The organism is Streptomyces mutomycini (genome assembly GCF_001700505.1).
In the GTDB taxonomy this organism is placed as follows: domain Bacteria; phylum Actinomycetota; class Actinomycetes; order Streptomycetales; family Streptomycetaceae; genus Streptomyces; species Streptomyces mutomycini.
The window spans coordinates 1-57,224 of the sequence record NZ_MAPV01000114.1 but is presented as its reverse complement, the minus strand read 5'-3'; the positions used below and the strand labels follow the sequence as shown (position 1 = coordinate 57,224).

At 72.0% G+C, this 57,224-nt stretch carries 52 protein-coding genes (1 of these 52 running past the window's edge); 32 read left to right on the top strand and 20 right to left on the bottom strand.

The features are described 5' to 3' along the window. Positions 1–4 carry the beginning of an ATP-binding protein gene (locus BFF76_RS17485; protein WP_065848568.1) on the bottom strand. Its footprint begins 374 nt before the window's first position, so 4 of the gene's 378 nt are visible here — the first part of the coding sequence; the start codon lies at positions 2–4; the stop codon falls past the left edge of the window. Between the two features lie 308 nt (positions 5–312). Then, positions 313–1,218 carry a hypothetical protein gene (locus BFF76_RS17480; protein ID WP_031091145.1) on the bottom strand — a complete coding sequence of 302 codons (906 nt, stop codon included), beginning with the start codon at positions 1,216–1,218 and terminating at the stop codon, positions 313–315. A gap of 62 nt (positions 1,219–1,280) precedes the next feature. Here BFF76_RS17480 and dapE point away from each other — a divergent pair, with 62 nt between their 5' ends. Together dapE and BFF76_RS17470 are read left to right on the top strand one after the other, a co-directional pair. Next, positions 1,281–2,360: a succinyl-diaminopimelate desuccinylase gene (gene dapE, locus BFF76_RS17475; protein ID WP_031091147.1), complete on the top strand. Its 1,080-nt coding sequence runs from the start codon at positions 1,281–1,283 to the stop codon at positions 2,358–2,360. An 85-nt stretch (positions 2,361–2,445) separates the two neighbouring features. Beyond that, complete coding sequence (locus tag BFF76_RS17470) at positions 2,446–3,231, top strand: LOG family protein (protein WP_031091149.1); 786 nt, start codon at positions 2,446–2,448, stop codon at positions 3,229–3,231. Between the two features lie 119 nt (positions 3,232–3,350). Here BFF76_RS17470 and folP read toward each other — a convergent pair whose 3' ends face one another. Then, positions 3,351–4,223, bottom strand: a complete 873-nt coding sequence (gene folP, locus BFF76_RS17465) for a dihydropteroate synthase (protein ID WP_031091152.1) — start codon at positions 4,221–4,223, stop codon at positions 3,351–3,353. 164 nt (positions 4,224–4,387) lie between these two features. On the opposite strand from folP, the gene BFF76_RS17460 reads away from it, so the two are divergent. Beyond that, positions 4,388–4,780 (top strand): DivIVA domain-containing protein, encoded by a 393-nt coding sequence (locus BFF76_RS17460; protein WP_234351873.1) that lies wholly within the window; start codon positions 4,388–4,390, stop codon positions 4,778–4,780. Further along, positions 4,777–5,358: a DNA-3-methyladenine glycosylase I gene (locus tag BFF76_RS17455; protein ID WP_065848567.1), complete on the top strand. Its 582-nt coding sequence runs from the start codon at positions 4,777–4,779 to the stop codon at positions 5,356–5,358. The genes BFF76_RS17460 and BFF76_RS17455 overlap by 4 nt, the downstream gene beginning before the upstream one ends. Before the next feature lie 5 nt (positions 5,359–5,363). On the opposite strand, the gene chcB is transcribed toward BFF76_RS17455, so the two are convergent. Then, a complete protein-coding gene (chcB, locus tag BFF76_RS17450; RefSeq protein ID WP_031091156.1) occupies positions 5,364–6,176 on the bottom strand; it encodes a 2-cyclohexenylcarbonyl CoA isomerase in 813 nt (270 codons plus the stop codon). A 323-nt stretch (positions 6,177–6,499) separates the two neighbouring features. Between chcB and BFF76_RS17445 the strand changes: the two genes are divergently transcribed. Further along, positions 6,500–6,667 carry a DUF3117 domain-containing protein gene (locus BFF76_RS17445; RefSeq protein ID WP_003966491.1) on the top strand — a complete coding sequence of 56 codons (168 nt, stop codon included), beginning with the start codon at positions 6,500–6,502 and terminating at the stop codon, positions 6,665–6,667. A gap of 149 nt (positions 6,668–6,816) precedes the next feature. Here BFF76_RS17445 and BFF76_RS17440 read toward each other — a convergent pair whose 3' ends face one another. Next, positions 6,817–7,482, bottom strand: a complete 666-nt coding sequence (locus BFF76_RS17440; RefSeq protein WP_078850520.1) for an O-methyltransferase — start codon at positions 7,480–7,482, stop codon at positions 6,817–6,819. Positions 7,483–7,659: 177 nt separating this feature from the next. Between BFF76_RS17440 and sigE the strand changes: the two genes are divergently transcribed. From sigE to BFF76_RS17415, 5 genes are all read left to right on the top strand, one after another. Beyond that, complete coding sequence (sigE, locus tag BFF76_RS17435; RefSeq protein WP_199831577.1) at positions 7,660–8,421, top strand: RNA polymerase sigma factor SigE; 762 nt, start codon at positions 7,660–7,662, stop codon at positions 8,419–8,421. After that, on the top strand, positions 8,418–9,368 hold the full coding sequence (locus BFF76_RS17430; protein WP_053930422.1) for an anti-sigma factor family protein: 951 nt from the start codon (positions 8,418–8,420) through the stop codon (positions 9,366–9,368). The genes sigE and BFF76_RS17430 overlap by 4 nt, the downstream gene beginning before the upstream one ends. A gap of 90 nt (positions 9,369–9,458) precedes the next feature. Further along, complete coding sequence (locus BFF76_RS17425; RefSeq protein ID WP_065848566.1) at positions 9,459–11,372, top strand: S1C family serine protease; 1,914 nt, start codon at positions 9,459–9,461, stop codon at positions 11,370–11,372. 121 nt (positions 11,373–11,493) lie between these two features. After that, positions 11,494–11,970 (top strand): sec-independent translocase, encoded by a 477-nt coding sequence (locus tag BFF76_RS17420; protein WP_031091163.1) that lies wholly within the window; start codon positions 11,494–11,496, stop codon positions 11,968–11,970. A 125-nt stretch (positions 11,971–12,095) separates the two neighbouring features. Next, positions 12,096–12,758 carry a hypothetical protein gene (locus BFF76_RS17415; protein ID WP_031091165.1) on the top strand — a complete coding sequence of 221 codons (663 nt, stop codon included), beginning with the start codon at positions 12,096–12,098 and terminating at the stop codon, positions 12,756–12,758. A 78-nt stretch (positions 12,759–12,836) separates the two neighbouring features. On the opposite strand, the gene BFF76_RS17410 is transcribed toward BFF76_RS17415, so the two are convergent. Genes BFF76_RS17410 through BFF76_RS17400 form a run of 3 tightly spaced genes read right to left on the bottom strand, consistent with a single transcriptional unit; the run spans position 12,837 to position 15,838 of the window. Further along, positions 12,837–13,970 (bottom strand): Mrp/NBP35 family ATP-binding protein, encoded by a 1,134-nt coding sequence (locus BFF76_RS17410; RefSeq protein WP_031091168.1) that lies wholly within the window; start codon positions 13,968–13,970, stop codon positions 12,837–12,839. A 25-nt stretch (positions 13,971–13,995) separates the two neighbouring features. Continuing rightward, on the bottom strand, positions 13,996–14,574 hold the full coding sequence (locus tag BFF76_RS17405) for a DUF1003 domain-containing protein (RefSeq protein ID WP_053930425.1): 579 nt from the start codon (positions 14,572–14,574) through the stop codon (positions 13,996–13,998). After that, positions 14,564–15,838, bottom strand: coding sequence for a magnesium transporter MgtE N-terminal domain-containing protein (locus BFF76_RS17400; protein WP_053930426.1), 1,275 nt, complete (start codon positions 15,836–15,838; stop codon positions 14,564–14,566). The genes BFF76_RS17405 and BFF76_RS17400 overlap by 11 nt, the downstream gene beginning before the upstream one ends. Before the next feature lie 171 nt (positions 15,839–16,009). On the opposite strand from BFF76_RS17400, the gene BFF76_RS17395 reads away from it, so the two are divergent. Further along, positions 16,010–16,762 carry a hypothetical protein gene (locus tag BFF76_RS17395; RefSeq protein ID WP_053930427.1) on the top strand — a complete coding sequence of 251 codons (753 nt, stop codon included), beginning with the start codon at positions 16,010–16,012 and terminating at the stop codon, positions 16,760–16,762. A gap of 46 nt (positions 16,763–16,808) precedes the next feature. On the opposite strand, the gene BFF76_RS17390 is transcribed toward BFF76_RS17395, so the two are convergent. Beyond that, positions 16,809–17,327, bottom strand: coding sequence for a hypothetical protein (locus tag BFF76_RS17390; protein WP_065848565.1), 519 nt, complete (start codon positions 17,325–17,327; stop codon positions 16,809–16,811). Positions 17,328–17,357: 30 nt separating this feature from the next. Beyond that, positions 17,358–18,473: a magnesium and cobalt transport protein CorA gene (locus BFF76_RS17385; RefSeq protein WP_031091176.1), complete on the bottom strand. Its 1,116-nt coding sequence runs from the start codon at positions 18,471–18,473 to the stop codon at positions 17,358–17,360. 410 nt (positions 18,474–18,883) lie between these two features. Between BFF76_RS17385 and BFF76_RS17380 the strand changes: the two genes are divergently transcribed. The 4 genes from BFF76_RS17380 to BFF76_RS17365 all read left to right on the top strand — a co-directional run bounded on the left by BFF76_RS17380 (position 18,884) and on the right by BFF76_RS17365 (position 21,973). Continuing rightward, positions 18,884–19,468: a suppressor of fused domain protein gene (locus BFF76_RS17380; protein WP_031091179.1), complete on the top strand. Its 585-nt coding sequence runs from the start codon at positions 18,884–18,886 to the stop codon at positions 19,466–19,468. Positions 19,469–19,620: 152 nt separating this feature from the next. Continuing rightward, on the top strand, positions 19,621–20,265 hold the full coding sequence (locus tag BFF76_RS17375) for a DUF6758 family protein (protein ID WP_078850522.1): 645 nt from the start codon (positions 19,621–19,623) through the stop codon (positions 20,263–20,265). 115 nt (positions 20,266–20,380) lie between these two features. Further along, positions 20,381–21,247, top strand: a complete 867-nt coding sequence (locus BFF76_RS17370) for a PHP domain-containing protein (protein WP_031091184.1) — start codon at positions 20,381–20,383, stop codon at positions 21,245–21,247. 120 nt (positions 21,248–21,367) lie between these two features. Then, complete coding sequence (locus BFF76_RS17365; protein ID WP_031091186.1) at positions 21,368–21,973, top strand: MarC family protein; 606 nt, start codon at positions 21,368–21,370, stop codon at positions 21,971–21,973. Between the two features lie 113 nt (positions 21,974–22,086). On the opposite strand, the gene BFF76_RS33005 is transcribed toward BFF76_RS17365, so the two are convergent. After that, positions 22,087–22,239, bottom strand: coding sequence for a hypothetical protein (locus tag BFF76_RS33005; RefSeq protein WP_167359504.1), 153 nt, complete (start codon positions 22,237–22,239; stop codon positions 22,087–22,089). Between the two features lie 211 nt (positions 22,240–22,450). Between BFF76_RS33005 and BFF76_RS17360 the strand changes: the two genes are divergently transcribed. Further along, on the top strand, positions 22,451–23,362 hold the full coding sequence (locus tag BFF76_RS17360) for an NYN domain-containing protein (RefSeq protein WP_053930429.1): 912 nt from the start codon (positions 22,451–22,453) through the stop codon (positions 23,360–23,362). 51 nt (positions 23,363–23,413) lie between these two features. Here BFF76_RS17360 and BFF76_RS17355 read toward each other — a convergent pair whose 3' ends face one another. Next, positions 23,414–24,268, bottom strand: coding sequence for an alpha/beta fold hydrolase (locus BFF76_RS17355; RefSeq protein WP_031091187.1), 855 nt, complete (start codon positions 24,266–24,268; stop codon positions 23,414–23,416). A 100-nt stretch (positions 24,269–24,368) separates the two neighbouring features. Further along, entirely contained in the window at positions 24,369–26,357 is a 1,989-nt protein-coding gene (locus BFF76_RS17350) for a DEAD/DEAH box helicase (RefSeq protein ID WP_208604854.1), read from the bottom strand. A 449-nt stretch (positions 26,358–26,806) separates the two neighbouring features. On the opposite strand from BFF76_RS17350, the gene BFF76_RS17345 reads away from it, so the two are divergent. Beyond that, complete coding sequence (locus BFF76_RS17345) at positions 26,807–27,553, top strand: ferritin-like fold-containing protein (protein ID WP_053930430.1); 747 nt, start codon at positions 26,807–26,809, stop codon at positions 27,551–27,553. Positions 27,554–27,567: 14 nt separating this feature from the next. Here the strand turns inward: BFF76_RS17345 and BFF76_RS17340 are convergent, their stop codons facing one another. The 4 genes from BFF76_RS17340 to BFF76_RS17325 form a co-directional block, all read right to left on the bottom strand. After that, positions 27,568–27,840 carry a hypothetical protein gene (locus BFF76_RS17340; protein ID WP_031091195.1) on the bottom strand — a complete coding sequence of 91 codons (273 nt, stop codon included), beginning with the start codon at positions 27,838–27,840 and terminating at the stop codon, positions 27,568–27,570. Positions 27,841–28,034: 194 nt separating this feature from the next. Beyond that, the gene (locus BFF76_RS17335) at positions 28,035–28,262 is read right to left on the bottom strand and encodes a DUF3107 domain-containing protein (RefSeq protein WP_031091197.1); all 228 of its coding nucleotides are present in this window, start codon (positions 28,260–28,262) and stop codon (positions 28,035–28,037) included. A gap of 135 nt (positions 28,263–28,397) precedes the next feature. Then, on the bottom strand, positions 28,398–29,039 hold the full coding sequence (locus BFF76_RS17330) for a TetR/AcrR family transcriptional regulator (protein ID WP_053930431.1): 642 nt from the start codon (positions 29,037–29,039) through the stop codon (positions 28,398–28,400). 168 nt (positions 29,040–29,207) lie between these two features. Further along, a complete protein-coding gene (locus BFF76_RS17325; protein ID WP_031091201.1) occupies positions 29,208–29,423 on the bottom strand; it encodes a hypothetical protein in 216 nt (71 codons plus the stop codon). Between the two features lie 110 nt (positions 29,424–29,533). Between BFF76_RS17325 and BFF76_RS17320 the strand changes: the two genes are divergently transcribed. The 12 genes from BFF76_RS17320 to moeZ all read left to right on the top strand — a co-directional run bounded on the left by BFF76_RS17320 (position 29,534) and on the right by moeZ (position 44,000). Next, positions 29,534–30,499 carry an alpha/beta fold hydrolase gene (locus tag BFF76_RS17320; RefSeq protein WP_031091203.1) on the top strand — a complete coding sequence of 322 codons (966 nt, stop codon included), beginning with the start codon at positions 29,534–29,536 and terminating at the stop codon, positions 30,497–30,499. 8 nt (positions 30,500–30,507) lie between these two features. Then, a complete protein-coding gene (locus tag BFF76_RS17315) occupies positions 30,508–31,851 on the top strand; it encodes a DUF3152 domain-containing protein (protein WP_053930432.1) in 1,344 nt (447 codons plus the stop codon). A gap of 90 nt (positions 31,852–31,941) precedes the next feature. Then, positions 31,942–32,037 (top strand): Ms4533A family Cys-rich leader peptide, encoded by a 96-nt coding sequence (locus tag BFF76_RS34570; RefSeq protein ID WP_324605360.1) that lies wholly within the window; start codon positions 31,942–31,944, stop codon positions 32,035–32,037. A 198-nt stretch (positions 32,038–32,235) separates the two neighbouring features. Beyond that, a complete protein-coding gene (locus tag BFF76_RS17310; RefSeq protein WP_065848563.1) occupies positions 32,236–33,972 on the top strand; it encodes an ABC transporter substrate-binding protein in 1,737 nt (578 codons plus the stop codon). A gap of 2 nt (positions 33,973–33,974) precedes the next feature. Then, positions 33,975–34,982: an ABC transporter permease gene (locus BFF76_RS17305; protein WP_065848562.1), complete on the top strand. Its 1,008-nt coding sequence runs from the start codon at positions 33,975–33,977 to the stop codon at positions 34,980–34,982. Then, complete coding sequence (locus BFF76_RS17300) at positions 34,979–35,968, top strand: ABC transporter permease (protein ID WP_031091208.1); 990 nt, start codon at positions 34,979–34,981, stop codon at positions 35,966–35,968. The genes BFF76_RS17305 and BFF76_RS17300 overlap by 4 nt, the downstream gene beginning before the upstream one ends. Continuing rightward, positions 35,965–37,605, top strand: coding sequence for a dipeptide ABC transporter ATP-binding protein (locus BFF76_RS17295; RefSeq protein ID WP_065848561.1), 1,641 nt, complete (start codon positions 35,965–35,967; stop codon positions 37,603–37,605). Before BFF76_RS17300 ends, BFF76_RS17295 begins: the two co-directional genes overlap by 4 nt. A gap of 189 nt (positions 37,606–37,794) precedes the next feature. After that, on the top strand, positions 37,795–39,588 hold the full coding sequence (locus tag BFF76_RS17290) for a DUF3492 domain-containing protein (RefSeq protein ID WP_065848571.1): 1,794 nt from the start codon (positions 37,795–37,797) through the stop codon (positions 39,586–39,588). A 34-nt stretch (positions 39,589–39,622) separates the two neighbouring features. Further along, a complete protein-coding gene (locus tag BFF76_RS17285) occupies positions 39,623–40,822 on the top strand; it encodes a hypothetical protein (RefSeq protein WP_065848570.1) in 1,200 nt (399 codons plus the stop codon). A gap of 134 nt (positions 40,823–40,956) precedes the next feature. Continuing rightward, positions 40,957–41,922, top strand: a complete 966-nt coding sequence (locus tag BFF76_RS17280) for an NAD-dependent epimerase/dehydratase family protein (RefSeq protein WP_031091213.1) — start codon at positions 40,957–40,959, stop codon at positions 41,920–41,922. Continuing rightward, positions 41,910–42,737 carry a spherulation-specific family 4 protein gene (locus BFF76_RS17275; RefSeq protein ID WP_065848560.1) on the top strand — a complete coding sequence of 276 codons (828 nt, stop codon included), beginning with the start codon at positions 41,910–41,912 and terminating at the stop codon, positions 42,735–42,737. Before BFF76_RS17280 ends, BFF76_RS17275 begins: the two co-directional genes overlap by 13 nt. Positions 42,738–42,821: 84 nt before the next feature. Next, positions 42,822–44,000 carry an adenylyltransferase/sulfurtransferase MoeZ gene (gene moeZ / locus BFF76_RS17270; protein WP_031091217.1) on the top strand — a complete coding sequence of 393 codons (1,179 nt, stop codon included), beginning with the start codon at positions 42,822–42,824 and terminating at the stop codon, positions 43,998–44,000. A 75-nt stretch (positions 44,001–44,075) separates the two neighbouring features. Here moeZ and BFF76_RS17265 read toward each other — a convergent pair whose 3' ends face one another. The 3 genes from BFF76_RS17265 to BFF76_RS17255 form a co-directional block, all read right to left on the bottom strand. After that, on the bottom strand, positions 44,076–45,584 hold the full coding sequence (locus BFF76_RS17265; RefSeq protein WP_065848559.1) for an alpha/beta hydrolase: 1,509 nt from the start codon (positions 45,582–45,584) through the stop codon (positions 44,076–44,078). Positions 45,585–45,659: 75 nt separating this feature from the next. Further along, on the bottom strand, positions 45,660–47,258 hold the full coding sequence (locus BFF76_RS17260; protein WP_065848558.1) for an alpha/beta hydrolase: 1,599 nt from the start codon (positions 47,256–47,258) through the stop codon (positions 45,660–45,662). Positions 47,259–47,334: 76 nt separating this feature from the next. Continuing rightward, positions 47,335–50,097 (bottom strand): lysylphosphatidylglycerol synthase transmembrane domain-containing protein, encoded by a 2,763-nt coding sequence (locus tag BFF76_RS17255; RefSeq protein WP_031091223.1) that lies wholly within the window; start codon positions 50,095–50,097, stop codon positions 47,335–47,337. A gap of 216 nt (positions 50,098–50,313) precedes the next feature. On the opposite strand from BFF76_RS17255, the gene BFF76_RS17250 reads away from it, so the two are divergent. From BFF76_RS17250 to BFF76_RS17240, 3 genes are all read left to right on the top strand, one after another. After that, positions 50,314–50,724: an MGMT family protein gene (locus BFF76_RS17250; protein WP_031091225.1), complete on the top strand. Its 411-nt coding sequence runs from the start codon at positions 50,314–50,316 to the stop codon at positions 50,722–50,724. Positions 50,725–51,039: 315 nt separating this feature from the next. Then, positions 51,040–54,513: an ATP-dependent helicase gene (locus BFF76_RS33345; protein WP_208604853.1), complete on the top strand. Its 3,474-nt coding sequence runs from the start codon at positions 51,040–51,042 to the stop codon at positions 54,511–54,513. Between the two features lie 60 nt (positions 54,514–54,573). Next, a partial coding sequence (locus BFF76_RS17240) for an ATP-dependent helicase (protein WP_065848557.1) occupies positions 54,574–57,224 on the top strand: 2,651 nt, incomplete at its 3' end.

The following is a 57,224-nucleotide window of genomic DNA, read 5'->3' as shown; positions in this document are numbered from 1 at the left end:
ACATGATGCTCCTTCGACAGGCGTCTGCGGTTTCGCGGCGGATGTGGAATCCGCCTGTCCGGTGATCGGACGCACTGAACAACCGGTCCGGGGGCGGGGAAGGTTGCGGGGCACCCGGGCAAAGACTGGGTAATGCGTCAGATAATCCGCAACGGAGGAACCCGGGCGGACGACACATTCGGCACCTTGCTGATGAGCCGTCACTTCCTTGTGGCGGCAAGGGAATCCACCCATTCCGCAGGCGCCGGGGGTCGTGCCGGGAGCGGGGGTGTCCGGGAAACTCCGGACACCCCGTACGGATGACGGACCGTACTACTGAGCGAGCCGCATTCGGACCGTCGTGGTGAGCGGTTTCCCGTGTTCCGCGCGTTCCGTCCGCCACCCCGTGTCGGCGGTCCACACCCGGCCCGCGTACGAGACCTCCTCGATCCGCAGGGTGCCCGCCCGCGCCACCGCCCAGTGGGCGAGTTCCCAGCCGCGCCGGGACGCGGCGTCGCCGTCGGCCCGCGCGGGCACCGACACCGTGCTCGCCGAGGAGGCACCCGCCGAGCCGGCGGAAGGCAGGACGTCCTTCCCGAAGGCGCGCACCAGATCCGACCGCACCTCCGTCGCGTCCCCGGGGGCCCCGGCGGACGCCGCCGGCAGCGAGCAGGTCAGCGAGGCGGGGGCGCGTCCGGTCAGCGCGGCGGCCAGCAGCGCGGCATCCGGCTCGTGCTTCGCGTACGCCTGCGGGAACCCGCTCTTCTGCACCCGCTGGGCGGCGACCGTCAGCGGCAGCCTCGAATAGCCCGGCACCTCGGCGAGGTGCTCGTAGAACTCCCCGGACGAGTAGACGGGGTCCATGATCTGCTCGGGCGTCCCCCAGCCCTGCGAGGGGCGCTGCTGGAAGAGCCCGAGCGAGTCCCGGTCGCCGTGGTCGATGTTGCGCAGCGCGGACTCCTGCAGCGCGGTCGCCAGCGCGATCGTCACCGCGCGTTCCGGCAGCCCGCGCGTGGTGCCCACGGCGGAGACGGTGGCGGCGTTGGCGGCCTGGTCGGGGGTCATCTCGTACGTGCGGCCCTCACCCTCTCCGGCCGCGCCCACGGTGCACCGGGGCGCACCTTCGTAGCCGGAGAGGTACTGGACGGCCATATAGCCGGCCACTGCCACGAGCACGAGGAAGGCGGCCGCTACACGGAGGATGCGGCTACGGCGGGGAGGTGAGCTGGTCCGGGGCACGGGGCCCACCGTACTGGAGGGTACGAGCGGGGCCGGTACCGAAGTCCCTTAGGGTCGTGGCCATGGATGGACACACGCTTGACCTCGCCCTGGACGGCCCCGAGCTCACCGCCCGGCTGGTCGACTTCCCCTCGGTCAGCGGGCAGGAGAAGGACCTCGCCGACGCCATCGAGGCGGCCCTGCGCCCGCTGCCGCACCTGACCGTCGACCGCCACGGCAACAACATCGTGGCCAGGACGCTGCTGGGCCGTGGCGAGCGCGTCGTCCTGGCGGGGCACATCGACACCGTCCCGATCGCGGACAACGTGCCGTCCAGGCTCGACGACGACGGCGTGCTGTGGGGCTGCGGCACCTCCGACATGAAGTCGGGCGTCGCTGTCCAGCTGCGGATCGCGGCGACGGTGCCGGAGCCCAACCGCGACCTCACGTTCATCTTCTACGACAACGAAGAGGTCGCCGCCCACCTCAACGGCCTCGGGCACGTGGCCGAGGCGCACCCCGAATGGCTGGACGCCGACTTCGCCGTCCTCCTGGAGGGATCGAACGGCGAGGTCGAGGGCGGCTGCCAGGGCACGCTCCGGGTCCATCTGCGCTTCGAGGGCGAGCGGTCGCACTCGGCGCGCGGCTGGATGGGGTCCAACGCGATCCACGCGGCCGCCCCTGCGCTGGCCAGGCTCGCCGCCTACGAGCCGCGCCGGCCGGTCATCGACGGGCTGGAGTACCGCGAGGGGCTCAACGCCGTGGGCATCGAGGGCGGCGTCGCCACCAACGTCATCCCGGACGCCTGCACCCTCGTCGTCAACTACCGCTACGCCCCCGACCTCACCGCCGAGCAGGCGGAGGCGCACGTCCAGGAGGTCTTCGCGGACTGCGGCGTCGCCGAGTTCGTCGTGGACGACCACACCGGTGCCGCCATGCCGGGTCTCTCGCATCCGGCGGCCAAGGCGTTCATGGAGGCGGTCGGCGGCATCGCGCTGCCCAAGTTCGGCTGGACGGACGTCTCCCGGTTCGGCGCCCTGGGCATCCCCGCGGTGAACTACGGCCCCGGTGACCCGCTGTTCGCACACAAGCGGGACGAGCACGTGCGCGTCGAAAGGATCACGCACTGCGAGGAGCGTCTCCGCTCCTGGCTCACCAGCTGACTCACGGCATTCCCCTGCACGTAACCTCCGCCGATCTACGCTGAGGCGACACACGCACATCGCAGGTCGGCGGAGGGAGCAGGTCATGGGCAACCCGGAGGACGCACGGATCCCCGAGGGCGCACAGATTCCCGAGGGTGCGGTGAAGCCCGAGGAGCAGCGGCTGGGGCCCGTGCTGCGGCGTAGGGAGCAGGTCCAGCCCGGCACGACCGACCAGCGGCTGCTGGACTCCGAGGGCGACTCCGAGTGGGTCCACACCGACCCCTGGCGGGTGATGCGGATCCAGTCGGAGTTCGTGGAGGGATTCGGCGCGCTGGCGGAACTTCCCAGCGCCATCAGCGTCTTCGGCTCGGCCCGCACCCCGGCCGGCGGGCCGGACTACGAGGCGGGCGTACAGATCGGCAAGGCGCTGGTCGAGGCGGGCTTCGCCGTCATCACGGGCGGCGGCCCGGGCGCGATGGAGGCGGCGAACAAGGGGGCGCGGGAAGCGAAGGGCGTCTCCGTGGGACTCGGCATCGAGCTGCCCTTCGAGTCGGGCCTGAATCCACATGTCGACATCGGCGTCAACTTCCGCTACTTCTTCGTCCGCAAGACGATGTTCGTGAAGTACGCGCAGGGCTTCGTCGTCCTGCCGGGCGGCCTGGGCACGCTGGACGAACTGTTCGAGGCACTGACCCTGGTGCAGACGGGCAAGGTGACGCGCTTCCCGATCGTCCTGTTCGGCACGGCGTACTGGGGCGGCCTGGTGGACTGGCTGCGGGACACGGTGGTCGCGGGGGGCAAGGCGTCCGAGCGGGACCTGATGCTGTTCCACGTCACGGACGACGTGGACGAGGCGGTCCGGCTGGTGACGAAGGAGGTCGGCCGCTAGGCCGGCCGATCCGGGGGTTCCGGGGCGCCCGGAACCCGCTCCCCGATCGCTGGAGGACTTGTCGTACGCCCGGGCCCGGCCGGGGCGGCCGCGCCTGCGGGCCTCGACGGGCCCGGGGGCTAGGCCAGCCCCCGCCGGGCCACCGCGGGCGCCCGGTGGCCCGCGATGGACGCCACCATGTCCAGCACCTGCCGGGTTTCGGCCACCTCGTGCACCCGGTACACCTGTGCCCCCAGCCACGCCGAGACGGCCGTCGTCGCGAGGGTGCCGATCACGCGCTCCTTGACCGGCCTGTCGAGCGTCTCCCCGACGAAGTCCTTGTTGGAGAGGGAGACCAGCACCGGCCAGCCCGTCGCCGTCATCTCGTCGAGCCGGCGCGTCGCCTCCAGCGAGTGCCGGGTGTTCTTCCCGAAGTCGTGACCCGGGTCGATCATGATCCCGTCCGGCCTGACCCCGAGCTCCACGGCCCGCTCGGCGAGGCCCAGGGTCACCCGCAGGATGTCCGCCATCACGTCGTCGTACGTGGCTCGGTGCGGCCTGGTACGGGGCTCCGCGCCGCCCGCGTGCGTGCACACGAGCCCCGCTCCGTACCGTGCGGCCACTTCCGCGAGCTTCGGGTCGACGCCGCCCCACGCGTCGTTCAGGAGGTCGGCCCCGGCCTCGCAGACCGCCTCTCCCACGTCGTGCCGCCAGGTGTCCACGCTGATCACGACGTCCGGATGGCGGCGGCGCACCTCGGCGACGAACCCGACCGTGCGGCGCGCCTCCTCCTGCGCCGTCACCTCCTCGCCGGGACCGGCCTTCACCCCGCCGATGTCGATGATCGCGGCGCCCTCCGTGACGGCCTGCTCGACCCGGGAGAGCGCGGCCTCGTCGTGGAACGTCGCCCCCTGGTCGTAGAAGGAGTCAGGTGTCCGGTTCACGATCGCCATGATCACCGGCTCGTGCGGCCCGAACTCCCGCCGCCCCAGCCTGAGCGCCCCGCTTCGCATTCCCGCTTCCTCCCTGTAGCCCGCCTGCGACCTTAGGCCCTTCGCTGATCATGCGAGGCCCCGCGGTGCAGGGGCGCGGGCCCGTGGCGACCCGGACGAAAAACCCTAACTGTCAGCGGCGCATGGCACGATCTGACCTGGACAGGTATTCCGCTTCCGGGGAGATGCACGTGTTCTGGTTCTTGCTGCTCACGATGGCCGTGGTCGTGGCCGCGGTCACCCTGGCGGTGGTGGGCGGAGGCAAAAGCGCGGTGCTGCAGGACGTCGAGCCCGAGCGGCTCACCGACCCGCTGCCCGCGAACCGGCCCGTCGGCCGCGCCGATGTCGAGGCCATGAGGCTGCCGATGGCGGTGCGCGGATACCGCATGGCCGACGTGGACGAGGCACTCGGCAGGCTGGGTGCCGAGCTCGCCGAGCGGGACGCCCACATCGCCGAGCTGGAGTCGGCGCTCGCCGGAGCCCAGGCGACCGCGGTGAACGGCCCGGACCTGTTCAAGCGGCAGGACGAGCCGCCCGCCGCCGAGGCCGGCGGCAGCGACGAGGAGGGCGGGCGGTGAGCGGCGCCGAGGCGGCGCCGGACGGCCGCCCGCGCTGTCCGTGGGGCCTGTCCACGGACGACTACCTCGCCTATCACGACACCGAGTGGGGCCGCCCCGTCCACGGCGACGACGCCCTCTTCGAGCGGCTCTGCCTGGAGGCGTTCCAGTCAGGGCTGTCGTGGCTGACGATCCTGCGCCGCCGCGAGGGCTTCCGCAGCGCCTTCGCCGGATTCAGGATCTCCGCCGTGGCGGAGTTCACCGACGCCGACAGGGAGCGGCTCCTCGCCGACGCCGGAATCATCCGCAACCGCGCGAAGATCGACGCCACGCTGGCCAACGCCAAGGTGCTGGCCGGCTGGGGCGAGGGTGAGCTGGACGCGCTCATCTGGTCGTACGCCCCCGACCCGGCCACGCGGCCGGCCCCCCGCACCCTCGGTGACGTCCCGGCGGTCACGCCGGAGTCCACCGCGCTGGCCAAGGACCTGAAGAAGCGCTCCATCCGCTTCGTCGGCCCCACGACCGCGTACGCCCTGATGCAGGCCTGCGGGCTGGTCGACGACCACCTGGCCGACTGCGTGGCCCGGGGCGGCCGGTAGCGGGACTACCGGCCGAGGTACTTCGGCCGCTGCTTCGCGAGGAACGCCTCGACCGCGATGGTGTGGTCCTGCGACGCGCCCGCCTTCGTCTGCAGTTCGTCCTCCTTCTCCAGGGTCTCGGCGAGCGTGTGACCCGCGCCGTACGCCATGGAGGCCTTGAGGGCCCCGTACGCCACCGTCGGGCCGTCCGCCAGCGCACGGGCCACCGCGTGGGCCTCCTTCGCCAGGTCGGCCGCCGGCACCACCTTGTTCGCGATGCCCAGTTCGTAGGCGTCCTGGGCGGAGATCGAGCGGGGGAAGAAGAGCAGGTCGGCGGCGCGGCTCGCGCCGATCAGCCGGGGAAGGGTCCACGACACGCCCGAGTCGGCGGTCAGCGCGACCCCCGCGAAGGACGTGTTGAAGACGGCGGAGTCGGCGACCACGCGGTAGTCGGCGGCCAGCGCGAATCCGAAGCCCGCCCCCGCGGCGGCCCCGTTCACCCCCGCGACCACGGGCTTGTCCATCTCGGTGAGGGCGCGCACGATCGGGTTGTAGTGCTCCCGCACCGTGCTGAGCGCGTTGCCGCCCCCCGACTCCTGGGCCTCGGCGAGCTTGGCGACGTGTTCCTTGAGGTCCTGGCCGACGCAGAAGGCGCGCCCGGTGGCGGTGAGCAGAACTGCCCGCACCGCGGGATCGTCCGCCACGGCCCGAAGGGCGTCGCGGAGAGCGACCTTGGCGGCGGTGTTCATGGCGTTCATCGCGTCGGGGCGATTGATCGTGATCGTCGCGAGCCCGTCGCTCACGTCCACGAGCACGGTGTCAGCCGTGTTGTCGGCCATCTCGGCCATTGCTGGGTCTCCTTACGGGTCCGGCGTCGTACCTGTCCGGGCAAGCATGGCGGACCTCGGGCGCGCCGCACATGTGACCTGCGTCTAACGATTGGACCTCGGCTGAGGGCCGACGGCGGCGCAGTATCGCAGCCGGATCGCCGAATTGGGTGGTTTTGAGAGAGCGCGTTGCGCAAGCGATGCCGACCGATGTTGGTCATCGGGGTCCCTGATGCGGGATAATGCGGAAGAAGCATTGTGTTCGACGCCGGTGAGGCAGCGCCTGTCATGGGGCCGCCGGCTGCGATGAGCTGGTTTCAGGAAGGGGAACGAGCATGGCGGCCATGAAGCCGCGGACGGGCGACGGCCCGCTCGAGGTGACAAAGGAGGGGCGGGGCATCGTCATGCGCGTTCCGCTCGAAGGCGGCGGTCGGCTTGTCGTCGAGCTGACTCCGGACGAGGCCGATGCACTCGGCGACGCGCTGAAGAAGGTCGTCGGCTGAGGCGGAGCCCACACTTCACCACTGCCCCGGCACGGACTCCGTGCCGGGGCAGTGGTGCGTCCGGGGCCGGGAAGCAGGAGAGCGTGCCGGTGCCGGGTCCCGCACGCGCGTCCAGGGCCGGACGCCGGCGCGGGTCAGGTGCCCGGCTGTCAGCCGCGCCGCACGGCGCACAGCAGGCCGTCGCCCACGGGCAGCAGCGTCGCCATGAGCTCCTGGCTCTCGCGCACGGCCCGGAGCAGTTCGCGCAGGCGCAGCACCTCGGCCGGCTGTGCGGCCGAGTCGATCGTGCGGCCGTCCGCGAAGACGCCCTCGAAACAGACCAGGCCGCCGGGACGCAGCAGGCGCAACGATTCAGCGAGGCAGTCCAGGCTCTCGAGCCGGTCGCCGTCGCAGAAGACGAGGTCGTAGCCGCCGTCCGCGAGCCGCGGCAGTACGTCGAGGGCGCGCCCCGGGATGAAACGGGCCCGGTTCGTCGCGAAGCCCGCGGCGCGGAAGGCCTCACGGGCGAACTGCTGGCGCTCGGGTTCCGGGTCGACGGTGGTCAGTACGCCGTCGGGGCGCATGCCCTGCAGCAGATAGATGCCGGACACGCCGGTGCCGGTGCCGATCTCGGCCACCGCTTTGGCGTCCGCGGTGGCGGCGAGCAGGCGCAGTGCCGCCCCGGTGCCTGACGACACGGGGCGGAGCCCTGTCTCCTGGGCCCGGTCCCGGGCCCAGAGCAGGGCTTCTTCCTCGGCGACAAAGGCGTCGGCGAATGCCCAGCTCGTCTGCCGGTTGGCGGTAATGACCCTCTCCTGTCCCCGTAGTTGGCGCAACGGTGACTGTATCCGCTGGACCCGGGAACCCGCAGATGGGACCGGGCGTTAGGAGAGGGCAGAGGGGAACACACGGACCGGGCCCTGCGGCCGGGCCCGGAATGTGCCTCTTGCTCCCCGGGACACCGGGGCGCCAGCAGGTAAAAGGCTTATCCGGAGCTAACGGGCGAGGTGGCTATGGTAGGGGCTCCACTGGACACCACCAGAGCCGATAGGGGAGGTGCGGCTGCGCCTGTGGACCCGAGGGGTGCGCTGCGGCGCTTCCTCAGGCCGGCGGGTGAGCCGAAATCCGTGACCGACATTGCTGACCGTTCTTCCAACGACTCCGCACCGACCGCGACCTTCGCCTCAGATGCGGACTCCCAGGCGTGGACCCCGCCCTCATGGGAAGAGATCGTCAGCACGCACAGCGCTCGTGTGTACCGCCTCGCCTACCGCCTGACGGGTAACCAGCACGACGCCGAGGACCTCACCCAGGAAGTCTTCGTCCGTGTCTTCCGATCGCTGTCGACCTACACCCCCGGCACGTTCGAGGGCTGGCTGCACAGGATCACGACGAATCTCTTCCTGGACATGGTCCGCCGCAAGCAGCGGATCCGTTTCGACTCCCTCGGCGACGACGCGGCCGAGCGGCTGCCCAGCCGTGAGCCGTCCCCGCAGCAGGTCTTCAACGACACGCACTTCGACGCGGACGTGCAGCAGGCGCTGGACACCCTCGCGCCCGAGTTCCGTGCCGCGGTCGTGCTCTGCGACATCGAGGGCCTCTCGTACGAGGAGATCGCCGCCACGCTCGGCGTCAAGCTCGGGACGGTGCGCAGCCGTATCCACCGCGGCCGCTCGCACCTGCGCAAGGCACTCCAGCACCGTTCGCCCGAGGCCCGCGCCGAGCAGCGTTCCCTGGCGGACGCGGTCCTGGCGGGGGAGGTGGGAACGGCGTGAACGGCACAGGTCCGACCCCAGCGGAACAGCATCTGGGGGACCGGCTCGCCGCGCTTGTCGACGGCGAGCTGAAGCACGATGCCCGGGAGCGGGTGCTGGCACATCTGGCGACCTGCGCGCGCTGCAAGGCCGAGGCCGACGCCCAGCGGCGGCTGAAGAGCGCCTTCGCGACGTCCGCGTCCCCTTCACCCTCCGAGGGTTTCCTCGCCCGTCTGCAAGGGCTCCCCGGGGGCCCCAGCGGCGGTGACGACGGTATGAGCGGCGGCCGGCGCTTCGGGGAGGGCGTCTTCCCCGTGCTGCCGCCGGGCTCGTCCGCGGAGCCGGGGCGCTCACCGCTGGGCGGCCTCGGTTATCTCCCCACCGCCCACGGATCGGCCGCCGTGCTGCCGGGCGACCGACCCGGTACCGGGTTCCCCGTCCATGACGTGGGCCGGGAGGCCGACCGTTCGCCCTGGCGCGCCCGGCGCTTCGCGTTCGTCGCGGCCAGCGCGGTCTCGCTCGCGGCCATCGCGCTGGGAGGATCCCTCCCGCTGGACTACGGCCCCGAGCCGCCGGTCAGCGCCGAAGGCGCGGGCAGCAGCACCACTCCGCTCGCCGCCGAGGAGAGAACCGGCCGCGCGGGCGTCGCGGCCAGCCGCAGCGGCGGTGGCGCCCTCGAGGCCGGAAAGAGCACGGGCGCCCGGCCGAGTCCCGCGCCCTACGTGTCCGCCCGGCCGGTGCTCGCCTCCGCTCCCTCGCTGCTGAGCACATCGGCGCTCGCGGGAGGCACGCACACCTTCCCCGTGCTGAATGTGACCGTGCCGCCCCTGATACGCCCGACCGACGCCGGCCCGTTGTACTCCGCCGCCGGTGGGGCGGCCACACCGGAGCCGTCCGCACCCTCCGCGACGGCCTCCGCCCCACCGCCGATGTACGAGCGCGCGATGCCGCTCTCTCCGCTGCGCTGACCGGGACCCCGCACGCGGATTCGCAAACCTGGTTGAATTCCGGCAGGGACGCCTCTGTGGGGGCGTGCAAGGGCCAGTTGCGGGGAGAGCATGGACGACGGTAAGCCCAGCGGGCCGAAGACGAAGTGGTGGAGCCGTCCCTCTGCGGAACGGAACCGCCCCGCCGGGCCGGAAGACGTGTCGGCCGTCGCCGACGCCGGTGCGCCCGCGGACGCGGGCGGGACCGCCGGGCCGATGGCCGAAGCGCCGCACACCCATGAGACGCCGGACGGCGACTACACCCCGGCACCTCCGGCCGCCGGGCCGCGCCCGCCCATGGCCGACGAGCCGCTCCCGCCGGCACCTCCGGCCGCCGAGCCGGGAGTACCCGCGCCCGGTGTCACCGGGCCGCTCCCGCCCGCACCGCCGGCCGCCGAGCCACTCGCGCACCGTACACAGCCGTTGCACGCGCCGGACGAGTACAGCACCCCGCCCTACGGCGGCCCCGGGCCGTGGGCCCCCGCGCCGCCCGTTCAGCGCCCGGTGGCGACTCCGGCCCATGGGACCCCCGTACCGCCGCCGTACGCCGGGGCGAACAGCCACGGCACGGCCGCACCCCTGCCCGCCGCCGTGCCCGCTGCAGCCCCGGCAACGGGCGCTCAGGGGCACACCGAGGCATGGGCGCCCCCGCCCGCGCGGGAGGCCGTGCCGCAGCAGCACACGGCCCCTCATGACTCCGGGACCTTCGCCGGGACCTTCGCGCAGAGCCAGACCTCCCAGCAGGCTCCGCAGGCACCCCAGGCACCCCAGGCCCCTCAGCAGCCCGCCTCCCAGTGGCTGCGTTACGACCCGTGGGGCGCGGCCCAGCCGCTGAGCCACCCCGGCCCCGGTCCGGGCCCGGTCTCCCGGCAGCGCAAGGGCCGCCGGGGGTCCGTTCTCGTCGGAGCCGCGCTGCTCGCCCTCGTCGTCGGCGGGATCGGCGGTGGAGTCGGCGCCTACGTCGAGCGCAACGGCGGTCTGACCACGGTCGAACTGCCCCAGTCCGCCCGCGACGACGGCGGCCGGGCACCCGACAGCGTCGCGGGCATCGCCTCCAGCGCGCTGCCCAGCGTGGTCACCCTGCACGTCAACGGTTCCGCCGAGTCAGGAACGGGCACCGGCTTCGTCCTGGACGACAAGGGCCACATCCTCACCAACAACCATGTCGTCGCCCCCGCGGGTGCCACAGGCGACATCACCGTCACCTTCAGCGGCGGGGAGAGCGCCGCGGCCGAGATCGTCGGCAAGGACAGCGGCTACGACCTCGCCGTCGTCAAGGTGACCGGCGTCTCGGGCCTCAAGCCCCTGCCGCTCGGGAACTCCGACAACGTGCGGGTGGGCGACCCCGTGGTGGCCATCGGCGCACCCTTCGACCTTTCCAACACGGTCACCTCCGGAATCATCAGTGCCAAGCAGCGCCCCATCACCGCGGGCGGCGAGAAGGGCGACGGCACCGACGTCAGCTACGTCGACGCCCTGCAGACCGACGCACCGATCAACCCGGGCAACTCCGGCGGCCCCCTGGTCGACGCCGACGCCCGGGTCATCGGCATCAACAGCGCCATCCGCGCCGCCGACAGCGGGTCCGGTCTCGACGGCGGCCAGTCGGGCTCCATCGGCCTCGGCTTCGCGATACCGATCAACCAGGGCAAGCGCGTCGCCGAGGAACTGATCAACACCGGCAAGGCCACCCACCCGGTGATCGGCGTCACGCTGGACATGGAGTTCAGCGGCGACGGAGCCAAGGTCGGGGGCCGGGCGGCAGGCGGCGGAGAGGCGGTGACCGAGGGGGGCCCGGCGGACAAGGCGGGCATCCGGGCGGGCGACGTCATCACCGAGGTCGAGGGCCGGCGCGTGCACAGCGGCGAGGAACTGATCGTCAAGATCCGCGCCCACCGTCCCGGTGACCGGCTCGGGCTCGTCCTGACACGCGGTGGCAAAGACCTGTCCATGACTTTGACGCTGGGTTCGGCGAGCGGCACCTGACGGCCACCGGCAGGTACCGCACGGACAGCTCCGCCGGGTACCGTGGAGCGGTCCGGGCCCCCTGACGACCTGGCGGCGGAGACCACGCGGAGACCACGCAGGGAACACGAGGAGCAGCAAGGTGTTCAATGACATAGGCGCACTCGAGCTGCTGACGCTCGTGGTTCTCGCCGTGCTCGTATTCGGCCCGGAGAAGCTGCCGAAGGTCATCCAGGACGTCACGCGCACCATCCGCAAGATCCGTGAGTTCTCGGACAGTGCCAAGGAAGACATCCGCTCGGAGCTCGGACCGCAGTTCAAGGACTTCGAGTTCGAGGACCTCAATCCCAAGACGTTCGTCCGCAAGCAGCTCATGGACGGGAACGACGAGCTGGGGCTCAAGGAGATCCGCGAGAGCTTCGACCTGCGCAAGGAGATGGCCGAGGTCACCGACGCGGTGAACGGCCGTGAGAGCGCCTCGTCCACAGGCACTGCGGCCGCCGCCGCGGCATCCACCGCGGCCACCGCGGCCGGTGGCGCCGCCGAGCCCGACCTTCTCAAGAAGCCCGCGCAGCCGGCCAAGGACGAGCGCCCGCCCTTCGACGCAGACGCCACCTGAGACAGTCAATCCCGACTCGTCCGGACGATGTGGCTATTCTCCATCTGTCCGGTTGCGAGATTGCCCATGCCCACGGGGGGAGGGCCGCTCCGGATCAGTGAATGATCGAGGAGGCGGCCGGGCAGATGGAGACGACGAGTCGGGTAGGGGCGGACGGTGCGCCCAGCGCAGTCACCGAAGAGGGGGTGCCGGCGACCCGGCGTACGGTCGACGGCTATCTCAAGGCGCCGTTCCCCTGGTACGGGCTGGACGAGGCCTTCACGGGGCCGCGCTGGCTGATGCACGTCACCGCCGCGGCGGACGACACGGTGCAGCACGGGTCCACCGGACACGGCGAGGAGCCCGTCGTGCGGGCCGACGCCGGGGCGGAGAAGGCGCGCTTCGCGGTGGTCGTGACCGTGGGCAGCAGCCCCGTACGGGACAGCGACGACGGCACGGGGGTCCTGGACGCCACCTCCGTCTCGTCGGCGGCGTGGCTGGCGGGCTCCGGCCTGCTGGACTGCACCTGGCCCCCGCAGATGGACCACACCCTGCGTGGCGAATGGCTGAACCAGCAGACGGAGACCGCGTTCGAGCTGGCGGACGATCTGGTCCGGGAACCCTGGTCGACGCTGTCCCTTCCGGTGGACGGCGTTCCGGTGGACTTCCACTACCGCGAGTCCGAGTTCGGCTGGGTGCTCGCGGGATCGGCCCCCGACGGGGTGCACATCGGCGCGTACGGGCGTGGCATGAGCGCCTACGGCCTGGGATTCGCGGTGATCGGCGACATCGCCTCGTACGAGAACTGAGCCGCACGCGGCTAGGGGCGACATGCGGACGGGTGGGGGCGGTCTCCTGAAAGGGGGCCGCCCCCACCCGTCCGGCGCTCAGAACTTGTTGCGCGGGGTGAGCCCCAACGACATGCCGGACAGACCGCGCTGGCGGCCGCTCAGCTTCTCGGCGATGGAACGCAGCGCCGAGCCCGCGGGGGAGTCGGGGTCGGACAGGACGACGGGCTTGCCCTCGTCGCCGCCCTCACGCAGCCGTACGTCGATCGGGATGGACCCGAGCACCGGAACCTCGGCGCCGACCGTCTTCGTCAGCCCCTCTGCGACCCGCTGCCCGCCACCCGAACCGAACACGTCGACCATCTCGTCGCAGTGCGGGCACGGCATGCCCGACATGTTCTCGACGACGCCCACGATCTTCTGGTGGGTCTGTACGGCGATGGAGCCGGCCCGCTCGGCCACCTCGGCGGCTGCCTGCTGCGGGGTGGTGACGACCAGGATCTCGGCGTTCGGCACGAGTTGTGCCACGGAGATCGCGATGTCACCGGTGCCCGGCGGCAGGTCGAGCAGCAGGACGTCGAGGTCGCCCCAGTACACATCGGCGAGGAACTGCTGCAGCGCGCGGTGCAGCATGGGGCCGCGCCACACCACCGGGGCGTTGCCCGGGGTGAACATACCGATGGAGATCACCTTCACGCCGTGCGCGGACGGCGGCATGATCATGTTCTCGACCTGGGTGGGCTTGCCGTCCGCGCCGAGCATCCGGGGCACGCTGTGCCCGTAGATGTCCGCGTCGACGACGCCGACCTTGAGACCGTCGGCCGCCATCGCCGCCGCGAGGTTCACCGTCACCGAGGACTTGCCGACGCCGCCCTTGCCGGACGCGACCGCGTAGACCCGGGTCAGCGAGCCGGGCTTGGCGAACGGCACCTCGCGCTCCGCCGTGCCGCCGCGCAGCGACGAGGCGAGCTCCTTGCGCTGTTCGTCGCTCATCACGTCGAGCGTCACCTCGACCCGCGACACACCCTCGACGCGGGCCACCGCGTCGGTCACGTTCTTGGTGATCGTCTCGCGCATCGGGCAGCCGGAGACCGTGAGATACACGGTGACAGCGACTACACCGTCAGGATCGATCTCGACCGACTTCACCATGCCCAGCTCGGTGATCGGTCGGTGGATCTCCGGGTCGTTCACTGTCGCCAGTGCTTCGCGCACCGCGTCTTCCGTAGCCATACCGACGATGGTACGGCGCGGGTGCCTACGGGCGGGTAGCCCCTCCGCGGTCTACTTCGTCACTCTCGACCGGGAGGAACACCCTGCGCTCCTCCATGTCCTTGACCATGGCCTCCAGCTCCGAGCGGATCCAGTCCCGGGTGGCGACCTCCCCGAGGCCCATCCGGAGCGCGGCGATCTCCCGGCTGAGGAACTCGGTGTCCGCGATCGAGCGCTCGTTCTGCTTTCGGTCCTGTTCGTGCGTGACCCGGTCGCGGTCGTCCTGGCGGTTCTGCGCGAGGAGGATCAGCGGGGCCGCGTAGGAGGCCTGGAGGGACAGCATCAGGGTCAGGAAGATGAACGGGTACTCGTCGAAGCGCACTTCCTCGGGCGCGAAGATGTTCCAGACCACCCACAGGATGATGATCAGGGTCATCCAGACGATGAACCGCCCGGTGCCCAGGAAGCGGGCGATGCGCTCGGAGAAGCGGCCGAAAGCCTCCGGGTCGTACTCGGGCAGCAGCCGGCGCCGCGGCGCCTTCGGCTGGTCGAGCCGGGGACGCGGCGGGCGCACGATGCCCGAGGCGCCCGTCGGCACGGCCCTCGAACGGTCCTCAGAGGCCACCGGTGATCTCCTCCTCGCCCAGGAAGTCGGTCTCTCGCCAGTCCTCCGGGAGCAGGTGGTCCAGGACGTCGTCGACGGTCACCGCGCCGAGCAGCGAGCCGCTCCTGTCGACCACGGGCACCGAGACCATGTTGTACGCGGCCAGATAGCTGGTCACCGCGGGCAGGGGGGTGTCGGGCCTCAGGGGGACGAGGTCGCTGTCGACGATCGAGCTGACCAGGGTGAACGGCGGGTCCCGCAGCAGCCGCTGGAAGTGCACGGTGCCGAGGTACTTGCCGGTGGGGGTCTCGTCCGGCGACCGGCAGACGTACACCTGGGCGGCCAGCGCGGGGGACAGGTCCTGCTGGCGGACCCTCGCCAGCGCGTCCGCGACCGTCGCGTCGGGCCGCAGGATGATCGGCTCGGTCGTCATGAGCCCGCCCGCGGTCCGCTCCTCGTACGACAGCAGGCGCCGTACGTCGGCGGCGTCGTCCGGCCGCATCAGGGCCAGCAGCCGTTCCTTGTCCGCCTCCGGCAGCTCCGAGAGCAGGTCGGCGGCATCGTCCGGATCCATCGCCTCCAGGACGTCCGCCGCGCGGTCCTCCTTCAGCTTGCCGAGGATCTCCACCTGGTCGTCACCGGGGAGCTCCTCCAGGACGTCCGCGAGCCGGTCGTCGTCCAGGGCCGCGGCGACCTCCGCCCTGCGCTTGGGCGTCAGGTGGTGCAGGGCGTTGGCGACATCGGTGGGGCGCAGCCGCTCGAAGGTCGCCACCAGGCTCTCGGTGCCCTGCCCGTGCTCCTCCAGCGAGAAACCGCTGATCGCCGACCACTCGACGGTCAGGGTCTCGCCCTTGCGGCGCAGGGCCCCGCCGCGCCCCTTGCGTACGAAGACCTTGTCGATCTCCCAGTCACGGCGGGCCGGGAGCTGCTGGATGGCGACGTCGAGGACGGTCACCTCCTCGTCCGTCTCCTTCAGGCGCACCCGCCTGTCAAGGAGCTCACCGAGGACGAGTCGCTCGGTCGGGCGCTGCTCGAACCGCCGCATGTTGACCACGCCGGTGGTGATGACCTGGCCCGACTCGACGCCCGTCACCCGGGTCATCGGCAGGAAGATGCGACGCCGGCTCACGACCTCGACGACCATGCCGAGCAGCCGCGGCGGTTTGCCGCCCACCCGGAGCATCGCCACCAGATCCCGGACCCGGCCGACCTGGTCACCGTTCGGGTCGAATACCGGCACGCCGGCGAGGTGCGAGACGAAAACCCTGGGAGTGCCTGCCGCCATCCTGTGCGCCTCCCTCGGTCCTCATGTCCTCCTTCGCCGTGATCAGGCTAGCCCGTGCCGGTCCGCGACGCCTTGGCGGACCGCCCGTACGGCACTCTGCCGAACGGTGTACGCGGCACAGGTACGCTGCCGTCTGCCATTCCCGACACACAGATGAGAGGCAGTGCGCCCGTGACCTCTTCCGCCCCGGCCGTCCGGGCCCGTCGCCGGACCGCTTTCGCCGTGGTGCTCTGCGCAGGACTGACCGTTTCGCTCACGGCCTGCGCGGGGGAGGACCCGGACAAGGGGACCAACGGCGTCGGCAAGCTGACGGCAGCGCAGATCGACAAGAAGGCGCGGGCCGCCGCGGACGCCGCCGACATGGTGCGGCTGACAGGCAAGCTGGTCAGCAAGGGCGGGACGTACACCCTGGACATGCAGCTCAGCAGCAAGGGCGGAACGGGGTCGGTCACCTCGAAGCAGAACACCTTCGAGCTGCTGCGCATCGGCGACGAGCTCTACCTCAAGGCCGACGCGGGCTTCTGGAAGGACGAGAAGGCCGACGACGAGAGCGACCAGGCCGCCGAGAAGCTCGAGGGCAAGTACGTCAAGGTCCCCGAGGACGACCCCACCTACCGGCAGATGCGCGGGTTCACGGAGAAGGAGACGCTCCTCGACGGGGTGCTCACCCTGCACGGGAAGATCAACAAGGGCGCCCGGGACACGGTCGGCGGGGTGCGCACCGTGCAGATCATGGGCGGAAAGGGTGAGGGGGGCGCACTGGATGTCTCCCTGAAGGGCACTCCGTATCCCCTGCGCGTGGCCCGCGGCGGGGGCGGAGGCACCCTCACACTCGCCGACTGGGGCGAGACCTTCCAGCTGGAGGCTCCTGCCGAGGGCGACACCGTCGACTACGGCGGCGAGCTGCCCAAGTCCTCCGCCTGACGCGGCCGGCCGGCCGGCCGGACACGTCAGGTGCGAAGGAAGCCGGTCAGCGCTTCCCGCGGCGCTTCAGGAGCAGCCGGGGGAGCGCGGCGGGGGCCGTCCGCCGTGTGGTCGCCGCGGTGGGCAGCGGCCGCGCGGCCAGCGAGGAGTGCGGAAGATCGGTGCTGGAGGCGCCAGGTGTGAGTCGCAGGACCCGGCACTCACTCGCCCAGCGATCCGTCAGCCGGTCGGCGTCCGGGGCGTTCAGCCGCTTGCCCCTGAGCTCGCCGACCGCCGCCTCCCACTCCTCGGAGTGCGGCTCCAGCACGGCCACGGCGGCGGTCCAGGCCACGAGCCTGCCCCCCTTGTCCTTGCTGCGCACGGTCACCTCGGCGGTGGCACCGGCATCCAGCCCGGCGGGGAGCGGCTGCTCCCCGGGGCCGTCCCCGACGAGAAGGGCCGCGCCCTCGTGCCACACGTGCCACAGCGCCCGGGAGGGGCCGGTGCCCCGCACCCAGATCAGGCCGGACTTCTTGGTGGCCTCCTCGACGAGAGCCCGGGCAAGCAACACGTCAGCAGCAGTCATGCCCGAACTCTAGTGGCCGGGGGCGCCGGATCAGAGCCAGCCGTTGCGCTTGAGCATGCGGTGGATGGAGAAGCAGACGACGCCGATGAGCGCCAGCACCATCGGATAGCCGTATGTCCAACGCAGTTCCGGCATGTGCTCGAAGTTCATGCCGTAGACCCCGCAGATCATCGTCGGTACGGCGATGATGGCCGCCCAGGACGTGATCTTGCGCATGTCCTCGTTCTGCGTGACCGTCGCCTGCGCCAGGTTGGCCTGGAGGATCGAGTTGAGCAGTTCGTCGAAGCCGATGACCTCCTCGTGCACCCGGGCCAGGTGGTCGGCCACATCACGGAAGTAATTCTGGATGTCGGGGTCGATCAGCCGCATGGGGCGCTCGCTCAGCAGCTGCATCGGCCGCAGCAGTGGCGACACGGCGCGCTTGAACTCCAGCACCTCGCGCTTCAGCTGGTAGATCCGGCCCGCGTCCGAACCGCGGGGTGTGCCCTTGGCCGGGGTGGAGAAGACGTCGATCTCCACCTCGTCGATGTCGTCCTGCACCGAGGCCGCCACCGCGATGTAACCGTCGACGACGTGGTCGGCGATCGAGTGCAGCACGGCGGAGGGGCCCTTGGACAGCAGCTCGGGATCCTCCTGGAGACGGTGGCGCAGGGCGCGCAGCGAACCCTTGCCGCCGTGCCGGACGGTGATCACGAAGTCCCGCCCGGTGAAGCACATCACCTCGCCGGTCTCGACGACCTCGCTGGTCGCGGTCAGTTCGGCGTGCTCGACGTAGTGGATCGTCTTGAAGACGGTGAACAGTGTGTCGTCGTACCGCTCCAGCTTGGGCCGCTGGTGGGCGTGGACCGCGTCCTCGACGGCGAGCGGGTGGAGGCCGAACTCCCGGGCGATACCGGCGAATTCCTCCTCGGTCGGCTCGTGCAGGCCGATCCAGGCGAAGCCGCCCTCCTCCCGCACCCGCAGCATCGCCTCACGCGGCGTCACACAGGAGACATCGGCGACCCGGCGTCCGTCCCGGTAGACCGCGCAGTCGACGACGGCGCTGGAGGCGGAGGGGTCACGGGTGGTGTCGTAGCTGTTGTACGGGGTGTTGCTCTTGCGCAGGGACGGGCGCACTGCGGCGCGCAGGTCACGGATCATCGACATGGCTGGCTCCTCTTCACGGAGGGCCGTCGGCGAGGGCGTGGAACAGCCCGGAACGGGGACGTGCGCACACGTCCGCAAAGCGGGCGGCACCGCGCGGGCACGATGACGGCGTTCGCAACAGACAGGCAAAAACGAGGGGCTCTTCCGCTGCGCGAACTGCCGTGGTGACGTCCGGGAAGGCGTCAGATCACAGAAGGAAGGCGTCGTGCGGAAGGGCGGTTGGTACTGCACGGTCGACTTGGATCCACCGCGGCCCCACCTCCTCCGGCCGGTCCCCCGTAGGGGATCACGTGTTGTCAGGACTGAGAGCGACGCTTTGCGTGCTGTCTTGACGGACGCCTCAGGCTATCAGCCGGGTGAGGAGCCAATCCCGTCCTTTGCCCGTTCGGGAGGCGTTCTATGCTCGCGGCATGGGAGAAATTCTTGATCTGGTCGAGGCCAGGCTCCGTACGGCGCTGGGCGAGCCGGACGCACGTGCCGAGGTGACCTTCCTCGGTACCGACCGCATCGAGGTGCTCCGCTTCGTCGACGGCGACGTGGTGCGCTACGCCACACTGGGCATGTCCGACCGGCCGATGGCCGACCCGACCTCGCCCCTCGCCGACCCGGTGAAGGGCCCGCGCGCCGAGCTGGTCCTGTCCGTGCGCATGGGTCTCGCCGACACCGACCAGGTGCTGCGGCCCCTCGCGGTGCTGGCGGCCTCCCCGCAGGTGGAGGGGCTGATCGTGGCCCCCGGGGCCTCACTGGACCTCGGGCAGCCGCTGTGGACCGGGGCCCCCTTCAGCTCCGTCCTGGTCGCCGAGCCGGGTGGCCTGGTCGAGGACCTGGAGCTCGATGCCCCGATGGAACCTGTGCGCTTCCTCCCGCTGCTGCCGATGACGCACAACGAGGCCGCGTGGAAGCGGGTCAAGGGCGCGCAGGAGCTGCAGGAGCGCTGGCTCTCGCAGGGTACGGACCTGCGGGATCCGCTGCGCGCGTCCGTGCCGCTGGACTGACGCGCGGGGCGCGGAAGTCCCCGCCGCGCGGACAGAAGGGGAACCGCGGGCGGCCGGCGAGCCGGTACGCATGCCTGTCTTGGGCCGAAGCCGCGCTGCGGACGGGTGATCGTCCTTGACGCGGCGACGACCGGAGAGGACGGTTGGGCGTTATGAGGGGCGAACCCAGTTGCCCGAAGTGCGGTGGCCGGGTCAGGGCGCCCGGTCTTTTCGCCGATGCCTGGCAGTGCTCCGCACACGGCCATGTGAACCCGTTGCAGCCGGTGGTCCCACCCAGCGTCGAGGCGCTTGGTGTCGTGGTGCACCGGGCTCAGGTGCCCGTGTGGATGCCGTGGCCGCTCCCGGTCGGCTGGCTGTTCACGGGTGCGGCGTACGCGGGCGACGACCGCACCGGCGGCCGGGCGACCGTCGTCGCGTGCTCGGGCCCCGGACCGCTCGGAGGCATGGGCGAGCTGCTGCTCGTCGCGGAGGAACTCGGCGTCGGGCTCGGCGCGCGCTACGCCGGTGTCGAAGGCCCGGACCCCGGCTCCGGCCTCCGCGTCGATGCGGCGCCGGACGCCAAGGTGCTCGCCGCGGGACACGCCACCGCGCTCTGGCACGTCAGGGACGCCCCCGCCGACCGTGCGGTCTTCGCGGGTGAGGCGCGGGGCCTCTGGCTCTGGGCGATCGTGTGGCCCGAGCAGTCCGGGCTCATGATGTACGACGAACTGGTGCTGACCGACCTGCGCGACGCGGGCGGGGAAGTGGACCTCCTGCCGTGCGGAGCGCTCACCCCCCGGCTGATCGCACCACCCTGACCGGCCGCGCCGCGGGGAAGGCGGCCCGGCCCGCAGGGACGGGGGCCGGAGGGGTGACGCCCGGCGGTTACCCTGGAGCGTCCCCTGTCCGCCCGCCAGCACCGGAGAACGCGTCGTGCGCATCGATCTGCACACCCACTCCACCGCTTCGGACGGCACGGACACCCCCGCCGAGCTGGTCGCCAACGCCGCCGCGGCGGGCCTCGACGTCGTCGCCCTGACCGACCACGACACGGTCGGAGGTCACGCGGAGGCGGCAGCCGCCCTGCCCGAGGGGCTCACGCTCGTCACCGGCGCCGAGCTCTCCTGCCGCGTCGACGGCATCGGCCTGCACATGCTGGCCTACCTCTTCGACCCCTCCGAGCCCGAACTGGCCCGCGAGCGCGAGCTCGTCCGGGACGACCGGGTGCCGCGGGCGCGGGTCATGGTGCGCAAGCTCCAGGAGCTGGGCGTTCCGGTCACCTGGGAGCACGTCGCACGGATCGCCGGGGACGGCTCCGTCGGCCGTCCGCACGTCGCGACCGCGCTCGTGGAGCTCGGGGTCGTCGACACGGTTTCCGACGCCTTCACCCCGGCCTGGCTCGGCAACGGCGGACGCGCGTACGCCGACAAGCACGAACTCGACCCGTTCGACGCGATCCGGCTGGTCAAGGCCGCGGGCGGCGTCACCGTCTTCGCCCACCCGCTAGCCGTCAAGCGCGGTGCGGTGGTCCCGGAACCGGTGATCGAGAGGCTGGCCGCCGCCGGACTCGACGGCATCGAGATCGACCACATGGACCACGACGAGGCCACGCGGGCCCGGCTGCGGGGGCTCGCCGCCGAGCTGGGTCTGCTGCCCACCGGGTCCAGCGACTACCACGGCAGCCGGAAGACCGTCCGGCTCGGGGAGTACACCACCGACCCCGAGATCTACGGCGAGATCACCCGGCGTGCCACGGGAGCGTTCCCCGTGCCGGGCGCCGGCGGACCGCTCGACGCCTAACGGGGTCCCGCCCCGCCCTCCTGTACTCCTCCGTCGCGTCCTCGCGCGCCCGGGTGTCGCCATGACGCACGGGCGCGCGCACCCTCCTGTTCGGCCCGTACTTCTCTCGCAAGGCTCACCGTGTTCGACATCGCTGTATTCGGATCCCTCTTCCTCACCCTTTTCGTGATCATGGATCCGCCCGGAATCACCCCGATCTTCCTGGCCCTCACCGCGGGCCGCCCCGCCAAGGTGCAGCGCAGGATGGCTCTGCAGGCCGTCACCGTCGCCTTCGGAGTGATCGCCGTCTTCGGCCTGCTCGGCCAGCAGATCCTCGACTACCTGCACGTCTCCGTGCCCGCCCTGATGATCGCGGGCGGGCTCCTCCTGCTGCTCATCGCGCTGGACCTGCTCACCGGCAAGACGGATGAGCCGACGCAGACCAAGGACGTCAACGTGGCCCTCGTGCCGCTCGGCATGCCGCTGCTCGCCGGGCCCGGTGCGATCGTCTCGGTGATCCTCGCGGTGCAGAACGCCGACGGGGCGGCCGGCCGTATCTCGGTCTGGTCGGCGATCGTGGCGATGCACGTCGTGCTCTGGGTGACCATGCGGTACTCGTTGCTGATCATCCGCGTGATCAAGGACGGCGGCGTGGTCCTGGTGACCCGGCTCGCCGGCATGATGCTCTCGGCCATCGCCGTACAGCAGATCATCAACGGCGTCACCCAGGTCATCCAGAACTCCTGAGGCCCGAGGGCCCGGACGCCACAGCGCCCCCGCACGGACTTCCGTGCGGGGGCGCCTCGTCTTCCTCAGCTCGTCATGCGCTCGAAGTCAGCGACGCGAAGCGATGCAAGGTGTTATGAAGCCGACGTGTCGGCCGGCCGGATGTAGATGCGCTGGCCTATTGCCGCGGCCTGCTGCACGATCCGGTTGACGGAGGCGGCGTCCACGACGGTGCTGTCCACGGCGGTACCGTCGACATCGTCGAGTCGCATGATCTCGAAGCGCATATGGCTTCCCTTCGTCTGATCCTCCTGCTGGAGAACTGCTGGGTGGACGGGCTCGCCGTCCGCAAGGATGAGGAGCGCAAGGCGTCTGCGTCTCGCGCTCCCTCGGGGGGTACAACGACTTGCCTGCCGCAATCATTCCCTACGCTAAGGAAATTTTTTGGATGTCTAAGTACCCGTTGGTAATCAGCCATGCGCGGACAATGAGGTCCGCATGAGTCACGCGGACACGCGGACGGACGAGGAGCAGGGCATCCGCGAGCAGCTGGACCGCACCAACCAGCTGCTCCTGCGCGTACTCGCCGAGGTGTCGAAGACCCCCTCCACCCACGCGATCTTCGTGGACGCGGGTTACGTCTACGCGGCGGCCGGACTGCTCGTCACCGGAACCGAGGACCGCCGGTCCTTCGACCTGGACGCGGAAGGGCTGATCGAGGCCTTCATCGACAAGGCCCGCACGATCTTCGCGGACAGCAGGCTGCTGCGCGTGTACTGGTACGACGGGGCCAGACGCCGGATCCACACCGTCGAGCAGCAGTCCATCGCCGAACTCCCCGACGTCAAGGTCAGGCTCGGCAACCTCAACGCCAACAACCAGCAGAAGGGCGTCGACTCACTCATCCGCACCGACCTCGAGTCGCTCGCCCGGCACCGCGCCATCAGTGACGCGGCGCTCGTCGGCGGCGACGAGGACCTGGTCTCGGCCGTCGAGGCCGCCCAGGGGTACGGCGCCCGAGTCCACCTCTGGGGCATCGAGGCGGGCGAAGGCCGCAACCAGGCCGAGCCGCTGCTCTGGGAGGTCGACAGCCAGCGCACCTTCGACCTCGACTTCTGCCGCCCGTACGTGACCCGGCGCTCCGTCACGATGTACGAGGACGACGGCCCGGCACCCGCACGCGAGGACGTCCGCTTCGTCGGCGCGCAGATCGCAGCCGGCTGGCTCTCCTCGCGTGGCCGTGAGGCCCTCGCGGACCTGCTGCCCGGGCACCCCTATCTGCCGGGCTCCGTCGACCAGGACCTGCTCGTCGAGGCCGAACGGCTCCTCCAGCACTCGCTGCGCGGCCACGCCCATCTGCGCAGGGCGCTGCGCGACGGTTTCTGGCAGCACCTCCAGGCGCAGTACTGACGTGGGACCCGCATCGGTGGTCCGGACCGGACCGGAGGGCCGGAGAACCGGTCAGAGGCTCTTCCAGAACGACACCAGCGCCGCCGCCGTCTCCAGCGGGCGTGCGGTGTTGGGGGAGTGCTCGGCCCCCTCGATCACGGTGCGGTGGGCGCTCAGCCGTCGCGCCATCCCGTCGAACAGCGGCACCGGCCAGACATCGTCGCGCTCGCCCGAGATCACGTGCACCGGGAGGGACAGCGCGGCCAGCTCGGCCACCCGGTCGGGCTCCGCGGACAGCTGCGCGCCCGTCGTGATCAGCTGCGCCGGGTTGTGGCGCATCCAGCGCCGGCGCAGGTCCTCGCCGTCCCCGGTGTCCGCGTCCTCCGGCGGGTCCATGGCGCGCATCGCCAGCCAGACGTCGGCCATGCTCCAGCGCCGGAGCGCGTCGCCGAGCAGCCCGGCCTTCTTCTGCTGGTCCAGGGAGATCTCGGCGGGACCGGACGACATCAGGGTCAGCGAACGGAACGGCGCGGAGTCCAGCAGCACGGCCGCGCGGGCGATCTGGCCGCCCAGGGAGTGCCCGAGCAGATGGATGCCCCCGGCCAGTGGGGCGTCGTCGAGCGCGGCGGCCTGAGCCAGTACGTCGCGGGCCAACTCGACCTGGGCGTAAGCCTCTTGCTCGTCCGGGCCCTCGGTCTCGTACTGTCCCCTGCCATCGACCGTCAGAACACGGAATCCGGCGTCGGCCAGAGGTTCGAGCAGCGCGATGAAGTCCTCCTTGCTGCCGGTGTACCCGGGCAGGAGGAGCGCGGTGGAGTGCGCGGCGGTACGCGGTGCGGCGTCCAGCACGGCGAAGTCCCCGCGCTCGGTACGCAGTACACGGGCGCGGGCGCAGGGGGGCGGGGTGAAGGTGGGCGGCCGGCTCATGGGGCCGAGCGTATCGCCGCCTGCCCGGGTGCGCCCGGGCAGGCGTACGGCCCCGGCCCCCGCACAGGCGGGAGACGGGGCCGTAGGCAGGAAGGCCGGATCAGCCCTCGGTCGTCTTGGTGGTGGCCGAGGCGCGGGAGCGGCGCCTGCGCGGCTTCGCGGGTGCGGTCCCGCCGTCCGCCACGGCCTCGGTCACCGCGGCGGTCTCCGCCTTCTCCGCGGACGCGGCGCGCGGGCGGCGACGACGGGGCTTGGTCTCCGCGACGTCCCCGGTGGCCGCCGCGGTCTCGACCGCCACGTCGGCCTTCGGCTTGGTGGCGGCACGGGGCCTGCGGCGCTGCTTGGTCTCGGAGACGGGCTCCGAGGGCGGGGCGATCTGGAAGTCGACCTCGTCGGCCGGCTTCACGACCCGGGTACGGCGGCGCGGCTTGGTGGCCACGGGCTCCGCGGCCGGTGCCGAGATGGCCACGGTCTGGAAGTCGACCACGGGCTCCGCCGCCGGGGCCGGTGCGACGGCCGTCTTCGTGGCCGCGGCACGCGGCGTACGACGACGGCGCGGCTTCTCCTCGGCGGCCGGCTCGGCCTCGGGGGCGGGCGCGGGTGCGGGCTCGACGACCGGGCTCTCGGCCACGGCCACCGCCGCCTCCACCACGGCCTCGGGGGCCGCGGCACGGGCACGGCGCCGACGGCGCGGGGTACGCGGCTCCGGCGTGTCGTCACCAGCCGCCTCGACGGCCGGCGCGGGCACGGTGACGGCGCCCTCGTCCAGGGCCCCACCGCCACGCGTACGGCGACGCTGGCGCGGCGTGCGCGGCGGACGCTCCTCGCGGGGAGCCGCGGCGGGCGCGGCGGCGGACTTGCGGCCGCGGCCGCCGGTCTCGCCGAGGTCCTCGACCTGCTCGGCCCGCAGACCCGCACGGGTCCGGTCGGCCCGCGGGAGGACACCCGTGGTGCCCGCGGGGATGTCGAGCTCCTCGTACAGGTGCGGGGACGTGGAGTACGTCTCGACCGGGTCCGGGAACTTCAGGTCCAGGGCCTTGTTGATCAGCTGCCAGCGCGGGATGTCGTCCCAGTCGACCAGGGTGATCGCGATGCCCTTGGCACCCGCGCGGCCGGTGCGGCCGATGCGGTGGAGGTAGGTCTTCTCGTCCTCCGGCGACTGGTAGTTGATGACATGGGTCACCCCCTCGACGTCGATGCCGCGCGCGGCGACGTCGGTGCAGACGAGGACGTCCACCTTGCCGTTGCGGAAGGCGCGCAGCGCCTGCTCACGGGCGCCCTGGCCGAGGTCGCCGTGGACCGCGCCGGACGCGAAACCGCGCTTCTCCAGCTGGTCGGCGATGTCGGCGGCCGTGCGCTTCGTACGGCAGAAGACCATGGCCAGTCCACGCCCGTCGGCCTGGAGGATGCGCGAGAGCATCTCCGGCTTGTCCATGTTGTGCGCACGGTAGACGTGCTGGACGGTGTTCTTGACGGTCGTGCCCTCGTCGTCGGGCGACGTGGCGTTGATGTGCGTCGGCTGCGACATGTAGCGGCGCGCGAGGCTGATGACGGCGCCGGGCATGGTCGCCGAGAACAGCATCGTCTGGCGCTTCGGCGGCAGCATGGTGATGATGCGCTCGACGTCGGGCAGGAAGCCCAGGTCGAGCATCTCGTCGGCCTCGTCCAGGACGAGGACGCGGATGTGCGAGAGGTCGAGCTTGCGCTGGCCCGCCAGGTCGAGAAGGCGTCCCGGCGTGCCGACGATCACGTCGACGCCCTTCTTGAGGGCCTCGACCTGGGGCTCGTACGCCCGGCCGCCGTAGATCGCGAGAACGCGGACGTTACGGACCTTGCCGGCGGTCAGCAGGTCGTTGGTGACCTGCTGGCACAGCTCACGCGTGGGGACGACGATCAGTGCCTGCGGCGCGTCCGTCAGTTTCTCGGGCGCGGCACGGCCGGCCTCGACGTCTGCGGGGACGGTCACACGCTCCAGGAGCGGGAGGCCGAAACCGAGCGTCTTGCCGGTGCCGGTCTTGGCCTGGCCGATGACGTCGGAGCCGGAGAGCGCTACGGGGAGCGTCATCTCCTGGATGGGGAAGGGGGACATGATGCCGACCGCCTCGAGGGCTTCGGCCGTCTCGGTAAGGATTCCGAGGTCGCGGAACGTAGTCAGGGTGCTGCCTCTTCTGTGAGACGCGGCCCGAGGCGAACGCTGGGGGTCGTACCGTGCCGGGGTTGGTCATCCGGCCGTGGATGGGCCGGGTGGCGCGGGACCACTGCCGTCGCTCGAGCGCTCGTGCCGCTGAGGGGGCCCCTCATCTGCGGTCGTACATGGTGTACGCCCGGCGTGGAGGGCTGTCGGGTCGGAGCCGATCGGGCCACCGACCGGGCATCCTCATTCAATTTCGCGCTTCTGGCACAGCAAATGCTCAGTAAGCGCAATACCACTGTACCCCGGATTCGCGCATGCGTGTTGGGCGAATTCATCGGAACGGTGTGACGTCTCCTGCCGACCGGGCCCCGGGGCCCGGTGCCGGGCGGGCTATTCTGCGCTCCATGGAGACGCCTGACAACGCCACTGAAGCATCCGACGCAGTGCCCGCACCGACCGGAATCGCCGCCCAGGACTGGGCCACCGCGTCCGCCGACCCGCAGTACCACGCCGCGGTCGTGGATCTGCTCGGCGCGCTCGCCTACGGGGAACTCGCGGCCTTCGAGCGGCTCGCCGAGGACGCGAAACTCGCGCCGACACTCGGTGACAAGGCGGCACTGGCAAAGATGGCGTCCGCGGAATTCCATCATTTCGAGAAGCTGACCGACCGGCTGACTGCCATCGAGGAGCAGCCGACCGCTGCCATGGAGCCGTTCGCCAAGCCGCTGGACGACTTCCACCGCCAGACGGCACCGTCGGACTGGCTGGAGGGCCTGGTCAAGGCGTACGTCGGCGACTCGATCGCAAGCGACTTCTACCGGGAGATCGCCGCACGCCTGGACATGGACACCCGCTCCCTCGTCCTGTCCGTGCTCGACGACACGGGCCACGGGAACTTCGCGGTCGAGAAGGTACGGGCCGCCATCGAGGCGGAGCCCCGGGTCGGCGGCAGGCTCGCCCTGTGGGCGCGCAGGCTGATGGGGGAGGCGCTCTCGCAGGCGCAGCGCGTGGTCGCCGACCGCGACGCCCTGTCCACGATGCTGGTGGGCGGCGTGGCGGACGGCTTCGACCTGGCCGAGGTCGGCCGGATGTTCTCCCGGATCACCGAGGCGCACACCAAGCGCATGGCAGCGCTCGGTCTCGCCGCCTGACGGGTGCCCGGGCCCTACTGGGCCGCCGCCGACCGCACCGGTCGGCGGCCCCGCGTCCGGATCAGCAGCGACAGGGTCACCGCCCCGACGAGCAAGGCGCCCGTGGGCGTCGCCAGGACATGGCCGGAGCCCAGTGTCGAATGGGTCAGATACGCGCCGAACAGGGCGCCCAGGCCACCCGTGACGAACACCACGCGGGGGGACGGGAGCCGGCCGGACAGTGAGCGGAGCGCGACCCAGGACAGGGCGAGTCCGAGCACGACGGAGCTGATGGATTCCAGGAGCACAGTGCGTCACCTCGCTTGACGGCGTGGAGTCGGTCGGTCTTAGCCGGTCCTACCCGTGGCCTGCGGGATACAACCCTTCGCGGCTCCGGTGAACCCCACCGAGGGAAAGATCGCAAGCGGATCCGGGGAAGAAAGCGTGGAGGCCCGGCGGAATCTTCCGCCGGGCCTCCACCTGTGCTGCCGCGTCGCGCGGGCTACAGCGCGCCGAATCCCACTCGCCGGGTGCTGGGCTCGCCGATCTCCACGTACGCGATCCTGTCGGCCGGCACCAGGACCTTGCGGCCCTTGTCGTCCGTGAGGCTGAGCAGCTGCGCCTTGCCGCCGAGCGCCTCGCCGACCGCGCTCTCGACCTCTTCGGCGGAAAGCCCGCTCTCCAGAACGATCTCGCGGGGCGTGTGCTGCACCCCGATCTTGACCTCCACGGCTATGTCCCTCCGACGGTCCGTCTATGCGCGGTGAACCGCGCCGTACGCAGCACACATTAGCCCGGTGAAGGGACGGACCACGGGTCGACCGGCAACGCCCGCAGCGAACACCGGCCCCGGCCGGTGCCGGGCTCAGTGCTGATCGGTGCCGTGCAGCGGGAATCCCGCGATGCCGCGCCAGGCGAGCGAGGTCAGCAGCTGCACGGCGGAGTCGCGTGGGATGCCGGACGGGCTGGAGAGCCAGTAGCGCGCGACGACCTGGGAGACGCCGCCGAGGCCGACCGCGAGCAGCATCGATTCGTCCTGGGACAGCCCCGTGTCACCCGCGATGACGTCGGAGATGGCCTCCGCGCACTGCAGCGAGACCCGGTCGACCCTCTCGCGGACCGCCGGCTCGTTGGTGAGGTCAGACTCGAAGACCAGCCGGAAGGCGCCGCCCTCCTCCTCCACGTACGCGAAGTAGGCGTCCATCGTCGCCTCGACGCGCAGCTTGTTGTCCGTGGTCGAGGCGAGCGCCGTACGGACCGCCTGGAGCAGTGACTCGCAGTGCTGGTCGAGGAGGGCGAGGTAGAGCTCGAGCTTGCCGGGGAAGTGCTGGTAGAGCACCGGCTTGCTGACGCCGGCCCGCTCGGCGATGTCGTCCATCGCCGCGGCGTGGTAGCCCTGGGCGACGAAGACCTCCTGCGCGGCGCCCAGCAGCTGATTGCGGCGGGCACGGCGGGGCAGCCGGGTGCCCCGCGGGCGCGCCGCCTCTGTCTGCTCGATGGCTGTCACGCCGCCTCCCAAATTCGTGATCGAACACAGTCGTACCGTGCACGCTGCGCCGTCGGGCCATCGTACTTTTGAGTAACCCGGGTGTGCGCGGCGCGGACAGAGAATTTCACGGACCGGACGCCTGCGACAGCCGCAGATGCACCGTTCTGTGCCGCAAAGCGGTGCGATCTACCGGTAATCGTCCTCATCCTGTGTCACAACGCGGGCCTGCTCCGCCGCATCCGCCTCGTCGGCGGCGTCGCGGTCGATTCCGCTGAGCGGTTCGTCGCGCTCCGGCCGGACGGCTGCCTGCTGTTCCGCGGTGTCGGCTTCGGGAGCTTCGGGGTCCGGTTCGTCGGGCTGGGGATCCTCGAAGGTCTCCGGGTCGGTCGGGTCGACCGTCATGGTGGCTCCCTTCCTTCACTTGCAGCCTAGGAGCAACGCCCGGGGGGCGCTATGCGGCCTGTGACCGCGAACACAGGAACCACCGCGTGATCATCTCGTAACATTGCCGCATGTCTTCGACCGAGCTCCCCGGTATCCACGCCGCCGCCGCCGCGGTGGCGCCCACGGTGAGTGCCGTCCGGGTCGCGGAGGGGGAGGAACTGCGCTCCGTCGCACTGGCCGGCCTCTCCCTGACCGTCCGGTCCCGGCCGGCGCGGGCGGCGGGACCCGCGCCCGCCCTCTTCGTGCACGGCCTGGGAGGCTCCTCGCAGAACTGGTCGGCCATGATGCCGCTGCTGGCCGACGCCCTCCACTGCGAGGCGGTCGATCTGCCCGGTTTCGGGGACTCCCCGCCGCCCGACGACGGCAACTACTCCGTCACCGGACACGCCCGGGCGGTGATCCGGCTCCTGGACGCCGGGGGGCGTGGGCCGGTTCACCTTTTCGGTAATTCTCTGGGTGGCGCCGTTGCCACCCGGGTCGCGGCCGTCAGGCCCGATCTGGTGCGCACACTGACGCTGATCTCCCCTGCCCTGCCCGAGATCCGGGTCCAGCGGCCCGCCGTGCCGACGGCGATGCTCGCGGTTCCGGGCGTCGCTTCCCTGTTCGCCCGGCTCACCCGTGGGTGGACCGCGGAGCAGCGCACCCGTGGCGCCATGGCACTCTGTTACGGCGATCCGGCACGAATCTCCGACGAAGCCTTCCGCCACGCGGTGGCCGAGATGGAGCGCCGGCTGGAACTGCCGTACTTCTGGGACGCCATGACCCGCTCGGCACGGGGCATCGTCGATGCCTACACACTGGGAGGGCAGCACGGGCTGTGGCGCCAGGCCGAGCGGGTGCTGGCACCGACCCTGCTCGTGTACGGCGGACGTGACCAGCTCGTCTCGTTCCGGATGGCACGCAGGGCGTCCGCGGCCTTCCGCGACTCGCGCCTGCTGACACTGCCCGAGGCCGGGCACGTGGCGATGATGGAGTACCCGGAGGCGGTCGCCCAGGCCTTCCGGGAACTGCTCGACGAACGCGGCGGGAGCTGATCCGGGGCGTGGGACGACACAGCCGAAGGGGGCCCGAGGCCACCCGGAGCGAAACCGGTGCCTCCACGGGTGCGGGTACGGAGCCCGGTGCCTCCACGGGCGCGGGTGCGGAGCGGGGTACCGGCCGACGCGGGCGGGACTCCGCCACGCCGCTCCCGAGGGGCGGACACAGCCCGTTCCGCGACGCGCAGCAGGTGCGCGGCGGACACCCCGAACAGCGTGAGCCGGGCGGCGGCTGGGGAACCGGGCCGCAGCCGCAGTACGGCGGCCGGCCGGATCCGGCCGGTCCGGGCAGCCAGGAGGTGTTCCGGGCGGGGCAGGCCGCCATCGCCCGGCAGCAGGCCGCCGGGCGCCGGACGACCGGGCCGCAGACCGGCGGTGCCGCGCTGATACCGGGTCCGCGCAGGGAGTTCCTGGAGGCGTTCGACACCGCCCCTTCGCGTCCCGGACCGCCGGTCACGCCCGAGAGCACGGTCCGCACCCCCGGGGGCCCCGAAGGTCTTGACGACGTCGCGGACGACGGAGGCGGCCCGGGGGCGAAGGGCGGCAAGGGCCGTGCGTTCACCGGGATCGCGGCCGCCGCAGTCACGACGGTGCTCGCGGTGGTGGTGGCCGGTCAGGTGGCGCAGGACTCCGGCAGCGGGACGGACGGCCCGCAGGCCGCAGGAGCCGGCCGGCAGGATTCCGGGGACGCCTCCCGCTCGCTGGACCGGGCGGCCCCCGAGGCGCACCGGCAGGAGGGTAAGCCCCTGTCGTACGCGCAGAAGATGGCCACCGCCTTCCCGCTGGCGCCCGACCTGAAGGCCTCCGGGAAGTTCGAGGCGGTGCCCGGGCTCGCCAAGGCGCCGGGCAAGGGCCAGAAGTACCGCTACCGGATCGATGTCGAGCAGGGCCTGGGTCTCGATTCCGCGCTCTTCGCCGACGCGGTGCAGAAGACGCTGAACGACGACCGCAGCTGGGCGCACAACGGCGCCATGACCTTCGAGCGGATCTCGTCCGGCGAGCCCGCTTTCGTGATCACTCTCGCGAGCCCCGGAACCACGGCGGTCTGGTGCGAGAAGTCCGGCCTGGACACCACCGAGGACAACGTCTCCTGCGACTCGGCCGCCACCGACCGGGTGATGATCAACGCGTACCGCTGGGCGCAGGGTGCCTCGACCTTCGGGGCGGACAAGCTCCTGGCCTACCGTCAGATGCTGATCAACCACGAGGTCGGCCACCGGCTGGGTCACAACCACGTGAGCTGCAGCACCCCTGGCGCCCTGGCGCCCGTGATGCAGCAGCAGACCAAGACCCTGAATCTGGACGGCATCAAGTGTCGCCCCAACCCCTGGGTGTATCCGGGCAGTTGAGCCCGGCCCGAGGGTGCGTTGTCCGTATGCTGGGACGGGTGTCTCATCGCGCGTTGACATCCGGGGCAGGGGGCGTCCATATTTCTCCGCATGTCACGCAGCCCAGCATCCTCCGAGCGCGCCGCCCTTGAGCTGGCGCTCCTCGGCGTGGCCGGGCACTGCGTAGCCGACGTTCTCTGTCGCTGACGCCTGCTCGAGCGCGCGTCGGCCCCTGACGAGCCCCTTCCGGCTCCTCGGCTCCTCCTCTGCCGCGCCCGGGCGTATTCCGTCCGCAGGCGCGGCACTTCGGTATCCGGTCCCCTTCCCCTCACCGGGGCGGGACCCGCTGCGCCCGCACGGGCATCCCTTCCTCCCTGCCGCAGCACACCGAGAGGTCATCTTCCGATGAGTCAGCCGTCCGTCATATCGCGCCGCGTGGCAACGAACGCCGCCGTCAGTCTCGCCCTGGTCGCCGGCCTTGCGGCCTGCGCAGGCCCTCAGGACAACGGCGGCGGAGGAAGCGGCGGCGGTTCCGGCGCCTCGGGCGAGCCGCAGAAGGGCGGCACCCTCACGGTCCTCAACAGCAATCCGCAGGAGGACTTCGACCCGGCGCGGCTCTACACATCCGGCGGCGGCAACGTCCCCTCCCTGGTGTTCCGTACGCTCACCACCCGCAACCGCGAGAACGGCGCGGCAGGTGCGGAGGTCGTCCCCGACCTGGCCACCGACCTGGGTACGCCGAGCAGGAACGCCACCGTCTGGACGTACACCCTCAAGGACGGGCTGAAGTACGAGGACGGCACGGCGATCACCAGCGCGGACATCAAGTACGGCATCGAGCGGTCGTTCGCCGCCGAACTGTCCGGTGGCGCGCCCTACCTGCGTGACTGGCTGATCGGCGGGGCCGACTACCAGGGCCCGTACAAGGACAAGAAGGGCCTCGACTCGATCGAGGTGCCGGACGAGAAGACCATCGTCTTCCGCCTCAACAAGCCCGAGGGCGAGTTCCCGTACCTCGCCACGCAGACCCAGACGACCCCGGTGCCGAAGGCCGAGGACAAGGGCACCAAGTACGAGGAGCACCCGGTGTCCTCCGGGCCGTACAAGGTCGTGTCGAACGAGAACGACGGCGAGCGGCTCGTCCTGGAGCGCAACCCGCACTGGTCGGCGGCCACCGACGAGGAGCGAAAGGCGTACCCGGACAGGATCGACGTACGCTCCGGCCTGGACTCCGCCGTCATCAACCAGCGGCTCTCCGCCTCGCAGGGCGTCGACGCCGCGGCCGTCACCACCGACACCAACCTCGGCCCGGCCGAGCTCGCCAAGGTCTCCGGCGACAAGGAACTCGCGGCCCGCGTCGGCACCGGCCACTTCGGCTACACGAACTACATCGCCTTCAACCCGAAGGTGAAGCCCTTCGACGACCCGAAGGTGCGCCAGGCGATCTCCTACGCCGTCGACCGCTCCTCCGTGATCAACGCGGCCGGCGGCTCCTCGCTCGCCGAGCCCGCCACCACCTATCTGCCGGACCAGAAGTCCTTCGGCCACACGCCCTACGACCACTTCCCGGCGGGCGAGACGGGCAACGCCGCGAAGGCCAGGCAACTGCTGAAGGAGGCGGGCCACCCCAAGGGCCTGACCGTCACCCTCACGCACTCCAACGACAAGGACTTCGAGACCAGCCCGGAGATCGCGACCGCGATCCAGGCCGCCCTCAAGAAGGCCGGCATCACCGTCGAGCTCAAGGGCCTGGAGAGCAACGACTACTCCGACACCATCCACAGCGCGTCCAAGGAGCCGGGCTTCTTCCTTGCGCACTGGGGGGCCGACTGGCCCTCCGGCGGCCCGTTCCTCGCACCGATCTTCGACGGACGCCAGATCGTCAAGGACGGGGCCAACTTCAACACGGGCTTCCTGAACGACGCGTCGGTCAACAAGGAGATCGACGAGATCAACAAGCTCACCGACCTGGACGCCGCTGCCCAGCGGTGGGGCGCGCTGGACAAGAGGATCGGCGAGCGGGCGCTGACGGTGCCGCTCTTCCACCCGGTCTACAAGCGGCTCGTCGGCCAGGACGTCAAGAACGTGGTCATCAGTGACTGGACCGGCGTTCTCGACATCTCCCAGGCCGCGGTCAAGTAACCATGTCGGAAGCCCTTCTGGTCCAGGAGGCGGGGGCGGCGCCACTCGCCGCCCCCGCCTCCGGGGCCCGGCAGTTCTGGCGGCGGCTGCGCGCACAGCGCGCGGCCACCGTCGCCGCTGCCGTGGTCCTCCTGCTCTTCCTGGCCGCGCTCGCCGCGCCGCTGCTCAGCGCGCTGGCGGGCCAGGACCCCGACACCTACCACCCCGACCTCGTCGACTCGGCGTCCGGCGGGGTCCCCATCGGCTCCTTCGGCGGCATCGGCGCGGACCACTGGTTCGGCGTCGAACCGCAGACCGGCCGCGACCTGTTCGCCCGTGTCGTGTACGGGGCACGGGTCTCGCTGGGCGTGGCCGTCGCGGCCACTTTCCTCCAGGTCGTCATCGGCGTGGTGGTGGGACTCGCCGCGGCCCTCGGGAACCGCTGGGTCGACCAGGTCCTCAGCCGGATCACCGACATCAACGTCGCCCTGCCGCTCATGGTCATCGCCCTGGGGCTGCTCGCCGTCGTACCGCCCTCGTTCCCCCGGCCCGTCCTGATCGCGCTGGTCATCGGTGGCATCAACTGGGCCGGTACGTCGAAGATCGTGCGCGCCCAGGCGCTCACCCTGAAGTCACTCGACTTCGTCTCCGCGGCCCGGCTCGGCGGACGCGGGCGGTGGAGCATCGCCCGGCGCGAACTGCTGCCCTCGCTCGCCGCGCCCGTCATCACCTACGCCGCGCTGCTCTTCCCCGTCAACATCACCGTCGAGGCGGCCCTGTCCTTCCTCGGCGTCGGCATCAAACCGCCCACACCGTCCTGGGGCCAGATGCTCACGGAGGCCGACACCTGGTACCAGTCGGCTCCCACCTATCTCCTGCTGCCCGCCGGCCTGCTCTTCGTGACCGTGCTCGCCCTGACCGTCCTCGGCGAGGGCGTCCGCACGGCACTCGACCCACGGGCCGCCTCCCGGCTGAGCATCGGCACGGGACGCAAGCAGCGCGGGGAACGTACGAAGGAGCGGGCGTCGTGACCGGATTTCTGCTGCGGCGGCTCGGCGGCGCCGTCTTCGTGCTCCTCGCCCTGACCGTCATCCTGTACGCGGTCTTCTACGTGGCCCCGGGCGACGTCGCCCAGATCGCCTGCGGTCCGCGCTGCTCACCCGCCCAGGTCGCCCAGGTGACCGAGCAGCTCCGGCTCGACGACCCCGTGTACACGCAGTACTGGCATTTCCTCCAGGGCATCGTCGCGGGGCAGGACTTCTCCACCGGCACGGGCGTGGAGCACTGCTCCGCACCCTGCCTCGGTGTCTCGTACCAGAGCGACCAGCAGGTCATGCAGCTGATCCTGACCAAGCTGCCCGTGACCGGCTCGCTCGTCATCGGGGCGTTCGTCTGCTGGATCCTGCTCGGCGTCGGCACCGGAGTGCTCTCCGTCCGGCGGCGGGGCCGGGTCACCGAGCGGGTCCTGACCTGGCTGACCCTGGCCGGGACGGCCACACCGGTCTTCGTCATCGGGCTGCTGCTCATCATCGTCTTCTGCTCCACGCTGCAGTGGCTGCCGTCGCCGGCCTATGTGCCGTTCACACAGGACCCCGAACAGTGGGCCTGGGGGCTGCTGCTGCCCTGGGTGTCCCTGGCGCTGATCGAGTCCGCCAAGTACGCCCGGCTGACCAGGAGCTCGATGCTGGAGACGCTCGCCGAGGACCACGTACGCACCTTTCGTGCCTACGGGGTCAGCGAGCGCGCCATCGTCGGGCGGCACGCGCTGCGCGGCGCCGTCGCGCCCGTGATCGCGCTCAGCGCGCTCGACTTCGGCAGCATGTTCGGCGGCGCGGTCCTGACCGAGTCCCTCTTCGGGATCCCGGGAATCGGGCGCGAGCTGGTCCATGCCGTCAAGGTCGTCGACCTGCCCGTGGTCGTCGGGATGGTGCTGGTGACCGGCTTCTTCGTGGTGCTCGCCAATGCCCTCGCGGACATGCTGTACGCGCTGGCCGACCGACGGGTGGTCCTGTCATGACAACACCGCTGGTCCAGGTCGAGGACCTCACCATCGACTTCGGTACCGTCCGTGCCGTGGACGGGCTCTCCTTCACCCTGGAGGCGGGCGCCGCCCTAGGTGTCGTCGGCGAATCCGGATCGGGCAAGAGCGCGTCCGCCTCCGCACTGCTCGGACTGCACCGGGGCACCGGCGCCCGCGTCACCGGGACCGTACGGGTCGCGGGTACGGACGTGGGCGCTGCCGACGAGGCACAACTGCGTGCGCTGCGGGGCGGGAAGGCCGCGATGGTCTTCCAGGACCCGCTCTCCTCGCTCGACCCGTACTACACGGTCGGCGACCAGATCGCCGAGGTGTACCGGGTGCACAACTCCGTCTCCCGCCGGGCGGCACGGGCCCGGGCCGTCGAGGTCCTGGACCGGGTCGGCATTCCGGACGCGGCCCGCCGCGCCCGGTCCCGGCCGCACGAGTTCTCCGGCGGGATGCGTCAGCGGGCGCTCATCGCGATGGCCCTGGCCTGCGAGCCCCGGCTGATCGTGGCGGACGAGCCGACCACCGCGCTCGACGTCACCGTGCAGGCGCAGATCCTGGACCTGCTGCACGACCTGCGCCGGGAGACGGGCATGGGACTGCTGCTCGTGACCCACGACGTGGGTGTCGCCGCGGAGAGCGTGGACGACATCCTGGTGATGCGGCACGGCCGTGCGGTGGAGCGGGGACCGGTGTCCGAGGTGCTGGGCGCGCCCAGCCGGCCGTACACCCGCGAGCTCCTGGCTTCGGTACCCCGGCTCGACGGGGGACGAGTCGGGGGCCCCGGACCGGGAGCCGCGCCGCCCGGCGCCGGACCGCTCCTCGAAGCCGTCGGGCTACGGCGGGAGTTCGGCCGGGGTGCGCGTCGGGTCACGGCCGTGGACGGCGTCTCGCTGACCGTCCGGGCCGGCGAGACCCTTGGGATCGTGGGGGAGAGCGGCAGCGGCAAGACGACGCTCGGGCGCATGCTCGTACGGCTGGAGGACCCGACGGCGGGCCGGCTCCGGTACGGGGGCAGGGAGATCGGATCGCTGCCGGAGAAGGACCTCCGTCCCTTCCGCCGCGAGCTCCAGATGGTCTTCCAGGACCCCGTCGCCTCGCTCAACCCGCGGCGCTCCGTCGGCGAGTCCGTGGCCGACCCGCTCCGCGCCGCCGGAGAGACCGACGAGACCCGGATCCGGGACCGCGTGAGCGGACTTCTGGAGAGGGTCGGCCTCGACGCCGGCCGGTACGAGCGCTACCCGCACGAATTCAGCGGCGGGCAGCGTCAGCGGATCGGCATCGCGCGGGTGCTCGCGGCCGAGCCGAAGCTGATCGTGTGCGACGAGCCGGTCTCCGCGCTCGACGTCACGACCCAGGCCCAGGTGATCGCGCTCCTCGCGGAGCTTCAGGGTGAGCTCGGCATCGGACTCGTCTTCATCGCCCACGATCTGGCGGTCGTCAGGCAGGTCAGCGACCGGGTGGCGGTGATGCGGCAGGGCCGGATCGTCGAGCAGGGTGCCGTGGACGAGGTGTACGGATCGCCACAGGACCCGTACACGCAACAGCTCCTGGCAGCCGTGCCCACGCTCGATCCCGCGCACGCCGCCGCACGCCGCGCGACCCGCTCGGAGCTGGCCGCAGCCTGACTGCGCGTAACCGAACACCCGCCTGCCGCAACAGAACGCGACCGGAGCGGGAAAGTTACGCCGGTTCACCCCTTTCGGTGGTGCGACGGACAACAGTCCGTCGCACCACCCGTGTGTCCGCATACGGTCGTCCCGCTGCGAGTCGCCGATCAACGGCGGCCGCCCACAAGGGAGATCGGGGGTGTGCTCGTGCGGATCGGACTCCTCACGGACGGTGGTTATCCGTATGCGACCGGTGAGTCCAGACTCTGGTGCGACCGTCTGGTCCGCGGTCTTCCCCAGCACGAGTTCGACCTCTTCGCGCTCAGTCGCTCCGCAGACCAGGAGCGACAGGGCTGGGTCAGGCTCCCCAACCGGGTCGGCCGGGTGCGGACGGCGCCGGTGTGGACGCACGGGGAGGACGCCCGGCACACCGGCGGTTCCAGAGGCCTGACAGGCAGGATCGCCACCGGTCTCGGGCGCTCGTACGGGCGGCGGGACCGAGGGCGCTTCACCGCGCACGTGACGGCGCTCGTCGGTGCGGTCTGCGCGGGCGCGGACCGCACCGAGGTGGCGGCCGGCCACTTCACGGACGGCCTCTACGGCCTCGCCGAACTGGCCCGGGACCGTGGTGGACTGCGCGACGCGCTGCGCTGCGAGACGACCGTACGCATCGTGGAGTCGGCCTGCCGCGCCCCCGGCACCCGGCGGACCGTCCACGGTGCCACCGTCCCCGACCACCTCGCCTTCGTGGCCGAGCTGGAGCGCGTCCTGCGCCCCCTCTCCCTCGACTGGTACGACGAGGACGGCCTCGGCGCCGTGGACCTCTGCCATGCGGCGTCCGGCGGGGCGGCGGCCCTGCCGGGACTGCTGGCCAAACGCTTCTTCGGCGTGCCCCTGCTGGTGACGGAGCACGGGGTGCCGCTGCGGGCCCACTACCTCGCGGCGCCCGGGTCCACGCTGAGCGCGCCGGTGCGCGCCCTGCTGGCGAACCTCCACCGGCTGCTCGCCTGTGAGGTATACCGCCGGGCCACGCTCATCACCCCCGGCAACACCCATGTCCGCCGCTGGCAGGAGCGGTTCGGCGCCGACCGGGGCAAGCTGCGCACGGTCTACCCGGGCATGGACGCGGAGCGCTTCGGAGCGGTGGGTGAGGGGGCCGACGAGGGCGGCCCCGGCACGCTGGTGTGGATCGGGCGGATCGAACCCGCCAAGGACCTGGTCGCCCTGCTCCATGCCTTCGCCGAGGTCCGCAGGGCCGAGCCCGACGCCCGGCTGCGGATCTTCGGCGCGCCGGTCCAGGGGAGCGAGGGCGACACCTACCTCGCCCACTGCCGGGCACTCGCCGCCCAGCTCTTCCCCGACGAGGCCACGGACCCGCAGGCCGTCGGCGACAACCCGGTCACCTTCGAGGAGATCGGCGGCCACGAGGTGCCCGACCTCGCGGAGGCCTACGCCGCGGGCGGCGTCGTCGTGCTCTCGAGCGTCGTCGAGGGCTTTCCCATCAGTCTGGTCGAGGCGATGTTCTGCGGCCGGGCCACCGTCTCGACGGATGTGGGGGCCGTGGTCGAAGTCGTCGGCGGTACGGGTCTGGTCGTGCCCCCGCGCAATCCGCGGGCGCTCGCCGACGCCTGCGTCGCGCTCCTGCGTGACCCGGAGCGCCGTGCACGTCTGGGCGCTGCGGCGCGCGCCAGGGCACTCGAACTCTTCACCGTCGAGCAGAACCTCGCCGCGTTCCGCGGGATCTACCTGGACCTGGTGGCGCACGCCCCCGCCCGATGGGCGACGCCGGAGGACCCCAAGGGCCCGGCCGGTCCGCCGCGCCCCTTCGCCATGCCGCCGGAGGCCCATGCGCCGGGGGTTCTGCCCCCCGGTCCGGTCGCGTCGGCGGCCGCGGTCACCGCCGCCCCGGCCTCCCCCGGTGCCACCCGGGTGCCGAGCTGGGCCATCGGCGTGGAGGGCGTGTGCGCGGGCGCACGCGGAGCCGGAGGCGGCGATGCGTGACGGCATGAGCGGCCACGACCACGGAGGAGTCCCGATGGGCGGACCGCCCGACGCCCCGGCCCCGGACGGCGGGGGCGAGCCGGCGGGTGAGGGGCCGGCCGCGGTGCCTTCCGCCGTCCGGGCACCCGAGATCGGCCACCACCCCGCCCGCGGACCGGTGGCCCGGCGCGGACCCGCGGACCCGGTGAGGGTGCTCATGCACCGGCACCGGGACCTCTGCGAGCGCGCCGTCGATCCCCTGGAGATCGCCGCCGGTCTGGAGGCGCACGGGCTCACCGACCGGACGGCCGCGCGCTACCGGCACCGCGACGTCTTCTCGCTGGCGGACGAGCTCTACGCCCGTGCCCCGGGTGCGGGCAGGCACGCCCCCCGTGCGACCGCGCCGGCGCCGGACACCGGCAAGGAAGCGCGGGCCGGATGGATGCTCGCGGCGCTGCTGCCCGGCGCCGCCTGCCTGGCGACCGCCGGGGTGCTCAGGCTCACCGGAGGAGTGCTCGGCGGCGAAGCCCGGTTCGCGGTGACCGCCGTCGGAACACTGCTCGTGGTCCTCGGACTCCGGTTCGCCCTGCGCGGCGGTCCACTGCGCGTCCCGGACGGCGCCGCAGGCGTCACGCCGTACGTCTGCTGGCTCCTCGGCTACGTCGTGTACGGCGACGACCTGCTCGCCCAGGTCATCAGCGGGGGTCCCGACGGCCACTGGACCGCAGCGCCCGCCCCGTTGCTCGGGCTCGTGCCGGCCCTGGCCCCCGCGGCCTGGTGCGCCCACCTGTTCGCCGTGCACGCGCGCCGCAGGCTCGCCGCGTCCCACGGCCTGTCGGACTTCGGCTCCGGCGCACGCCCCCTGCTCCTCGGCGTCGTCGCACTCTTCCTGTGCGTGCTGACCGCGCTGCTGTTCCTCGCCGGCCTCGGCCACCCCGGGCAGGGCGGCGGCCTCCTGGGCCCGGCCGCCCTCGGCGTCCTGCTCTTCCTGGCCCGCCTGCTGGCCGTCCACGGCTTCCCGGAACCGGCCGCCACCGGACTCGCCGCCGCCTGCGCCGTCGAAGTGGCGGCCCCCTTCCTGGTCCTCGCCGGGCGGCTGCCCGGCCTGGACCTCCTCGCCCGGCCGGTCGACGCCGTCGTCATGGCGGCAGGCCCCGGGGGCGTGGCCGTCCTCGCCTGCGGCGTCGCCGCGGCCGGGCTGCTGCTCCACGCATCGGTCACCCTCACCCGGGCATCAGCCCACGCCCCGGCCTAGCCGGCGGTGCACCGCCCCGCGGAGCCGACGCCGCGGGTCTCCCGTACCTCACACACCTTTCTCAAGGAGACACCGGACATGACCCCCCAATCCCCCGCTCCGGCAGCACGCCGTCGGCACAGAGGGAGTGCGCGATGAGGGTTCTGCTGCTCGGAGCCAACGGATTCCTCGGCCGCTTCGTCGCCGACCGCCTGCTCGCCGACCCCGCCGTGCACCTCACGGCACTCGGCCGCGGCGACGACGCCGACGTGCGCTTCGACCTCGCGAGCGGCAGCCCCGGAGCGCTCACCCGCTTCCTGGACGCCGTCCACCCCGGGGTCGTCGTCAACTGCGCCGGCGCCACCCGCGGAGGCGCCCGGGACCTGACCCGTCACAACACCGTCGCCGTGGCCACCGTCTGCGAGGCCATGCGCCGCAGCAGCTGCAGCCCCCGGCTCGTCCAGGTCGGCTGCGCCTCCGAGTACGGGCCCTCCCAGCCCGGCTCCTCCACCGCCGAGGACGCGGTGCCCCGGCCGGGAGGCCCGTACGGCGTCAGCAAGCTCGCCGCCACCGAGCTGGTCCTCGGCTCCGGTCTGGACGCGGTCGTGCTGCGGGTGTTCTCGCCGGTGGGGCCCGGAACCCCGGCCGGATCCCCGCTCGGCAGGCTGGCCGAGACCATGCGGCGCGCCATGCAGACGGGCGACCCCGAGCTCAAGCTCAGCGGCCTCGGGGTGCAGCGCGACTTCGTCGACGTACGCGATGTGGCGCGCGCCGTGCACGCGGCCTCGCTCTCCGCCGCGCAGGGCGTCGTCAACATCGGCACCGGCAGGGCGGTGCGGCTGCGTGACGCCGCGGCGGTCCTCGCCAGGGTCGCCGGATACGCGGGCGCACTCCATGAGCTGGACACGCCCCCCGGGCGGCTCCCCATCGGCGCACCCCGGGTCTCCGCCGAATCGGCGGTGGAGCACCTCGCGGCGACCCCGTCCCCCTACCCCGACGGCTGCGGGGCCTGGCAGCAGGCGGATGTGCGGACCGCCCGGGACCGGCTCGGCTGGCGTCCCCGTATCAATCTGGAGGAGTCCCTCGCGGACATCTGGATGGAGGCGGCGTGCCGTATCTGACCAGCACCGGCCCCACCCTGCGGACCGGAGGCGCGGAACAGTTCGGCGTAGGCGTGCCCGGCTACGCCCATCCGCTGCTCGCGCCCGCCGAATGGGCCGGGCTCAACCGGCCCGGCACGCCGCTGCACTGGGCCGTCCTCAACATCGACAACGGGCCGGGCACCCGCCCCGACCCGCACTGTCTGGAGGCCGCCGGCCGGCTGCGCAACGCCCGCGAGCGGGCGCTGCACGGGGAGGTTCCCGAGGACACCGTCCGTGCCTCGGGCGGCAGGCTGCTGGGCCACCTCGACCTGGCCTTCGGCAGCCGTCCCTTCGGTGAGCTGGTCGCCGACGCGCGGTCCTACCTCGACTGGTACCGCGTCGGCGGCTTCTACCTGGACCGCTGTCCGGCCGGACGCGACGGGCTCCCGGCGGCCCGCCGGCTGACCAGCACCCTCCACGCGCTGCTGGCCGACAGCGACAGCGCGGACCAGGAGGGCGGGCGGCTGGTCCTGGGCCACGGCACCCACCCGCACCCGGGCTACGCCGAGGCCGCCGACCAGCTGGTCACCTTCCGGGGACACTGGACGGACTACCGCTGGTCGCAGGTGGCCGAGTGGACCGCCGGGTACGAACCAGGACGCTTCGCGCACTTCGTACACGGGGTGCCGATCACCCACCTCGAGGAGGCCATGCGCATCGCCCGCTGGCAGGGCGCGGGCACGATCTTCTTCACGGACCGGGACGGCACGAACGGGCAAACCGACCCATTTGCGGCACTGCCCAGCTACTGGGACGAATTCGTCTCGCGGATCGGACCCGGTATCTCGGAATGAGGAGCGGCGTGGCAGTGTTACGGGAGAACAACCGTACGTAGATGAAGTACGTAGAAACCGACCACCTGCATTGTTGAGGTTCCTGTGTCGCTGCCACCCCTGGTCGAGCCAGCTGCGGAGCTCACCGTCGATGAGGTCCGCAGGTACTCCCGCCACCTGATCATCCCGGATGTCGGGATGGACGGTCAGAAGCGGCTGAAGAACGCGAAGGTGCTCTGCGTCGGCGCCGGCGGCCTCGGCTCGCCGGCTCTGATGTACATGGCCGCGGCCGGCGTGGGCACGCTCGGCATCGTCGAGTTCGACGAGGTCGACGAGTCGAACCTGCAGCGTCAGGTCATCCACAGCCAGGCCGACATCGGCAAGTCCAAGGCCCAGTCGGCCAAGGAGACCGTGCAGGGGATCAACCCCCTGGTGAACGTGGTCCTTCACGAGGAGCGGCTCGAAGCCGACAACGTGATGGACATCTTCGCCCAGTACGACCTGATCGTGGACGGCACGGACAACTTCGCCACCCGCTATCTCGTCAACGACGCCGCGGTCCTGCTGAACAAGCCGTACGTCTGGGGCTCGATCTACCGCTTCGACGGCCAGGCTTCCGTCTTCTGGTCGGAGCACGGCCCCTGCTACCGCTGCCTCTACCCGGAGCCGCCGCCCCCCGGCATGGTTCCCTCCTGTGCCGAGGGCGGTGTCCTGGGTGTGCTCTGCGCGTCCATCGGCTCCATCCAGGTCAACGAGGCCATCAAGCTGCTCGCCGGGATCGGTGACCCGCTGGTCGGCCGTCTGATGATCTACGACGCGCTGGAGATGCAGTACCGCCAGGTCAAGGTCCGCAAGGACCCCGACTGCGCGGTCTGCGGCGAGAACCCCACCGTCACCGAGCTCATCGACTACGAGGCTTTCTGCGGCGTCGTGTCCGAGGAGGCCCAGGAGGCGGCGGCCGGTTCCACGATCACTCCCAAGCAGCTCAAGGAGTGGATCGACGGCGACGAGAAGATCGAGATCATCGACGTCCGAGAGCCGAACGAGTACGAGATCGTCTCGATCCCGGGCTCCCGGCTGGTCCCGAAGAACGAGTTCCTGATGGGCAACGCCCTCCAGGACCTCCCGCAGGACAGGCGCATCGTCCTGAACTGCAAGACGGGTGTCCGCAGTGCCGAGGTCCTCGCGGTCCTGAAGTCGGCGGGCTTCGCCGACGCGGTGCACGTCGGTGGCGGGGTCATCGGCTGGGTCCACCAGATCGAGCCCGAGAAGCCGGTCTACTAGGGTCTTTCGCGCGGTGTGACGTACGAAGGGGCCGTTTCCTCCGCGGAGGAGACGGCCCCTTCGCGTACCCGGACCCTAGGAGCAGGTACGCCCGTCGGCCGGGACCTTCCCCTCCAGGAAGTAGGCGTCGACGAGCGAGGTCACACAGGCGCTCTCCCCGTACGAGCCGTGTCCCTCACCCTTGTTGGTCAGCATGACGCCGACACCTTCACCCAGCTCGTCCGCCATCCGCCGCGCGCCCTCGTACGGCGTCGCAGGGTCGCCGGTCGTGCCGACGACCAGGATCGGGGCGGCGCCCGGGGCGCTCGCCTCCGGGGTGTCGTGCTCGCCCTCCACCGGCCATCCCGCGCACCAGCCGGCCGTGTCCCAGGCGAGGAACGGGCCGAAGACCGGTGACAGCTTCCGGAATTCGGGAAGCAGCGCCCGGGCCTCGGCCGCCGTCGGCCGCGCCTTGGCGTCGGCGCAGGAGATCGCCCGCTGGGAATGGCTCTGGGTGTCGTAGCGCCCGTTCTCGTCACGGCCGTTGTACGAGTCGGCCAGTGCGAGCAGGCGGTCGCCCCTGCCCGTCCTCTCGGCCTCGTCGAGGGCGGCCGTCAGGGTGGGCCAGCCGCTCTTGGAGTACAGGGGGCTCACGATGCCGGTGACGGCGAGCGATTCGTTGAGCTCACGCCCGGAGGCGGTGGGCAGCGGGTCCTTGTCCATCCGCTCCAGCAGGGCCGCTATCCGCCGGGTGCCCGCCGCCGGGTCCTGGCCGCGGTCCTTCAGATAGTTCTCCAGGGCCCGCTGGAAGCCCGTCGTCTGGTTGCGGGCGTGGCCCACGGAGTCCGCCGTCGGGTCGACCACGGCGTCCAGTACCACCCTTCCCACGGTCTTCGGGAAGAGGTGAGCGTAGGTCCCGCCGAGCTCCGTACCGTACGAGATGCCGAAGTACGACAGCTTCCTGTCGCCGAGCGCCCGGCGGATCTGCTCCATGTCCCGGGCGGCGTTCGCCGTGCCGACGTGGGGGAGCACGGTGCCGGAGAGGCGGTCGCAGCCGGCTCCGAAGTCCGTGCCGTCCGCGATGAACGCGGCCTCCTCCTCCGCGGTGTCCGGGGTCATGTCGACCTCCCGGTACGCCTTCTCCTGCGCCTCGTCGCCCCGGCAGCGGACCCCCGCACTGGCCGCGACCCCGCGCGGGTCGAAACCCACCAGGTCGTAGCGGGTGTTGAGCTCCTCGTACGAAGCGGCCGCGCGCGGCAGGATGCCGACCCCCGAGCCCCCGGGACCGCCGAAGTTGAAAAGCAGCGAACCGAGCCGCTCGCTCTTCTTCGTGGCCGGCTTGCGGATCAGCGCGATGCCGGTCGTCTCCCCGTCCGGCTTCGCGTAGTCCAGTGGTACGCCGAGGGTGGCGCACCGCCAGTCCGGGCCGGGTGCCGTGCCGCCCTCCGGGGCGTCGCAGCGCTTCCAGTCGACCGGCCGGTACACGGTGGACGCCTGGGGGGACGACGGAGCCGGAGCACCGTCGCAACCCGCGAGGACGGCCGTCACCAGCAGCACCGCTCCGGTCAGTGCCGCACCCCCGCGGGCGCGTCCATGTGCGCGCATGTGCGCTTCCTCCCCCTGCCCGGAAGCCGCCACCCGGGCGGCCCGGGCGCCGTTCCCCGGCGGTCCAACGAACGGTCACCCGCACACCGTTCCCGACTCGGGGACCTTCCCTTCGAGGAGGTAGCCGTCCACGGCCTTCTGCACACAGGTGTTGCCGCCGTTGTACGCCCCGTGGCCCTCGCCCTTGTAGGTGAGCTCGATCCCGACTCCCCTGCCGAGCTCGGCGGCCATCGCCTTCGCGCCGGCGTACGGCGTCGCCGGGTCCCCGGTGTTGCCGATGACCAGGATCGGCGCCGAACCGGGCGCGCTGACGTCCGGGGTGTCCCAGGCGCCCGCGACGGGCCAGCCGGTGCAGGACATCAGCCCCCAGCCGAGGTACTCGCCGAAGACGGGGGAGGCCTCGCGGAATCGCGGGAGCGCCTTCCTGGTCTGTTCCAGGGTGAACCGCTCCTTGGAGTCCGCGCAGTTGACGGCGGCGTTCGCGGCGTTCGAGTTGTCGTAGCGCCCGTCCTCGGAACGGCCGTTCAGCGAGTCGGCGAGTGCGAGCAGCAGCCCCCCGTTGTCGCCGTCCGCCTCGTCGAGGCCCTGTTCGAGCAGAGGCCAGGTCTCCTGGGAGTAGAGGGCCGACGCGATGCCGGTGGTGGCCTGGGTCTGCGTCAGCTCGCGTTCACCGAGGCCCGGGACGGGTCTCCCGTCCAGCCCGGCGAGGAGATCGGCGATCCAGTCCTGGACCTCCCGCGAGGTGGCTCCGGGGAGTTTGCAGTCGTCGCGTTCCGCACAGTCCGCGGTGAAGTTGTCCAGGGCGAGCTGGAAGCCCTCGGCCTGCCCGAGCGAGGACTCCAGGGAGCCCTCCGTCGGGTCGACGACCGCGTCCAGGACGGCCCGTCCGACGTTCTCCGGGTACAGGTGGGCGTAGACCCCGCCCAGTTCGGTGCCGTACGAGATCCCGAAGTAGTACAGCTTGTCGTCACCGAGCACCTGGCGCAGCAGATCCATGTCCCGGGCCGCGTTCGTGGTGCCGACGTAGGGCAGCTCGTCCCCGGAGTTCTCCTCGCAGTCCGCGATGTAGGACTTCTGGTCCTCGACGAACGCCTTCTCCTCCTCGGCGTCGTCCGGGGTGCCGTCCTGTTCGTAGCGCACGTCGAGCGTCCGGTCGTCCGAGCACTCGACGCCCTCGCTGCGGCCGACCCCGCGCGGGTCGAAGCTGACCAGGTCGTAGCGGGTGCGGAGCGAGTCGTAGTCGGTGCCGAAGGACGGCAGGGTGGCGACCCCGGAGGCGCCTGGTCCGCCGAAGTTGAAGATCAGCGAGCCGATCCGCCGGTCCTTGTTCCTGGCGGCGGCGCGGATGAGCGCCAGCTCGATGGTCCGGCCGTCGGGATCGGCGTAGTCGAGGGGGGCGTCCATGAAGGAGCACTCCCAGGACGCCCCGCCCGGCAGGGGCGAGGGGGACGTGCCACTGCCCTGAGCCTGGTTGGGGGCCGGGCAGGGCTTCCAGTCGAGCTTCTGGGAGGACAGCTCTCCCGCCGTCGCTGTGGGGGCCGCCGTCGAGGCGGCCGACGGCGTCGACCTCTCCGCACCTCCGTCGTCGCCGTCGTCCGAACAGGCGGCCAGTGGGAGCAGCACGGTGGCGGTGGCGGCGAGGGCGGCGGCACGCAGAGCGGGGGAGGTCCACATGGACCCATCGTGCGGCGGGGCGGGAGGGACCGCGCGGGGCGTCGTCCATGCGAGTGGTACGCCCCGCGCGCGTGTTCTAGAGCTCGCCCTTGCGGGTCAGCTGGTTGAAGCAGATCCAGCCGGGGAGCACCGGAAGCCAGAGCGTCATCACGCGGTAGAGCAGTACGGACGGCACAGCGGCCTCCGACGGCAGGCCCACCGCGATCAGACCCAGGGTCAGCGCACCCTCGACCGCGCCCATGCCGCCCGGGGTGGGCGCGGCGGACCCGAGGGCGTTGCCCGCGAGGAAGACCACCGCGATGCTGGCGTAGCTGAGCTCGGGGACGCCGGGACCGCTGAAGGCGCGGATCGAAGCGTCGAGGCACATGACGAACAGCCCGGTCAGCAGCAGCATGCCGCCGATGCCGGTGACCAGCTTCTGCGGACGCTGCACCACGTCGAGCATGCGGGGCACGACGCCGGCGAACAGCGACCGCACCCGGGTGACGACGAACTTCCGCAGGAACGGGATCGCGGTCACCACCAGCACGAGCACGGCGACCGTGAGCAGGCCCGCGATGACCGTCCTCGACGGGGTGAGTGAGTCCGGGGTCCTCTCCGTGCCGGTCAGATAGCCGAACAGGGCGAGCAGCAGGATGTGGCAGCCGAGGCCGAACAGCTGGGACGCGCCCACGCTCGCGACGGCGAGTCCCGGGCGCACCCCGGCGCGTTGCAGGAAGCGCGTGTTCAGCGCCACACCGCCGATCGCCGCAGGGGCCACGATCTTGACGAACGACCCGGCGACCTGCGCCAGCACGGTCTTCCCGAAGGCCACCCGCTCGGGCACGAAGCCGAGCAGGCTCATGGCCGCGGCGACGTAGCTCAGGGCCGAGAAGCCCAGCGCCGCCGCGACCCAGCCCCACTCCGCCTGTTCCACGACCGTGCTGAAGTCGGCCTTGGTGATCTGGGAGATCAGGAAGTAGGCGGCGATCGCACCCGCGATGAAGCTCAGAAGGGTGCGCGGCTTGATGCGCTCCAGGCGGACCGGCTCGACCGGCGCCTGCGGCCTGATCAGCAGCACCTGGCGGCGGATCTGGGCCAGCATGTCCTCCTCGCGGGCCTCTTCCATGGCATCGTCGATCGCCCGCTTCTCGGCCTGCTTCTCTGTGCGCAGGGACTTGCGGACTGCCTTGCGGTCGTTGGCAGCCGAGGCGTCGTGCTCCTCGGCCTTCGCCTCCTTGGCCGCCTGCGAGGCCTCCAGCACCGCCTCGCGCTCGTGCTGCGAACGCTCCCGGGCGAGTCTGCGGAGCGTCGCCCTGGTGGAGCGGCTCAGCGCGATCGGCTGGAGCAGCGGCAGGCAGTCGGCGACGGCGTCGGGCCCGAGCACGGCGAGCGCCCCGGCGACGGCCCGTTCGGCCCCCACCCGCAGGCCGGTGGTGGTGAGCAGCTGGGCGACGTCCATACGGAGGATCAGGTCACCGGCCGCGATCTCGCCGCCCCGCAGGTCCGTGACGAACACCTTGCCGGAACGATCCACCAGGATGGCGTCCCCGGTGAGCCTGCGGTGAGCGATCCGCCGCGACTGGAGCGCCCGCACCTGGCGCCAGGCGCCGCGCACCAGGTCGTCGGTGATCTCCTCGTCCTCCATCGCGTCCAGCGAGCACCCACCGATGTGCTCGTACACGAGCATCACGGCGTCGGGTCCGAGTTCGGACGTGGCGATCAGCTTGGGTGCGTTGGCCCCGGCGGCGATCGCCGCGTACGCGAGGAGCGCCTCCTGCTCCAGGGCCTGGCGCAGCGACTGGATGGAGCGGCGCTGGGTGATGGTGCGCAGGGTGAGCCGGCGCCACACCCGGTAGAAGAAGCCCTGGGCCTGCTGTTCGCGGTCGACGACCGTCACGTCGAGCGGTGGCCCGTCCTCCAGGGTGACCAGATAGCGGCGTCCCTGGTCGCTCTGGTCGATGTTGTCGGCGGAGTCCTCGGTGCGCATCGCGGCGACCGGCCGGAAGCCGACGTGGCGCAGGCCTGCCATCAGGTGCTGGCCGGTCGGGCGGACGTTCGGCGAGCCCACCGCGTACAGCGTGCCGTACGCCACGGTCCAGCCGATCAGCACGGTGAGGACGATCGAGAACGGTGTGGTGTAGCCGCCGACCAGCATCGCGAAGGCGTCCAGGAGCAGCACCACCCACAGCACGACCCGCCAGCGCGGTCTGCGGGCCATGCCGACCGCCGTCATATAGGCGATGACGGGCGCGAGGTATCCGTGCACGGGGTCGGTGAGCGAGTCCCCCGGCTGGAGCTGGGTCAGGGCCTCCCTGATCGTCCCGGGCGCCGACCGGGCGACCCAGAGATCGGTGGCCAGGGTCACCCCGTGGGCCAGCACGGCGGCGAGTACCCCGTCCGCGATGCGCAGCCCGTCGCGCTTCACCAGGCGTTCGATCGCGAAGGCGACCGGCACGAGGAGCACGGCGATGCTGGACATCAGGCCGGCGAGCTTGATCAGCAGATCGGGGGCCTGGTCGGTGCCTTTGGAGATGTCGTTCTCGAGGCCCGTGGTGGTCCCCTGGGCGAAGGCGGCGATGGAGAACAGCAGGGCGATCGCGAGGACGCCCACGAGGAGCCGCAGCAGATCGGAGGGGCGGTGCACCCGGGCCGGGAGGAGGGGCTCGTCGCCCGAGACACGGTCGGCCAGGCCCGGGTCGGCCGACGCGAGCGTCGAGCCCGCGAGGTGCTCGGGGGCAGACCCGCGGGTCTCCTCGGAGCCGGGGGCGACGGCATCGGGCGCGTCCGCACCGGAGGCGTCGGACGCTTCCGGGCGCGGCTCGGCATCAGAGGCGCCCGCCGCCTTCGGTGGCTGCACGCCCTGCTCCTTAACCTCTGACGAATCGTCGTGTTCTCGTATCACCTGTCACCGCCCGCACGATGGTGGCACGGCCTGCAGACAGAGGGGGGCATCAGGGTGCATTGCGCGGGCGCGAAGGGCAACATACGCTGCTGCGCCCGCGGGCGCACGGCGTGTGACCAGGACGAGACCGTGCACAGCCGATTGTCGGTGGCATACGGCAGGATGGGACGGATGAGCGAAAACCGGACGAGCGGCTCTCCGGCCGGGGCGACGCCCCCGAGCCCCGTTCCTGCCGAGCTGCCCGTCTACGCCGAGCGGGTCCTGGACGTGGCGGACCTGATCCCACCCGGCCGTGTCATGACGTACGGCGACGTGGCGGAATGGCTCGGTGACGGCGGGCCGAGGCAGGTCGGCCGCGTGATGGCGCTGTACGGCTCCGCGGCGCCCTGGTGGCGTGTGGTGCGCGCCGACGGGGCACTGCTGCCGGGCCATGAGCTGCGGGCCCTCGGCCACTACCGCGAGGAGGGCACGCCGCTGCGCGTGGCCCCGCGCGACGCGGACGGGCACGTTCCGCGCCTCGACATGAAGCGCGCCAGATGGGACGGCGTGACCGGTGGTCCGGGCGACGAAACTCACATCTGACAGCTTCCGCCATCGTGCCCCGCCAGGACGGGCACCGGGCCGGTGAGCGGGACGCACCGGCCCGCCGGGCACCACGTGTGACGGGGGACTCGGCCGAACACGCGGATCGCGGTGCCGGCCGCCCGATGTCCGCCCCGCCGCTGGCGTAGCGTCGTCCGCACGCGGCACGTTCCGCTCCCTCATCCGTCTCCTTCATGACCGGGCCGTCCTCACCGGGCCCCGGCCCCGTCCGCCACCGGCGGGCACCGACCCGGGCCGCAACCCGTGGCCGGCCACCGCACAGACCGAGTACTCCCACCAGGACCGGCGATCCACGTGAGCTCCTCCTCCACCACCCGGAACAGCCCGCACCGTCAGACACGGCGGCGGGCTCCGGGCGCGTACCGGCTGGTGCGCACACCACCTGGCTCGTTGGACCCTCCTCTCCTGGACGCAGCGCAGCGCGCCGTGGTTGAGCACCGGGACGGCCCGCTGCTGGTCCTCGCCGGGCCCGGTACCGGCAAGACAACGACGCTGGTGGAGGCGGTCGCGCGACGCGTGGCCCGGGGGACGGACCCCGCACGCATCCTCGTCCTCACCTTCAGCCGCAAAGCGGCGGTCGAACTGCGCGACAGGATGGCGGCCCGGCTCGGTGGCACCCGGGGCCCGCAGGCCACCACGTTCCACTCCTACTGCTACGCCCTGGTCCGTGCCCACCAGGACGCCGACCTCTTCGCCGAACCGCTGCGCCTGCTCTCCGGACCCGAGCAGGACGTCACCGTCCGTGAACTCCTGGCCGGCCAGCTCGGCCTGGAACGGACAGGGCTGGCCCATGTCCGCTGGCCCGACGAGCTGCGCGCCTGCCTGACCACCCGGGGCTTCGCGGACGAGGTCCGCGCGGTGCTGGCCCGCAGCCGTGAGCTGGGTCTCGGCCCGGACGCCCTGGCCGCGTTCGCCCGCCGCACCGGGCGTCCGGACTGGAGCGCCGCCGCCCAGTTCCTCGCCGAGTACCTGGACGTCCTCGACGCCCAGGGCGTCCTCGACTACGCCGAACTGGTGCACCGGGCGGTCCTCCTCGCCGAGCGCCCCGAGGTGGCGGCGGAACTGGCCCGGAACTACGACGCCGTATTCGTCGACGAGTACCAGGACACGGACCCCGCCCAGGTGCGGCTGCTGCACGCGCTGGCGGGGAACCCGCGCAGCGCCGCGCCGGGCAGCGGCGGCGGCCGCACGCTCATCGCCTTCGGCGACCCCGACCAGTCGATCTACACCTTCCGGGGCGCCGATGTGAACGGCATCCTCGACTTCCCGGACACCTTCCGCCGCTCCGACGGTGCGCCCGCCCCCGTCGGAGTCCTCACCACCTCGCGCCGCTCCGGCGCACTGCTGCTGGAGGCCACCCGACGGCTCACCCGCCGGATGCCGCTCACCCGCCTGCCCTCGGACAAGGTCCGCGCCCACCGTGAGCTTGCCGCCGTGCGCGGAGGCGGGCAGGTCGAGACGTACACCTATCCGACGCCCTCCACCGAGCTGGACAACATCGCCGATCTGCTCCGGCGCGCGCACCTGGAGGAAGGCGTGCCCTGGAGGGACATGGCGGTCCTCGTGCGCGCCGGCGGTCGTTCGATCCCCGCCGTGCGCCGGGCGCTCACCTCCGCCGGCGTCCCCCTGGAGATCGACGGCGACGATCTCCCCCTGCGCCACGAACCGGCGGTCGCGCCGCTCCTGACCGCCCTGCGCACCGTCGCCACGGCAGCGCTGCGGCCCGCCGTGGCCGAGGACGGCCTCCCCGGGGACGGCCCGGAGGAGAAGCCCGCGGAGCCCGAGGAACCCGAGGACCTGGAGAAGCTCGGCGAGCCGGGGGAGCTCGGAGAGCCCGAGGAGACCGGCGGCGCGCAGGACCGTGCCGCTGACGGGAAGCGCGGGGCGGCGCCCGGCCGGCTCGACACCGAGACCGCCCTCGCCCTCCTCGCGTCCCCCCTCGGCTCCATGGACGCCGCGGACCTGCGCCGTCTCGGCCGTGCCCTGCGCGACGAGGAGCGGGCCGCCGGGAACCGCGTACCGCCGCCGTCCGGGGATCTGCTGGCCAGGGCACTGGCCGAGCCCGAACGCCTGGTCACGCACGACCCGGCGTACGCCCACGGCGCCCAGCGGCTCGGCGCGCTCCTGCGCACGGCCCGCGAACTCCTGGAGGGCGGCGGCACCGCCGAAGAGGCCCTGTGGGTCCTGTGGAACGGCACCCCCTGGCCCGGCCGGCTGGAGCGGGCGGCACTGCGCGGCGGTGCGGGCGGGCGGAACGCCGACCGCGACCTCGACGCCGTGTGCGCCCTCTTCGACACCGCGGCACGGGCCGAGGAGCGCACCGGGGGACGCGGAGCGCTCAACTTCCTGGAGGAGGTCGACGCCCAGGACATCGCCGCAGACACCCTGTCCCGCCGTGCGGTGCGCCCCGACGCCGTACGCCTGATGACCGCACACCGGTCCAAGGGTCTGGAGTGGCGCCTGGTGGTCGTCGCCGGGGTGCAGGAGGGTCTCTGGCCCGACCTGCGCCGCCGGGGATCGCTCCTGGAGGCGGACCGCATCGGGCGGGACGGCCTGGCGGAACCGCTCACCCCGGGGGCGCTCCTGGCCGAGGAGCGCCGCCTGTTCTACGTGGCCGCGACCCGGGCCCGTGAACGCCTGATCGTCACCGCTGTCAAGGCTCCCGCCGACGACGGCGACCAGCCCTCCCGCTTCCTCACCGAGCTCGGGGTCGAACCCCGTGACGTCACAGGCCGTCCCCGCCGCCCGCTCGCTGTCGCCGCGCTCGTCGCCGAACTCCGGGCCACGACGGTCGACCCGGCAGCCTCGGACGTCCTGCGCGACGCGGCCGCCCGCCGGCTCGCCCGGCTCGCGGCGCTGACCGACGACGAGGGCCGGCCACTGGTGCCGGCAGCACACCCCCACCGCTGGTGGGGGCTGAACGAGCCGACGCGCTCCGAGGTCCCGCTGCGTGACCGGGACCGCCCCGTCGCGCTCTCCGGCAGTGCGCTCGACCAGCTCGCCAACACCTGCGCCCTCCAGTGGTTCCTGGGCCGCGAGGTGAAGGCCGATGCCCCGGCGACCGCGGCCCAGGGCTTCGGCAACGTGGTCCATGTCCTCGCCGACGAGGTGGCCTCCGGGCGTACCGCCGCCGACCTGGACGTCCTGATGGAGCGCCTGGACTCCGTGTGGGACGGCCTGGTCTTCGACGCGCCCTGGAAATCCCAGCAGGAGAAGGGCCAGGCACGCGCCGCCCTGGAACGCTTCCTGAGCTGGCACGTCATGGACCGCGCGGGCCGCACCCCCACCGCCAGCGAGCACGACTTCGACGTCACCCTCGAAGCCGGCGAGTACGCGGTACGCATCCGGGGCTCCATGGACCGGGTCGAACAGGACACCGAGGGCAGGGCGTACGTCGTCGACTTCAAGACCGGCAAGGGAGCGCCGACCAGGGGCGAGGTGGCCTCCCACCCCCAGCTCGCCGTCTACCAGCTCGCGGTCCGGGAGGGCGCCGTGGACGAGGTCTTCGACGGCCGCCGCCCCGCCCCCGGCGGCGCGGAACTCGTCCAGCTGCGCCAGCCCGCCCCGAAGAAGGAGGGCGGCGACGCACTCCCCAAGGTGCAGGCGCAGGAACCACTCTCCGGGGAATGGGTCTCCGACCTGCTCGCCACGGCGGCCGGAAAGGTCCTGGACGAACGGTTCACCCCCACGACCGGCCAGCACTGCACCCACTGCACCTTCAAGGCGTCGTGCAGCGCGCAGCCCGAAGGCCGCCAGATCATCGACTGACCGCCCCGGCCGGATCCGCGCGGGACGGCGTTGTCGGTGCGTCCGGTTAGCCTTTCCGGAGTGTCCTCCCCCATCACCGATCCCGAACAGCTCAAGGAGCTCCTCGGGATCCCCTTCACCCCGGAGCAGACGGCCTGCATCACCGCGCCGCCCGCGCCGCAGGTGATCGTCGCCGGAGCCGGCTCGGGGAAGACCACGGTGATGGCCGCCCGGGTGGTGTGGCTGGTCGGGACCGGCCAGGTCGCCCCGGAACAGGTCCTGGGCCTCACCTTCACGAACAAGGCCGCCGGTGAGCTCTCCGAGCGGGTCCGCAAGGCCCTCGTCGCGGCCGGGGTCACCGACCCCGACGTCATCGACCCGGACAACCCCCCGGGCGAACCCAGCATCTCGACCTACCACGCCTTCGCCGGCCGGCTCCTCACCGACCACGGCCTGCGGATCGGCCTCGAACCCACCACCCGGCTCCTCGCCGACGCCACCCGCTACCAGCTCGCCGCCCGGGTCCTGCGCGAGGCACCCGGCCCCTACCCGTCGCTGACCAGGTCCTTCCCCACCCTCGTCAGCGACCTGCTGGCGCTGGACGCCGAGCTCGCCGAACACCTCGTGCGCCCCGAGGAACTCGTCGAGCACGACACCGGACTCCTGCGGACCCTGGAGACGGCCCGGCTCACCAACGCCGAGCTGCGCAAGATCCCCGAGACGGCCGGGGCCCGCCGTGAACTCCTCGAACTGACCCGGCGCTACCGGGCGGCCAAGCGCAGCCGCGATCTCCTCGACTTCGGCGACCAGATCGCCCTCTCCGCGGAGCTGGCCCTCACCCGGCCCGAGGTCGGCGCCATCCTGCGCGAGGAATACCGGGTGGTGCTGCTCGACGAGTACCAGGACACCTCGGTGGCCCAGCGGCTGCTGCTGGCCGCACTCTTCGGAGGGGGCGGCGGGAACGGCACGGCGGGTCACGCCGTCACCGCTGTCGGCGACCCCTGCCAGGCGATCTACGGCTGGCGCGGCGCCTCCGTGGCCAACCTGGACGACTTCCCGCACCACTTCCCGCACGCCGACGGCACCCCGGCCACCCGCTACTCCCTCAGCGAGAACCGCCGCAGCGGAGGCCGCCTCCTGCACCTCGCCAACGGCCTCGCCGAACCCCTGCGCGCCATGCACGAAGGGGTCGAGGCACTGCGGCCGGCACCCGGAGCCGAGCGGGACGGCATGGTCCGGTGCGCCCTGCTGCGCACCCACGCCGAGGAGATCGACTGGCTCGGCGACTCGCTCGCCCACCTCGTACGGACCGGTACGCCGCCCGGGGAGATCGCCGTCCTGTGCCGTACCGCAGGGGACTTCCCCCGCATCCAGGCCGCCCTCGTCGCCCGGGACGTCCCGGTCGAGGTCGTCGGCCTCTCCGGACTGCTGCACCTGCCCGAGGTCGCCGACCTCGTCGCCGTCTGCGAGGTCCTGCAGGACCCCGGGGCCAACGCCTCCCTGGTCCGGCTGCTCACCGGACCGCGCTGGCGCATCGGACCCCGGGACCTCGCCCTCCTCGGGCGCCGCGCGCGCCTCCTCGTCCACCGCTCCGCCCCCGGTGACGACGGTGCCGACCCGGACCTCCGTCTGGCCGAGGCCGTCGAGGGCATCGACCCGGCCGAGGTGATCTCGCTCGCCGACGCCCTCGACACCTTCCTGGAGTCGGGCGGCTCCGAGGACGACCAGCTGCCGTTCTCCGCGGAGGCCCGCGTCCGCTTCGCCCGCCTCGCCACCGAGCTCCGCGACCTCCGCCGCTCGCTGGCAGACCCCCTCATGGACGTACTGCACCGCGTCCTGGCGACGACCGGCCTCGAAGTGGAACTCTCCGCGTCGCCGCACGCCCTGGCCGCACGCCGCCGTGAGACCCTCGCCAACTTCCTGGACGTCGCGGCCGGGTTCGCCGCCGTGGACGGGGAGGCGTCCCTGCTCGCCTTCCTCGGCTTCCTGCGCACCGCCGCCCAGTACGAGAAGGGCCTGGACAACGCCCTGCCCGGCGGCGAGAACACCGTGAAGGTCCTCACCGCCCACAAGTCCAAGGGCCTGGAATGGGACGTCGTCGCCGTCCCCGGCCTCGTCGGCGGCCAGTTCCCCAGCACGCAGTCCCGGGACTCGTGGACCTCCCAGCCCCAGGTCCTCCCGCACGCCCTGCGCGGCGACGCGGCCACGCTTCCCGTCCTCGACACCTTCGACGCCAAGGGCCTCAAGGCGTTCAAGGAGGAGATGAAGGGACATCAGCACACCGAGGAGCTCCGCCTCGGCTACGTCACCTTCACCCGCCCCCGCAGCCTGCTGCTCGGCTCCGGCCACTGGTGGGGGCCGTCCCAGAAGAAGCCCCGCGGCCCGTCCGCCTTCCTCGACGCGCTGTACGAACACTGCGCGGCCGGGTACGGCGAGATCGAGGTCTGGGCGGATGAGCCCGAGGAGGACGAGGAGAACCCGGCGCTCCAGCAGACGGACGCCGACCAGGCCTGGCCGCTCCCGCTCGACGACACCGCCATGTCCCGCCGCCGCGCCGCGCGCGACACGGTGCTGGCGCACCTGGAGGCCCTGGCGGCCACGCCGGCGCCGGACGCGTACGAATCGGTGCCCACGCACGCGGTTCCGCACGGGCCGCCGTACGACGAGGAGCCCCGGCACGAAGAGGAGCCCCCGTACGACGACGAGCCCCGGTACGAAGAGGAGCCCCCGTA

Excerpts from the sequence above, each read along its gene's own strand:
- BFF76_RS17425 (WP_065848566.1), top strand. The coding sequence starts at position 9,459 with ATGGACGACGGTAAGCCCAGCGGGCCGAAGACGAAGTGGTGGAGCCGT.
- BFF76_RS17325 (WP_031091201.1), bottom strand. The coding sequence starts at position 29,423 with ATGACGGTCGACCCGACCGACCCGGAGACCTTCGAGGATCCCCAGCCC.
- BFF76_RS17375 (WP_078850522.1), top strand. The coding sequence starts at position 19,621 with ATGAGGGGCGAACCCAGTTGCCCGAAGTGCGGTGGCCGGGTCAGGGCG.
- BFF76_RS17310 (WP_065848563.1), top strand. The coding sequence starts at position 32,236 with ATGAGTCAGCCGTCCGTCATATCGCGCCGCGTGGCAACGAACGCCGCC.
- BFF76_RS17345 (WP_053930430.1), top strand. The coding sequence starts at position 26,807 with ATGGAGACGCCTGACAACGCCACTGAAGCATCCGACGCAGTGCCCGCA.
- BFF76_RS17380 (WP_031091179.1), top strand. The coding sequence starts at position 18,884 with ATGGGAGAAATTCTTGATCTGGTCGAGGCCAGGCTCCGTACGGCGCTG.
- BFF76_RS17250 (WP_031091225.1), top strand. The coding sequence starts at position 50,314 with ATGAGCGAAAACCGGACGAGCGGCTCTCCGGCCGGGGCGACGCCCCCG.
- BFF76_RS17350 (WP_208604854.1), bottom strand. The coding sequence starts at position 26,357 with ATGTCCCCCTTCCCCATCCAGGAGATGACGCTCCCCGTAGCGCTCTCC.
- BFF76_RS17410 (WP_031091168.1), bottom strand. The coding sequence starts at position 13,970 with ATGGCTACGGAAGACGCGGTGCGCGAAGCACTGGCGACAGTGAACGAC.
- BFF76_RS34570 (WP_324605360.1), top strand. The coding sequence starts at position 31,942 with ATGTCACGCAGCCCAGCATCCTCCGAGCGCGCCGCCCTTGAGCTGGCG.
- BFF76_RS17295 (WP_065848561.1), top strand. The coding sequence starts at position 35,965 with ATGACAACACCGCTGGTCCAGGTCGAGGACCTCACCATCGACTTCGGT.
- folP (WP_031091152.1), bottom strand. The coding sequence starts at position 4,223 with ATGCGAAGCGGGGCGCTCAGGCTGGGGCGGCGGGAGTTCGGGCCGCAC.
- BFF76_RS17460 (WP_234351873.1), top strand. The coding sequence starts at position 4,388 with ATGCACGTGTTCTGGTTCTTGCTGCTCACGATGGCCGTGGTCGTGGCC.
- BFF76_RS17320 (WP_031091203.1), top strand. The coding sequence starts at position 29,534 with ATGTCTTCGACCGAGCTCCCCGGTATCCACGCCGCCGCCGCCGCGGTG.
- dapE (WP_031091147.1), top strand. The coding sequence starts at position 1,281 with ATGGATGGACACACGCTTGACCTCGCCCTGGACGGCCCCGAGCTCACC.
- BFF76_RS17400 (WP_053930426.1), bottom strand. The coding sequence starts at position 15,838 with ATGGCGGCAGGCACTCCCAGGGTTTTCGTCTCGCACCTCGCCGGCGTG.
- BFF76_RS17360 (WP_053930429.1), top strand. The coding sequence starts at position 22,451 with ATGAGTCACGCGGACACGCGGACGGACGAGGAGCAGGGCATCCGCGAG.
- chcB (WP_031091156.1), bottom strand. The coding sequence starts at position 6,176 with ATGGCCGACAACACGGCTGACACCGTGCTCGTGGACGTGAGCGACGGG.
- BFF76_RS33005 (WP_167359504.1), bottom strand. The coding sequence starts at position 22,239 with ATGCGCTTCGAGATCATGCGACTCGACGATGTCGACGGTACCGCCGTG.
- BFF76_RS17385 (WP_031091176.1), bottom strand. The coding sequence starts at position 18,473 with ATGTCGATGATCCGTGACCTGCGCGCCGCAGTGCGCCCGTCCCTGCGC.
- sigE (WP_199831577.1), top strand. The coding sequence starts at position 7,660 with ATGGTAGGGGCTCCACTGGACACCACCAGAGCCGATAGGGGAGGTGCG.
- BFF76_RS17355 (WP_031091187.1), bottom strand. The coding sequence starts at position 24,268 with ATGAGCCGGCCGCCCACCTTCACCCCGCCCCCCTGCGCCCGCGCCCGT.
- BFF76_RS17470 (WP_031091149.1), top strand. The coding sequence starts at position 2,446 with ATGGGCAACCCGGAGGACGCACGGATCCCCGAGGGCGCACAGATTCCC.
- BFF76_RS17445 (WP_003966491.1), top strand. The coding sequence starts at position 6,500 with ATGGCGGCCATGAAGCCGCGGACGGGCGACGGCCCGCTCGAGGTGACA.
- BFF76_RS17285 (WP_065848570.1), top strand. The coding sequence starts at position 39,623 with ATGGGCGGACCGCCCGACGCCCCGGCCCCGGACGGCGGGGGCGAGCCG.
- BFF76_RS17305 (WP_065848562.1), top strand. The coding sequence starts at position 33,975 with ATGTCGGAAGCCCTTCTGGTCCAGGAGGCGGGGGCGGCGCCACTCGCC.
- BFF76_RS17260 (WP_065848558.1), bottom strand. The coding sequence starts at position 47,258 with ATGTGGACCTCCCCCGCTCTGCGTGCCGCCGCCCTCGCCGCCACCGCC.
- BFF76_RS17390 (WP_065848565.1), bottom strand. The coding sequence starts at position 17,327 with ATGACTGCTGCTGACGTGTTGCTTGCCCGGGCTCTCGTCGAGGAGGCC.
- BFF76_RS17265 (WP_065848559.1), bottom strand. The coding sequence starts at position 45,584 with ATGCGCGCACATGGACGCGCCCGCGGGGGTGCGGCACTGACCGGAGCG.
- BFF76_RS17280 (WP_031091213.1), top strand. The coding sequence starts at position 40,957 with ATGAGGGTTCTGCTGCTCGGAGCCAACGGATTCCTCGGCCGCTTCGTC.
- BFF76_RS17415 (WP_031091165.1), top strand. The coding sequence starts at position 12,096 with ATGGAGACGACGAGTCGGGTAGGGGCGGACGGTGCGCCCAGCGCAGTC.